The organism is Micromonospora sp. CA-248089, assembly GCF_050948515.1.
In the GTDB taxonomy this organism is placed as follows: domain Bacteria; phylum Actinomycetota; class Actinomycetes; order Mycobacteriales; family Micromonosporaceae; genus Micromonospora.
Genome location: NZ_CP192016.1, coordinates 4,256,779 through 4,314,449, shown reverse-complemented (window position 1 = coordinate 4,314,449; position 57,671 = coordinate 4,256,779). Strand labels below are relative to the sequence as shown.

45 protein-coding genes, 1 tRNA gene and 3 pseudogenes (2 of these 49 only partly in view) are annotated in these 57,671 nt (G+C 71.7%); 26 read left to right on the top strand and 23 right to left on the bottom strand.

The window, feature by feature from the left end; translation table 11 throughout:
* From ACQP26_RS20200 to ACQP26_RS20175, 6 genes are all read left to right on the top strand, one after another.
* On the top strand, positions 1-775 hold the final stretch of the coding sequence (locus tag ACQP26_RS20200) for a DNRLRE domain-containing protein (RefSeq protein WP_433493704.1). The gene continues 8,357 nt to the left of window position 1, outside the view; only the last 775 of its 9,132 coding nucleotides appear in the window; the start codon falls outside the window, past its left edge; the stop codon is at positions 773-775.
* Positions 776-841: 66 nt separating this feature from the next.
* Positions 842-1,195, top strand: a complete 354-nt coding sequence (locus ACQP26_RS20195; RefSeq protein ID WP_269705178.1) for a hypothetical protein — start codon at positions 842-844, stop codon at positions 1,193-1,195.
* A gap of 95 nt (positions 1,196-1,290) precedes the next feature.
* The gene (locus tag ACQP26_RS20190) at positions 1,291-1,485 is read left to right on the top strand and encodes a hypothetical protein (RefSeq protein ID WP_269705179.1); all 195 of its coding nucleotides are present in this window, start codon (positions 1,291-1,293) and stop codon (positions 1,483-1,485) included.
* Positions 1,482-1,841, top strand: a complete 360-nt coding sequence (locus ACQP26_RS20185; protein WP_433493703.1) for an HAD family hydrolase — start codon at positions 1,482-1,484, stop codon at positions 1,839-1,841. Before ACQP26_RS20190 ends, ACQP26_RS20185 begins: the two co-directional genes overlap by 4 nt.
* Before the next feature lie 326 nt (positions 1,842-2,167).
* Entirely contained in the window at positions 2,168-4,009 is a 1,842-nt protein-coding gene (locus ACQP26_RS20180) for a BTAD domain-containing putative transcriptional regulator (RefSeq protein ID WP_433493702.1), read from the top strand.
* A 72-nt stretch (positions 4,010-4,081) separates the two neighbouring features.
* Positions 4,082-4,783, top strand: a complete 702-nt coding sequence (locus ACQP26_RS20175) for an AMIN-like domain-containing (lipo)protein (protein WP_433493701.1) — start codon at positions 4,082-4,084, stop codon at positions 4,781-4,783.
* 12 nt (positions 4,784-4,795) lie between these two features.
* Here ACQP26_RS20175 and ACQP26_RS20170 read toward each other — a convergent pair whose 3' ends face one another.
* The 3 genes from ACQP26_RS20170 to ACQP26_RS20160 all read right to left on the bottom strand — a co-directional run bounded on the left by ACQP26_RS20170 (position 4,796) and on the right by ACQP26_RS20160 (position 5,903).
* The gene (locus ACQP26_RS20170) at positions 4,796-5,077 is read right to left on the bottom strand and encodes an SCO0607 family lipoprotein (RefSeq protein WP_269705182.1); all 282 of its coding nucleotides are present in this window, start codon (positions 5,075-5,077) and stop codon (positions 4,796-4,798) included.
* A 71-nt stretch (positions 5,078-5,148) separates the two neighbouring features.
* A complete protein-coding gene (locus ACQP26_RS20165) occupies positions 5,149-5,424 on the bottom strand; it encodes a hypothetical protein (protein ID WP_269705184.1) in 276 nt (91 codons plus the stop codon).
* A 47-nt stretch (positions 5,425-5,471) separates the two neighbouring features.
* Entirely contained in the window at positions 5,472-5,903 is a 432-nt protein-coding gene (locus ACQP26_RS20160) for a hypothetical protein (RefSeq protein ID WP_269705185.1), read from the bottom strand.
* A gap of 396 nt (positions 5,904-6,299) precedes the next feature.
* Here ACQP26_RS20160 and ACQP26_RS20155 point away from each other — a divergent pair, with 396 nt between their 5' ends.
* From ACQP26_RS20155 to ACQP26_RS20140, 4 genes are read left to right on the top strand one after another with little or no spacing between them, the layout of a single operon-like run.
* The gene (locus ACQP26_RS20155; RefSeq protein ID WP_269705186.1) at positions 6,300-7,583 is read left to right on the top strand and encodes an ABC transporter substrate-binding protein; all 1,284 of its coding nucleotides are present in this window, start codon (positions 6,300-6,302) and stop codon (positions 7,581-7,583) included.
* The gene (locus ACQP26_RS20150; RefSeq protein WP_269705187.1) at positions 7,580-8,581 is read left to right on the top strand and encodes a carbohydrate ABC transporter permease; all 1,002 of its coding nucleotides are present in this window, start codon (positions 7,580-7,582) and stop codon (positions 8,579-8,581) included. The genes ACQP26_RS20155 and ACQP26_RS20150 overlap by 4 nt, the downstream gene beginning before the upstream one ends.
* Position 8,582: 1 nt before the next feature.
* Positions 8,583-9,419, top strand: coding sequence for a carbohydrate ABC transporter permease (locus ACQP26_RS20145; RefSeq protein WP_269705189.1), 837 nt, complete (start codon positions 8,583-8,585; stop codon positions 9,417-9,419).
* Positions 9,420-9,428: 9 nt separating this feature from the next.
* A complete protein-coding gene (locus ACQP26_RS20140; protein WP_433493700.1) occupies positions 9,429-10,637 on the top strand; it encodes an ABC transporter ATP-binding protein in 1,209 nt (402 codons plus the stop codon).
* Positions 10,638-10,710: 73 nt separating this feature from the next.
* Here the strand turns inward: ACQP26_RS20140 and ACQP26_RS20135 are convergent, their stop codons facing one another.
* Both ACQP26_RS20135 and ACQP26_RS20130 read right to left on the bottom strand, forming a co-directional pair.
* Positions 10,711-11,814 (bottom strand): winged helix DNA-binding domain-containing protein, encoded by a 1,104-nt coding sequence (locus tag ACQP26_RS20135; RefSeq protein ID WP_433493699.1) that lies wholly within the window; start codon positions 11,812-11,814, stop codon positions 10,711-10,713.
* A 202-nt stretch (positions 11,815-12,016) separates the two neighbouring features.
* Positions 12,017-12,508 carry an N-acetyltransferase family protein gene (locus ACQP26_RS20130; RefSeq protein WP_433493698.1) on the bottom strand — a complete coding sequence of 164 codons (492 nt, stop codon included), beginning with the start codon at positions 12,506-12,508 and terminating at the stop codon, positions 12,017-12,019.
* A gap of 85 nt (positions 12,509-12,593) precedes the next feature.
* On the opposite strand from ACQP26_RS20130, the gene wrbA reads away from it, so the two are divergent.
* Positions 12,594-13,211 carry an NAD(P)H:quinone oxidoreductase gene (wrbA, locus tag ACQP26_RS20125; RefSeq protein WP_281577308.1) on the top strand — a complete coding sequence of 206 codons (618 nt, stop codon included), beginning with the start codon at positions 12,594-12,596 and terminating at the stop codon, positions 13,209-13,211.
* 66 nt (positions 13,212-13,277) lie between these two features.
* Here wrbA and ACQP26_RS20120 read toward each other — a convergent pair whose 3' ends face one another.
* Positions 13,278-15,197, bottom strand: coding sequence for a chorismate-binding protein (locus ACQP26_RS20120; RefSeq protein ID WP_433493697.1), 1,920 nt, complete (start codon positions 15,195-15,197; stop codon positions 13,278-13,280).
* Positions 15,198-15,456: 259 nt separating this feature from the next.
* Here ACQP26_RS20120 and ACQP26_RS20115 point away from each other — a divergent pair.
* From ACQP26_RS20115 to ACQP26_RS20105, 3 genes and pseudogenes are all read left to right on the top strand, one after another.
* A pseudogene (locus ACQP26_RS20115) lies at positions 15,457-16,826 on the top strand (FGGY family carbohydrate kinase).
* A 67-nt stretch (positions 16,827-16,893) separates the two neighbouring features.
* On the top strand, positions 16,894-19,524 hold the full coding sequence (locus tag ACQP26_RS20110) for a nitrate- and nitrite sensing domain-containing protein (protein ID WP_433496169.1): 2,631 nt from the start codon (positions 16,894-16,896) through the stop codon (positions 19,522-19,524).
* Positions 19,521-19,943: a roadblock/LC7 domain-containing protein gene (locus ACQP26_RS20105; RefSeq protein ID WP_013287300.1), complete on the top strand. Its 423-nt coding sequence runs from the start codon at positions 19,521-19,523 to the stop codon at positions 19,941-19,943. Before ACQP26_RS20110 ends, ACQP26_RS20105 begins: the two co-directional genes overlap by 4 nt.
* A gap of 46 nt (positions 19,944-19,989) precedes the next feature.
* Here the strand turns inward: ACQP26_RS20105 and ACQP26_RS20100 are convergent, their stop codons facing one another.
* On the bottom strand, positions 19,990-21,483 hold the full coding sequence (locus ACQP26_RS20100) for a GH1 family beta-glucosidase (RefSeq protein ID WP_269705196.1): 1,494 nt from the start codon (positions 21,481-21,483) through the stop codon (positions 19,990-19,992).
* Positions 21,484-22,334: 851 nt separating this feature from the next.
* Between ACQP26_RS20100 and ACQP26_RS20095 the strand changes: the two genes are divergently transcribed.
* Positions 22,335-25,232, top strand: a complete 2,898-nt coding sequence (locus ACQP26_RS20095) for a glycoside hydrolase family 48 protein (protein ID WP_433496168.1) — start codon at positions 22,335-22,337, stop codon at positions 25,230-25,232.
* Positions 25,233-25,520: 288 nt separating this feature from the next.
* Here ACQP26_RS20095 and ACQP26_RS20090 read toward each other — a convergent pair whose 3' ends face one another.
* Positions 25,521-26,210 carry a DUF3159 domain-containing protein gene (locus tag ACQP26_RS20090; protein WP_269705197.1) on the bottom strand — a complete coding sequence of 230 codons (690 nt, stop codon included), beginning with the start codon at positions 26,208-26,210 and terminating at the stop codon, positions 25,521-25,523.
* Between the two features lie 92 nt (positions 26,211-26,302).
* On the opposite strand from ACQP26_RS20090, the gene ACQP26_RS20085 reads away from it, so the two are divergent.
* Complete coding sequence (locus ACQP26_RS20085) at positions 26,303-27,184, top strand: phosphatase PAP2 family protein (RefSeq protein ID WP_433493696.1); 882 nt, start codon at positions 26,303-26,305, stop codon at positions 27,182-27,184.
* 6 nt (positions 27,185-27,190) lie between these two features.
* Positions 27,191-27,862, top strand: a complete 672-nt coding sequence (locus ACQP26_RS20080) for a maleylpyruvate isomerase N-terminal domain-containing protein (RefSeq protein ID WP_269705199.1) — start codon at positions 27,191-27,193, stop codon at positions 27,860-27,862.
* 2 nt (positions 27,863-27,864) lie between these two features.
* Here ACQP26_RS20080 and ACQP26_RS20075 read toward each other — a convergent pair whose 3' ends face one another.
* Both ACQP26_RS20075 and ACQP26_RS20070 read right to left on the bottom strand, forming a co-directional pair.
* Complete coding sequence (locus tag ACQP26_RS20075) at positions 27,865-28,704, bottom strand: DUF1028 domain-containing protein (protein ID WP_269705200.1); 840 nt, start codon at positions 28,702-28,704, stop codon at positions 27,865-27,867.
* Between the two features lie 46 nt (positions 28,705-28,750).
* Positions 28,751-29,962 (bottom strand): low temperature requirement protein A, encoded by a 1,212-nt coding sequence (locus tag ACQP26_RS20070; RefSeq protein WP_433493695.1) that lies wholly within the window; start codon positions 29,960-29,962, stop codon positions 28,751-28,753.
* Between the two features lie 144 nt (positions 29,963-30,106).
* On the opposite strand from ACQP26_RS20070, the gene ACQP26_RS20065 reads away from it, so the two are divergent.
* Both ACQP26_RS20065 and ACQP26_RS20060 read left to right on the top strand, forming a co-directional pair.
* Positions 30,107-31,081 carry an LLM class F420-dependent oxidoreductase gene (locus ACQP26_RS20065; protein WP_433496167.1) on the top strand — a complete coding sequence of 325 codons (975 nt, stop codon included), beginning with the start codon at positions 30,107-30,109 and terminating at the stop codon, positions 31,079-31,081.
* 1 nt (position 31,082) lies between these two features.
* Positions 31,083-31,883, top strand: coding sequence for an SDR family oxidoreductase (locus ACQP26_RS20060; RefSeq protein WP_433493694.1), 801 nt, complete (start codon positions 31,083-31,085; stop codon positions 31,881-31,883).
* 28 nt (positions 31,884-31,911) lie between these two features.
* Here ACQP26_RS20060 and ACQP26_RS20055 read toward each other — a convergent pair.
* The 6 genes and pseudogenes from ACQP26_RS20055 to ACQP26_RS20030 form a co-directional block, all read right to left on the bottom strand.
* A pseudogene (locus ACQP26_RS20055) lies at positions 31,912-34,196 on the bottom strand (transglutaminaseTgpA domain-containing protein).
* Complete coding sequence (locus ACQP26_RS20050; RefSeq protein WP_433493693.1) at positions 34,190-35,344, bottom strand: DUF58 domain-containing protein; 1,155 nt, start codon at positions 35,342-35,344, stop codon at positions 34,190-34,192. Before ACQP26_RS20050 ends, ACQP26_RS20055 begins: the two are co-directional and overlap by 7 nt.
* A 2-nt stretch (positions 35,345-35,346) precedes the next feature.
* Positions 35,347-36,342 (bottom strand): AAA family ATPase, encoded by a 996-nt coding sequence (locus ACQP26_RS20045; protein ID WP_269705207.1) that lies wholly within the window; start codon positions 36,340-36,342, stop codon positions 35,347-35,349.
* Positions 36,343-36,367: 25 nt separating this feature from the next.
* A complete protein-coding gene (locus ACQP26_RS20040; protein ID WP_269707067.1) occupies positions 36,368-38,932 on the bottom strand; it encodes a fibronectin type III domain-containing protein in 2,565 nt (854 codons plus the stop codon).
* Between the two features lie 206 nt (positions 38,933-39,138).
* Positions 39,139-39,909, bottom strand: a complete 771-nt coding sequence (locus ACQP26_RS20035; RefSeq protein WP_433496166.1) for a fibronectin type III domain-containing protein — start codon at positions 39,907-39,909, stop codon at positions 39,139-39,141.
* 2,610 nt (positions 39,910-42,519) lie between these two features.
* Positions 42,520-42,768, bottom strand: a pseudogene (locus ACQP26_RS20030) (hypothetical protein); the annotation flags it as partial.
* A 125-nt stretch (positions 42,769-42,893) separates the two neighbouring features.
* Between ACQP26_RS20030 and ACQP26_RS20025 the strand changes: the two are divergent.
* A tRNA-Leu gene (locus ACQP26_RS20025) sits at positions 42,894-42,977 on the top strand.
* Here ACQP26_RS20025 and ACQP26_RS20020 read toward each other — a convergent pair.
* The 4 genes from ACQP26_RS20020 to ACQP26_RS20005 form a co-directional block, all read right to left on the bottom strand.
* A complete protein-coding gene (locus ACQP26_RS20020; protein WP_433493692.1) occupies positions 42,959-44,641 on the bottom strand; it encodes a recombinase family protein in 1,683 nt (560 codons plus the stop codon). The two genes, ACQP26_RS20025 and ACQP26_RS20020, sit on opposite strands and share 19 nt — an antisense overlap.
* Entirely contained in the window at positions 44,638-44,910 is a 273-nt protein-coding gene (locus tag ACQP26_RS20015; RefSeq protein WP_433493691.1) for a hypothetical protein, read from the bottom strand. The genes ACQP26_RS20020 and ACQP26_RS20015 overlap by 4 nt, the downstream gene beginning before the upstream one ends.
* A 765-nt stretch (positions 44,911-45,675) precedes the next feature.
* Complete coding sequence (locus ACQP26_RS20010; protein ID WP_433493690.1) at positions 45,676-46,416, bottom strand: 5-formyltetrahydrofolate cyclo-ligase; 741 nt, start codon at positions 46,414-46,416, stop codon at positions 45,676-45,678.
* Between the two features lie 10 nt (positions 46,417-46,426).
* Positions 46,427-47,641 (bottom strand): helix-turn-helix domain-containing protein, encoded by a 1,215-nt coding sequence (locus ACQP26_RS20005; protein WP_433493689.1) that lies wholly within the window; start codon positions 47,639-47,641, stop codon positions 46,427-46,429.
* 359 nt (positions 47,642-48,000) lie between these two features.
* On the opposite strand from ACQP26_RS20005, the gene amcA reads away from it, so the two are divergent.
* Both amcA and ACQP26_RS19995 read left to right on the top strand, forming a co-directional pair.
* Positions 48,001-48,168, top strand: coding sequence for a multiple cyclophane-containing RiPP AmcA (gene amcA / locus ACQP26_RS20000; RefSeq protein ID WP_433493688.1), 168 nt, complete (start codon positions 48,001-48,003; stop codon positions 48,166-48,168).
* Positions 48,165-48,506, top strand: coding sequence for a hypothetical protein (locus ACQP26_RS19995; protein ID WP_433493687.1), 342 nt, complete (start codon positions 48,165-48,167; stop codon positions 48,504-48,506). Before amcA ends, ACQP26_RS19995 begins: the two co-directional genes overlap by 4 nt.
* 203 nt (positions 48,507-48,709) lie before the next feature.
* Here the strand turns inward: ACQP26_RS19995 and ACQP26_RS19990 are convergent, their stop codons facing one another.
* Positions 48,710-50,026: a hypothetical protein gene (locus ACQP26_RS19990; protein WP_433493686.1), complete on the bottom strand. Its 1,317-nt coding sequence runs from the start codon at positions 50,024-50,026 to the stop codon at positions 48,710-48,712.
* A 34-nt stretch (positions 50,027-50,060) separates the two neighbouring features.
* A complete protein-coding gene (locus tag ACQP26_RS19985; protein WP_433493685.1) occupies positions 50,061-50,201 on the bottom strand; it encodes a hypothetical protein in 141 nt (46 codons plus the stop codon).
* Positions 50,202-50,529: 328 nt separating this feature from the next.
* Here ACQP26_RS19985 and ACQP26_RS19980 point away from each other — a divergent pair, with 328 nt between their 5' ends.
* The 4 genes from ACQP26_RS19980 (at position 50,530) to ACQP26_RS19965 (ending at position 57,594) form a co-directional block, all read left to right on the top strand.
* On the top strand, positions 50,530-52,275 hold the full coding sequence (locus ACQP26_RS19980; protein ID WP_433493684.1) for an N-6 DNA methylase: 1,746 nt from the start codon (positions 50,530-50,532) through the stop codon (positions 52,273-52,275).
* On the top strand, positions 52,272-53,471 hold the full coding sequence (locus ACQP26_RS19975) for a hypothetical protein (RefSeq protein ID WP_433493683.1): 1,200 nt from the start codon (positions 52,272-52,274) through the stop codon (positions 53,469-53,471). The genes ACQP26_RS19980 and ACQP26_RS19975 overlap by 4 nt, the downstream gene beginning before the upstream one ends.
* The gene (locus ACQP26_RS19970) at positions 53,471-56,605 is read left to right on the top strand and encodes a type I restriction endonuclease subunit R (protein WP_433493682.1); all 3,135 of its coding nucleotides are present in this window, start codon (positions 53,471-53,473) and stop codon (positions 56,603-56,605) included. The genes ACQP26_RS19975 and ACQP26_RS19970 overlap by 1 nt, the downstream gene beginning before the upstream one ends.
* A gap of 656 nt (positions 56,606-57,261) precedes the next feature.
* Positions 57,262-57,594 (top strand): hypothetical protein, encoded by a 333-nt coding sequence (locus ACQP26_RS19965; RefSeq protein ID WP_433493681.1) that lies wholly within the window; start codon positions 57,262-57,264, stop codon positions 57,592-57,594.
* Here ACQP26_RS19965 and ACQP26_RS19960 read toward each other — a convergent pair.
* On the bottom strand, positions 57,583-57,671 hold the final stretch of the coding sequence (locus tag ACQP26_RS19960; RefSeq protein ID WP_433493680.1) for a ThiF family adenylyltransferase. The gene runs 1,402 nt beyond the window's last position; the window shows 89 of its 1,491 coding nt (coding positions 1,403-1,491); the start codon falls outside the window, past its right edge; its stop codon occupies positions 57,583-57,585. The genes ACQP26_RS19965 and ACQP26_RS19960 overlap by 12 nt on opposite strands.

Sequence of the window (57,671 nt, the reverse complement as noted above, 5' to 3'; positions counted from 1 at the left end):
GCAGGTCCGTCCGGTCACCCAGCTCATCCGGGGTGACGGGGTCAAGAAGCTGGTCACCATCGTCGTGGACACCGACGGCAACTCGGGTGACGACACCAGCACGATCGTGGCCACTGACGGTCACCGGTTCTACCTGCCGGACTCCGGGGTCTGGGTGACCGCCGGCCAGCTCAAGGCCGGCGCCTGGCTTCAGACGTCGTCGGGCACCTGGGTCCAGATCGCTGCCATCCGGCACAAGACCCAGGTCCAGCGAGTACACAACTTCACCGTCGACGGACAGCACACCTACTACGTCCTCGCTGGCGAAACCCCCGTACTCGCCCACAACGACGCCTGCCCGGTCGGCAATGAGGTTCGCTACAACAGCGACGAGTTGAGTTCCGCGGCGTACAACGCCCGGGTCGATGCGAACTCCGCACACTTCCCGAGTGGACCGCGCACCTCGTCACCAGGAGGAAACGTTGCCGTAGCCAAGGTTGAGGGACACGACGGGCTCATCGTGGGATTCAGTAAGGGCGACGGATACCACGCCGAAGACCACATCATGGACCAGATCGACGCTCTGAAGGCGAACAACAAGGGAATCGGTAGGATTACCGACCTCTACAGTGAGCGTCAGCCGTGTTCGGTGTGCGCCGGGAAGCTGCCCGGCCATCTGGCGGACAATGCGAGAATTACCTGGTCCGTGCCATGGACCAACAACGGACTGATGAATTCGGTTTCCAATGAGATGCTTGCGAGAATGATCCGGCTGGCCGGCGGAGGTAGAGGCTAGCTGACAGGAGGTGGGGCGGTCGCCCCGCCCCACCTCCTGCCTCCGTCTTGCGGCTACAATAGGGCAATGTCTGGCTTTGATGAGTTCTCTGAATCGGTGGACCGAGAGCTCCGTGCCGCAGGTTTGCGCTCAGCCGACCTGGAAACAGGGGAAGGCGGCTATGCGATCCAGGCCGGCGAGGTGAGTAATACGGGTGAGCCTTGTCTGATCGTGATCTGGTCCGCGTCTGCGGAGTTGACAGATCGAGCGTTCGAGGAAATGCGGAGCGGCCAGCAAGGTGCCGGAACTGTCTTGCACGTGGGTCGAATCAAGCACTCGATGGCGGACGCCGTCTCGGAAATCCTCGTATCGGCCGGGATGGTCGCCCGGATCAGTTCTGACGACCTGGCCCCGGCAGTTGTCGAGGTCCTGCCCTCCTGACCTCACGAACCGCCACCGAGGCGTTTGCCCGGAATGGCTGATGGCTCACTGCGCCATGGCCCGCAGAACTCGTCGTGTTGATCTAGGGTGATGCGATGACCGCCGGGCGCGTGACGACGGTACTGTTCGACTTCACCTGGACTCCGTTCGCCAGAGAATCGGAACGTTGGGTGGGCAACGCGGAGGCATCGATCGACCAGACATTGACTGCCGGCGAGGCGCACCGTATTGTCGGCGACTTCGCGGGATCGGGCGATCCTCACCGTGCTGGAACAGATTCCTGGGGTTGACCAGGCGCTGGCGTCGGTCCTGCACGCGACACGCCGAAGCAATCGAGCCGTACGCCGACACCGTCGCCACCCTGTCCGCACTGCGTGACAGCGGTGTTCGCATCGGCGTCGTCAGCAACGTCGGCCGGGACATCCGCAAATGCTTTGCCCGGCACGGACTCGACGGTTATGTCGATGCGTTCGTCCTGTCGTACGAGGTCGGTCTCGTCAAACCGGACCCTCGGATCTGGGGCGTCGCCCTCGAAGCCCTCCATGCCGCACCGGGCCAGACCCTGATGGCCGATGATCATCCCACCTTCCCGGTGCTCGTCCATGCGGCAGAGCCTCGAAGGCATGCGCGAGACGCGTGTCGGTGAGGAGCTGTCAGGGCGGGCTGGGTGACCCGATCCGCGTCGGCGCGACCTGTGCGCGGTGCTGAGGCGTACCAGGCGGGCGGTATGTACGCTGCGGGATGCCGGTACCGCGACGGCACCCGGGCCTCCGCAGACCGGAACGGACGGCCTCGGCCTCCCGTCACCCGGCGTGATCAACCCGAAGCGTCCTCAGCGGTATTTCTGTTACCTCGACACACCGCCAACCACATTGACATTCATCACGCTTAGTTGTCCGGTTCGACCCTTGTTGGCCGCGATCCGCACCCCTAGCGTGGGCTGCGCGTCTAGGGTTCACGGGGAGTGGCGCGATGGAACTTCAGATTCGGCTTCTGGGCACAGTGGAGCTGTGCGTCGACGGCGAGACCGTCACGCCCGGCGCGGCGAACCGACGGGCCGTCCTGGCCGGGCTGGCGATCGAGGCGAACCACTCGGTCCCCCTGCCCCGCCTGGCCCGGATGGTCTGGTCCGATCATCCACCGACGTCCGCCACCGCGAACCTCCGTACCCACGCCGCCGGCCTGCGGCGCACGGTCGGTGACCGGCTGGTCGCCCGTCCGCAGGCGTACGAGCTGCGGCTGGCGCCGCACGAGCTGGACGTGACCGAGTTCCAGCGGCTGGCGGCGCAGGGGCGGTCGCTGCTCGCGTCGGCCGATCCCGCCGGCGCGATCGAGACGCTGAGTTCCGCCCTGGCCTGGTGGCGGGGCCCGTCCGGTGACGGCCTGCCCCGGGGCACCGCGCTGGACAACCGGTGGGCCGCCCTCGACGAGCAGCGGCTCCAGGTCTTCGAGGAACTGGCCGAGGCGCGGCTGGCCGCCGGTGAACACGCCCACCTCCTTCCCGACCTGCGCGCGCACCTGGCCGCGCACCCGCTGCGGGAGCGGGCCTGGGGCCACCTGATGCTCGCCCTCTACCGCTGTGGGGACGTGCCGGCCGCGCTCACCGTCTACCGGGACGCCCGCGCCGTCCTCGACGAGCAGCTCGGCCTGGAACCCGGCGCGGAACTGGCCCGGCTGCACCGGTCGATGCTCGACCGCGCGCCGGAGCTGTCGTACGTCGAGCCGGGAAGCGCGATCGTGACCGCCTCGGTGCCGGTCGCGGACCTTCGTCCCGCCGTCGGCTGGGCGGTGCCGCGGGAACTGCCGGCGGACCCGCTCACCTACGTCGCGCGTACCGGGGAGACCGCCGACGTGGTGGCGGCGCTGACCGCGGAGACCCCGGCCGCGGTGGTCGTCACCGGCGCCCCGGGCAGCGGCAAGACCACCCTCGCGGTACGCGCCGGGCATGCCGTCTCCGCCCTGTTCCCCGAGGGGCAGGTCTTCGTGGACCTCGGCTACCGGACCTCGGTGACGGCGGGGGAGGTGCTGGCCCGGGTCCTGCGTGCGCTCGGCGTACCGGCCGCGGACGTCCCCGAGAAGACCGACGAGCGGGCCGGCTGGTTCCGGTCGCTGGTGGCCGGCCGCCGGCTGCTGCTCGTCGTCGACGGGGTCACCCGGGCGGCTCAGGTGCGCCCGCTGCTGCCCGCCGGCCCCGGCCCGGCCCTGATCACCGTCGCCCAGCGGCACCTGGGCAGCCTGGACGGCGTACGCCGGGTGGCGCTGCGCCCGGTCGGGGGCGCGCAGGCCCGCAACCTGCTGGCGACCCTCGCCGGGCCGGAGCGGCTGGCCGCCGAGCCGGCGGCCACCGCCGACCTGGTGCGGATCTGTGGCGGATCGCTGCTCGCCCTGCGCATCGCCGGCGCCCGGCTGGGGCGGCGGTCCGGCGCGTCGGTGTCCACGCTCGTCGCCGAGCTGGGTGACGGGCGGGCCCGGCTGGACCTGCTGGCCTACGAGGACCTGTCGGTACGGGCGAGCCTGGCCACCGGCGTGGCGGTGGTCCGCTCCGACGACGAGCTGGCCGGCCGGATGCTCGAACTGCTCGCCGCGCGGCCGGGCACACCGGTGCACACCGCCGCGGATCAGCTCGGCGTCTCCCCGCAGCGGGTGCACCGTGCCCTGGACGACCTGGTCGACGCGCACCTGGCGCAGCGGGACCGGCACGGCGCCTACCGGCTGCCGACGCTGGTGAGCGACTACGCCGCCGAACTGGCCGCGGTGGGGCACGTGTCCGTCCGCGAGGCGGCCGAGCAGCGGTTCGACCCACGCGCCGCCTGAGGACCGGGACCGGCGCGAAATCGCTGTGGGACGCCTCTGGTGCGCGAGCCGGTCACGGGCTGACACTGAGTCATGACTCCTCAGCGCGTACCGCTGCTCGCCGGCCTGGTCGTGCTGTTCGCGGCGGCCTGCACGGCGACCGGCCACGACGGTGCGTCCACGGCGCCCACCCCGACGGCCGCGGCGGCGTCCGCGCCGGCCGGGACCGAGGCGCCGCAAGCCACGCCCACTCCACCCGTGCCGACGGAAGCCGAGCCGGCCGCCGGATCCTGGCGCGTCACCTGGGGCTGGGGAGTGCCCGGCGGCCCGGCCCGGGTGACCCATCGGGTACGGGTGCCGGTCACCCCACCGCCCGGGGAACCACTGCCCGTCCTGGTGTCGGTCGACGTCGGCGACCATCCGGCGGAGGGGTACAGCCGGATCACGTTCGCCTTCCGCGGCCCCACCCCGTCCTACGAGGTCTCCTACGTGCCGCAGGTGGTGACCGAGGGGCGCGGGGCGCCGGTCGCGCTGCCCGGCACCGCGTACCTGTCGGTGCGGTTCGATCCGGCCCAGGCGCACGACAACCGGGGCGGCAGGACGGCGAAGCTGCCGCCCGCGGCCATCCGCTTCCCCACGCTGCGCGGATGGGCGGTGGCCGGTGACTTCGAGGGACACCTGGGCTTCGGGCTGGGCCTGCGGCCGCCCGAGGGCGGCCGGCTGCCCGTACGGCTGGGGGAGGGCGACCGCCCGGACGGCACCCACGTCGTCTCGGTCGACGTCCGGCGCGGCTGACGCGGGTCCGCGTCAGCGGTCGATGACGGTGTTGTTCTCGTCGATGCCGTGGGTGCGCCAGTAGACGTCCCACTCGTCGTCGACGTGCTTCGGCACCTTGCCCTCCGGGTAGCGCACGTACGGCGGCGCCGGTTCCTCGCCGTTCGGTACGCAGGAGCTGCCGCCCTGCGGGCCGACCGCGATCACCGGGTACTCGTCGCTGCCGCAGATGCTCTGCCGCAGGGAACACCCGGTGGTCGCCATCAGCCCGGTCAGCCCGAGCACGGCAAGAACGATCATGATTCGAGTTCGCACGGGAAGAATTCTCGTCGCCGCGGGCGCGCCCGCCATCGGTACGCGTACTCAGATCCCGTGCCGGCGCCGGCTCAGGTCAGCTCGCCCCGCACGATCGCCACCGCCACCCGGCAGAACTCGTCCATGTCCGGGTTGAACCCGGCCGCGATGTCGGGGTGCAGACCGGAACGGGTCTCGTCGAGCAGCCGACGGCAGACATCCTCCACCGGCTCGCCCGCGTACCCCGCGCGGACCCGGTCGGCGGCCGCCTGCAGGGCCGAGGTCAGCTGATCCTCCAGCGGGCCGCGCAGCTTCTGCTGCACCGGGTCGAGCCCGCTCGGATCGAGCGTGACATGTGGCTCCGACATCGGCACTCCCTTCCTCGGCGTCCGCGGTACCCCACCGCGGACGTCGGTCAAACCATCGTCGGTACGGCCGACACCCGGACCAGATACGAGAACTCCTCCGCCGGCTCCTCGGCGTACGACAGCCGGCGGATCTGCCGGTCGTCGGACCAGAGCGCGACGTCGACAAGCACCCCGAGGTGGGCGAGACCGATGGAGGAGACCCGCTTCTTGTCCTGGAGCACCGCGCACACGCCGCCCAGCAGCGTGCTGGCGTCGGAGGTGCGGTGCCCGGGCGGACAACGCAGGGTCAGGTCCACCTCGACCGGCCCGGTCAGCGGGGTCCACCCGGTGCGCTGGGCCGCCGTGCAGGCGGCCTGGAGCAGGGTACGGACCCTCGTGGCCTGCCGGTGCCCGGCGGCGAAGATGGACAGGGCCTCGGTCTTGACCGGGGGCAGGCCGCTCACCTCGAACGTCAGGGCGAGAGCGCGGGTGTCCTGCACGACGGCACCTCCTCGGGGGAATCCTGCCCAACCGGGGAACGCACGCACGGCACTTCCCTGCAGAACCAACCGATCGGGCGGGCGATGGGGGACGGCCGGAGGCGCATCGGCGTCGACGGCGACGCGCCGGCTACGGAGCCAGCCCCACGCTAGTGCAGACCGCTGACGCTGGGTAGCCTCCCCGTTTCACTACGTGGGACGAGCTGTCGGTCGTCCCGGCCGGTTCGTGCTGTCGCCGTCACATGTCCGTGATGTTTCGCTCCGTCGCAGGTCGGGCACGTTCAGCCGCACGACACGCCCGGGGCGTCGGGCGATCGGGCCGATGCCCCGGTCGTCTCGCCGTGCACCGGGGCGCGGGTCACTCCCCGGTTCTTCGCCGAAGAGAGGGGGAGGGTGATGACGACAGTCCCCGACACGGCCGCACGGCGGCCGGCCGGACGCGCGGCGGCGGCAGCCGCCGCGCTGGCGTTGGTGGCCCCGCTGGCCGCCTGCGGATCCGGCGGCGACGGCGGCGTCCCCACGATCAACCTGTACTACCCGCCCGAGCAGAACCTGCAGAAGGTCGTCGACACCTGCAACACGGCGGCGCAGGGGCGGTACCGGATCGACTACCGGGTGCTGCCGCGCGAGGCCGACGAGCAGCGGGTGCAGATGGTGCGGCGGCTCGCCGCGCAGGACAGCGGGATGGACGTGCTCGGCCTTGACGTCACGTGGACCCAGGAGTTCGCCAGCGCGAAGTGGATCCGGGAGTGGACCGGCCAGGACAAGGCCGAGGTCGAGCAGGGCACGCTGGCGGGCCCGCTGGACACCGCCCGGTACGAGGACAAGCTCTACGCCGCGCCCAAGAACACCAACGTGCAGCTGCTCTGGTACCGGTCCGACCTGGTGTCGCAGCCGCCGGAGACCTGGGACGAGATGATCTCCGCCGCCCAGCAACTCAAGGAGCAGGGCAAGCCGTACCAGGTGCTCACCATGGGCGCCCAGTACGAGGGCCTGGTGGTCCTCTACAACACGCTCGCCGAGAGCGCCGGGGGCAAGATCCTCAGTGACGACGGCAAGAAGGCGGAGATGGACGCCGGCGCGGTACGCGCGCTCGACCAGCTCCAGAAGTTCGCCACCTCGGGCGTGACCTCGCCGTCGTTCAGCAACGCGCTGGAGGACCCGGTGCGGCTGGAGTTCCAGTCCGGTAAGGGCGCGTTCCAGGTGAACTGGCCGTTCGTGTATCCGGCGCTCCAGGAGGCCAACCCCGACCTGGCGAAGAACGTGAAGTGGGCCCGGGTGCCGGGCATCGACCCGGGCACACCCAGCAAGGTCACCATCGGCGGGGTCAACCTGGCGGTCAGCAGCTACTCCAAGCACCCGGAGGAGGCGTTCGAGGTGGCGCGCTGCCTGCGCAACGCCGAGAACCAGAAGTTCTCCGCCGTCAACGACGGCGTGCCGCCGACCATCGAGGCCGTCTACGACGACCCGGAGATGACCGAGGCGTACCCGATGAAGGAGACCATCCTCGAGGAGCTGAAGGAGCCGGCGGTCCGGCCGCTGACCCCGGCGTACCAGAGCATCTCCACGGTGATGTCGGCGATCCTGTCGCCGCCGTCGGCGATCCGGCCCGAGCAGACCGCTGACGAACTGCGCAAGGCGATCTCCGACGCGCTGGAGTCCAAGGGAGTTCTGCCATGAGCGTGAACGCCACCCCGGCCGGCGCGCAGGCCGCCGCCGAGGCCGAGGCCGAGCAGCCGGGCGGCCGGCACGCCGCCGTGCCGGAACAACGGTCCCGGCGCGGCTCCCGCGCCCCGCTGAGTGAGAACAAGCGCGCCGAGCGGCGCCTCGGCCTGCTGCTGTGCGCACCGGCCGCGCTGGTCATGGTGCTGGTCACCGCGTACCCGATCCTGTACTCGGTCTGGCTGTCGCTGCAGCGGTTCGACCTGCGCTTCCCCGACGAGCGGGAGTTCGTCGGGCTGGAGAACTACGTCACCGTGCTGACGAACGACTTCTGGTGGACCGCGTTCGGGGTCACCGCGCTGATCACCGTGGTCACCGTCGCGATCGAGCTGGTGCTCGGCATGGGCCTGGCACTGATCATGCACCGGACGCTCGTCGGCCGGGGCATCGTGCGGACCGCGGCGCTGATCCCGTACGGCATCGTCACCGTCGTCGCGGCGTTCTCCTGGCGGTACGCCTGGACGCCGGGCACCGGCTACCTGGCGAACCTGTTCGACGGCAGCGCCCCGCTCACCGAGCGGGCCAGCTCGCTGGCGATCATCATGCTGGCGGAGATCTGGAAGACCACCCCGTTCATGGCGCTGCTGCTGATGGCCGGGCTGGCGCTGGTGCCGGAGGACCTGCTCAAGGCGGCCTCCACCGACGGCGCGACGGCGTGGCAGCGGTTCACCAAGGTGATGCTGCCGGTGATGAAGCCGGCCATCCTCGTCGCGCTGCTGTTCCGCACGCTCGACGCGTTCCGGGTCTTCGACAACATCTTCGTGCTCACCAACGGCGGCAACGAGACGTCGTCGGTGTCGATGCTCGCCTACAACAACCTGATCCGGGGCCTGAACCTCGGCATCGGCTCCACGATGTCGGTGCTGATCTTCATCACCGTGGCGATCATCGCCTTCGTGTTCGTGAAGCTGTTCGGCACCGCTGCCCCGGGCAGCGACGATGGGGAGAGGCGCTGACATGGCAGTGGAAACCACCACGCGGGCGAAGGTGCGCTGGGGCCTGCTGGACGTCGTGGTCGTCGTCTTCGCGCTGGTCCCCGTGCTCTGGATCGCCTCGCTGTCGTTCAAGACCCCGGCCACGCTCACCGACGGCAAGTTCTGGCCGCGCGAGTGGACCCTGGACAACTACCGGACCATCTTCGACACCGACCAGTTCGTGCGCGCCCTGGTCAACTCCATCGGCATCGCGCTGATCGCCACCACCATCGCGGTGGTGCTCGGGGCGATGGCCGCGTACGCGATCTCCCGGCTGGACTTCCCGGGCAAGAAGGTGCTGGTCGGGGTATCGCTCCTGATCGCGATGTTCCCGCAGGTGTCGCTGGTGTCGCCGCTGTTCGAGATCGAACGGCAGCTCGGCCTGTTCGACACCTGGCCCGGTCTGATCCTGCCGTACATCACGTTCGCGCTGCCGCTGGCGATCTACACGCTGTCGGCGTTCTTCAAGCAGATCCCGTGGGACCTGGAGAAGGCGGCGAAGATGGACGGCGCCACCCAGGCCCAGGCGTTCCGGCGGGTGATCGCGCCGCTGGCCGCGCCGGGCGTGTTCACCACGGCCATCCTGGTCTTCATCTTCTGCTGGAACGACTTCCTGTTCGCGATCACGCTCACCTCGACCGAGCGGTCCCGCACGGTCCCGGTGGCGCTGCAGTTCTTCACCGGCGAGTCGCAGTTCGAGGACCCCACCGGGGCGATCTGCGCCGCCGCCGTGGTGATCACCGTGCCGATCATCCTGTTCGTGCTCTTCTTCCAGCGCCGCATCGTCTCCGGTCTGACCTCCGGCGCAGTCAAGGGATAGGTGGTAGCAATGGCCGACATCGTGCTGGACAAGGTGAGCAAGCGGTTCCCGGACGGGACCACCGCCGTACAGGACGTCGACCTGGAGATCGCCGACGGCGAGTTCGTCATCCTGGTCGGCCCGTCCGGCTGCGGGAAGTCCACCACGCTCAACATGATCGCCGGGCTGGAGGACATCAGCTCCGGTGAGCTGCGCATCGGCGGCGAGCGGGTCAACGACAAGGCGCCGCGGGACCGCGACATCGCGATGGTCTTCCAGTCGTACGCGCTCTACCCGAACATGACGGTGCGGGAGAACATGGCGTTCCCGCTGCGGCTGGCGAAGCTGGACAAGGAGACCATCAACCAGAAGGTCGACGAGGCGGCGAAGGTGCTGGAGCTGACCGCGCTGCTGGACCGCAAGCCGGCGAACCTGTCCGGCGGCCAGCGGCAGCGGGTGGCGATGGGACGGGCGATCGTCCGCCAGCCCAAGGCGTTCCTGATGGACGAGCCGCTGTCGAACCTGGACGCCAAGCTGCGGGTACAGATGCGCACCGTGGTGTCCCGGCTGCAGAAGCAGCTCGGCACCACCACCGTCTACGTCACCCACGACCAGACCGAGGCGATGACGCTCGGCGACCGCGTGGTCATCATGCGGGGCGGCGCGGTGCAGCAGGTCGGCCCGCCGCAGGAGCTGTACGACCACCCGCGCAACCTGTTCGTCGCCGGGTTCATCGGCTCGCCCTCGATGAACTTCGTGCACGCCGTCGTGGAGGACGGCCGGCTGCGGACCGCGCTCGGCGACGTGCCGGTCGGCGACCGGATCCGCCGCGAGCTGGAAGGCGGCGACGCGCCCCGGGAGCTGATCCTGGGTATCCGCCCGGAGCACTTCGAGGACGCGGCCCTGATCGACGACGAGACCCGCCGCCGGGGCATGGAATTCGAGGCGCCCGTCGACATCGTCGAGTCGATGGGCTCGGACAAGTACGTCTACTTCACCGTCGAGGGGGAGCGGGCCACCGCCGCCGAGCTGGAGGAACTGGCCGCCGACACCGGTGCCGCGGACTTCGCCGGCGGCGGGTCGAACCTGGTCACCCGGCTGTCGGCGGAGTCGCCGGTACGCGAGGGCGAGTCGCGCCGGGTGTGGTTCAACCTGGAGAAGATCCACCTGTTCGAACCGGGCAGCGGCCGCAACCTGACGCTGCACGAGGGCCGGTCGGCCGGAGCGCTCGCCGACTGAGCGCGCCCTCCGGAGGTGAGTGGAACGCCGTGGGTTCTGACACCCATGGCGTTCCACTCGCACCCGTCCGGAGCTACCAGGAGTGGCGCAACTCCAGCCCGAGGAAGCGGGCGTAACCCGTCAGCGCGGCGTCCACCCGCCCCCGCAACGCGGCGTCGAACGGCACGAGTTGCTGCACCCTGACGGTCACCGCCCGCGCGCCCGGCGTCCGCGTCCAGGTGCCGACCACCCGGCCGCCGCGCACCACCGTGGACCGGAACATCCCGTTGTTGCCGGGGACCACGGCGGCGGCGTGCGCCGGGTCGAGCATGAGCGACCGGTCCTTGACGCCGAGCAGGTATTCGTCGAAGCCGGGCAGCGTGTGCACGTCGTCGACTGGTGCCCGGGGCGCGTCCAGCAGCGCGGCGTCGACCACCGCCGCCTCGCCGTCGACCTCGACCGGGGCGAGCAGGTCACCGGCCAGCGTGATCGCCCGCGTCGCGTCGGTGACGGTCAGGCCGGTCCACCGGGCCAGCTCGTGCCGGGACACCGGGCCGTGCCCGCGCACATAGCGGTGCGCCAGCAGCGCCAGCGCCTCGTCGCGCTCGAGGCGGCGCGGCTCGGGCGCCCACTCGTCGAGCAGGGCGAACGTCTGCTCGGTGCCGACGTGCGGGGCGATGCAGGTGACGCCGCGCTGGCTGGCGTACCAGAGCAGGTGGTAGCCGCGCTGGCCGGCCGTGGCCAGCCCGGCGGCGCGCAACGCGGCCACGCACTCGGCGCGGGTCAGCCGCCCGCCGCCGGTCAGCGCCGCACCCAGTACGTCGCAGGCCCGCTCGCCGTCGGCGACTGTCAGCTCGAGTTGCCGCCACCGCCCGGCGATGCCGGCGAGCGTCCGTACCCCGGTCAGCTCCAGCATCCACCGCGCGTCGCGCGACGGGACGAGATGCACGGTGCCGCGCATCGGCCAGGTGCGCAGCGCCTCACGCCGTTCCAGCGCCGCGCGGATGTCGTCCTGGGTGGCGCCGGGAAGGCGGACGCCGAGCGACCACAGCCCGCTCGCCGCGTCCTGCGCCTGCATCGCGCCGAACCACTCGACCACGTCGGCGACGCCCTGCGGACGGGTGGTGGGGTGCGGGCGCAGCAGCAGGCCGGTCATGCGCAGCGCGAGCGCCTCGGCGCGGCTGAGGCGTACGGTCACGGGCGTCAGCGTAGGCCTGGGGTACGACACCCGGCCCCTGATCGCGCTGCGCCGGCGACGTTGCCGACCCCAGCGCGATCCCCCGTTCAGGTTCCCGGCGCGGGGGCGGCCGGTGCGGCCGGCGCCGGTCCGCTCAGCATCCCGCGCGAGCTGGGCGGAGACAGCGGTTACGCACGGAACTTGCGCAAATCTTGAGCCACGCTCAGCCCAGGCGCCGGTGCATGACCAGCAGGTCGACGTACCCCTCGGCCGGGTGCCGGAAGCCCTCCGGCACCCGGCCGACCACCTCGAAACCCAGCGACCGCCACAGCGCGACGGCCCGGGTGTTCGTCGCCACCACGGCGTTGAACTGCATGGCCCGGTAGCCGTCGGCCCGGGCCGCGTCGAGCACGTGCGCGGCCAGCGCCCGGCCGACGCCGCGCCCGGCGGCGGCCGGGGCGACCATGAACGAGGCGTTCGCCACGTGGTCGCCCGGACCGGCCTGGTTCGGCGCCAGCTTGGCCGAGCCGAGCACCGTGCCGTCCGGCGCCACCGCGACCACCGTCCGCGCCGGCGGGCCCGGCATCCACAGCTCGCGGGCCCGCTCCTCCGGGACGTCGCGGGGCCAGGTGTACGTCTCGCCGGCCGCCACGATCTCGCGCAGGAACGGCCAGATCAGCGGCCAGTCGGCGGGCGTGGCGGTGCGGATCTCCACCCGCAGAGCATGCCACGCCCGGCGTTTGACGGAACAAGTAACGGGTAGTCGCCGGAGCTGACCCGAAACGAGGAGGGAACGTCTGATGGATGGCCAGGTCAAGGTCGCGGTGATCTACTACAGCGCGACCGGCATCACCTACCAGATGGCGCAGGCGGCGGTCGAGGCGGCGGGGGAGGCCGGCGCCGAGGTGCGTCTGCGCAAGGTGCGTGAGCTGGCGCCCGACGAGGCGATCCGCTCCAACTCCGGCTGGCAGGCGCACCGGCTGGAGACCCAGGACGTGATGGAGGCGCAGCCGGACGACCTGTCCTGGGCCGACGTGATCATCATGGGCTCGCCGACCCGGTACGGCATGATCGCCGCCCAGCTCAAGCAGTTCATCGACACCACCGGACCGCTCTGGGCCGCCGGCGCGCTCGCGGACAAGATCTACAGCGGGTTCACCTCGACCGCCACGTCGCACGGCGGCCAGGAGGCGACGCTGCTGTCGCTGTACACGGTCTTCTACCACTGGGGCGGCATCGTGGTGACCCCCGGCTACACCGACCCGAGCCAGTTCGTCGCCGGCAACCCGTACGGCGCCTCGCACACGAGCAACAACGGCGAGGTCGCCCCGGACCACGTGGCGCTGGCCGCCACCGCGCTGACCGCCAAGCGGGCCGTGCTGATGGGTGCCGCGCTGAAGCGGGGCATGGCCGGCTGACCCGACTGGCGACCGGTGGCCGGACGGGGGCTCTCGAACCCGTCCGGACCACCGGTCGCCAGTGCCCTACCCGCGTTCGGCCGCTCCATGCGCGCTCAGCGCCGGCCGGTCGAGCAGATGCCCGAGCAGATCCGCCAGGACCCGCGTGCCGTCCTGGCTCAGCACCGACTCCGGGTGGAACTGCACCCCGGCGAAGCCCGCGCCGCGCAGCGCGTGCACCGCGCCGTCGGCCGGGTCGCGGGACACCTCGACCGGGCCGTACGGGCCGGGGACCCGGTCGGCGTCGGCGAGGGCGGTGAAGCTGGCGTAGAACCCGACCCGCCGGGTCGTCCCGAACACCGGCACGTCCCGCGGCAACCCCTGGTACGGCGCGTCGCGGCGGTGCAGCGGCAGGCCCAGTAGCCCGGCCAGCAACTGGTGGCCCAGGCACACCGCGAGCGTCGGCCGGCCGGACGCGAGCAGCTCGGTCAGCAGCGCCCGCAGCGCCACCATCTTCGGCGCGGTCGCGTCCCGCGGGTCACCCGGGCCGGGGCCGACCACCACCATGTCGTAGCCGTCCAGCGGGCCCGGGTCCGGCCAGTCCCGCCGGGTCACCGCCAGGCCCAGCGCGCCGAGCTGGTGGGCGAGCATGCCGGTGAACGTGTCCTCGCCGTCGACGATCAGCGCCCGGCGCCCGGCCAGCCCGCGCAGCGCGAGCGCCCCCGGCTCCCGCTGCTCCAGCCAGAACCGGGCCAGCGGGACGTTGCGGGCGGCCAGCGCCGCGCGTACCTCCGGGTCGTCGGCGTACCGGACGGCCGCCCTGGCGCCGGCGTGCGGCGCGTCCGGGCCGAGACCGAGCGCGGCCAGCACCCCGGCGGCCTTCGCGTGCGTCTCGGCCACCTCCCCGGCGGTGGTCGAGTGCCGGACCAGCGTCGCGCCGACCGGCACCCGCAGCGCGCCGGTGGGGGAGATCTCGGCGGTACGGATCAGGATCGGCGCGTCGAGCGTCTGCCGGCCCTGGTCGTCGCGGCCGAGCAGCGCGAGCACCCCGGCGTAGTAGCGCCGCCCGGTGCGCTCGTGCCGGGCGATCACCCGGCAGGCGTTCTCCATCGGGCTGCCGGTGACGGTGGGCGCGAACATGGTCTCCCGCAGCACGTCGCGCACGTCCCGGGAGCAGCGCCCGGCCAGCAGGTACTCGGTGTGCGCCAGATGCGCCATCTCCTTCAGGTACGGCCCGACCACCTGACCGCCGTGCTCGGCGACCACGGCCATCATCTTCAGCTCCTCGTCCAGCACCATGTACAGCTCCTCCACCTCCTTCGGGTCCTGCAGGAAGCGCAGCAGCTCGGCCCGGTCGACGGTCGCGCCGCGGTGCCGGAACGTGCCGCTGATCGGGTTCATCTCGACCAGCCCGTCGGCGACGCTGACGTGCCGCTCCGGGCTGGCGCCGACCAGGATCCGGGTGCCGGTGTGCACCAGGAACGTCCAGTACGCGCCCCGCTCGCGCATAAGCAGCCGGCGCAGCGCGGCGAGGGCCGCGGCCAGCGGGTCGCCCTGCACCGTGGCCCGCATGGTGCGGTGGATGACGAAGTTCGCCCCCTCGCCCCGGCCGATCTCGTCGGTCAGCACCCGTTCCACGATCGCCGCGTACTCGTCGTCGGCGATGTCGAAACCGGCGTCGCGGGTACGCACCTCGGCGTCGGGCAGGTCGTCGAGCAGGTCGGCCAGCGGTATCCGCCGATGCTCCTCGACCGCCAGGAACTCCAGCGGCAGCCCGTCGTCGACGCACTCGAAACCGCGCTCGGTGACCTGGCGGAACGGCACCAGGGCGAGCGTGTGCGGACCGGCGCCGTGCTCGGGCAGCGGCAGGTCGGCGAGGCGGCCGGCGGTGCGTACCGGGCCGGTGAACAGGTCGACGTGGTCGGCGCCCTCGCGGCGGACGAGCGCGAACGGGCCGGGGTCGCGGCCGGCCGCGACGGCGGCGAGCGGGTCGGACAGGCGGGTCATCGGGTCTCCTCGGTGTGCCGGTGGCCGCCGGTGGAGGCGACCCGGGATGCCGGGAGAGACCGGCGGCCGCCTCGTCGGGCGGCCGCGTGGGGAAGCTACGCGCGGGGATGGGCCGCCGGGTCGGCGGGCCACCAGCAGGACAGGTGCGCGGGCATGACGGTGACTGTACGCGATCGGCATGCACCGTGGAACCCGATCGCGCGGCACCGGGTACGGATCTTGGCGTGACCACCGGTCACGGCGGGTAGGTTGACCGGCGATGGACATTCTCGCTCTGGATCTGGGCACCTCCTCGGTGCGCGGCCTGGTGCTCGACGCGGACGCCGCACCGCGCCCGGGCGCGCTGGCCCGGCGCCGGGTGCACCTGGTCACCGGGGACGACGGCAGCGGGACGCTCGACGGCCCGGCCTACCTGGCGTGCCTGGTGGAGTGCCTGGACGAGCTGGCCGCCGGCGGCCACCTGTCCGACGTCGGCCTGGTGGCCACCTCCGCGCAGTGGCACTCGGTACTGCCGGTGGCGCCCGACGGCACGCCGTCGGGGCCGGTGCTGACCTGGCTGGACACCCGGCCGGAGCCGCCCGCGGGGATGACCGGGCCGGCCGACCCGGCGGACTTCCACAGGCGTACCGGAACGTGGTGGCACCGCTGCTACTGGTCGGTGCGGCTGCCCTGGCTGCGAGAGCGCGCCGACCGGTCCGCCCGCTTCACCGGGCTCGCCGAGTACGCGCTCGGCACGCTGCTCGACGAGGCGCCGATGTCCATGTCGCTGGCCTCCGGCACCGGGCTGCTCGACCTGTGCCGGCTGGACTGGGATCCCGAGGCGTGCGAGCTGGCCGGCGTCCGCCCGGACCGGTTGCCGCCGCTGGCCCCGGTCGGCTGGCACGGCCGGCTGAACGCGGCGTACGCGCGGCGCTGGCCGCAGCTGGACGGCGCGCGGTGGCGCCGCCGGTCGGCGACGGCGCGGCCGCCAACGTCGGGTCGGGATGCGTCGACCCGACCCGCGCGGCGGTGACCGTCGGCACCTCCGCGGCGGTCCGCATGATCGAGGCCGTGCCGGTCGGCGCGGAGCCGCCGCCGCTGCCGGAGCAGCTCTGGCGTTACCGGGTCGACCACGAGCACGTGGTGACCGGCGCGGCGTACTCCAGCGGCGGCAACCTGTTCGCCTGGGCGGCCCGCGAGCTGCGGCTGCCGGCGGGCAGGGAGCTGGAGATGGCGCTCGATCGCGTCTCCGGCTCGGTGCGGGCCAACCCCCGCTTCGGCGGCGACCGGCCACCCGGAACCGCCCCGGCGGGCTCGGGGGAGCTGCGCGGACTGAGCTTCGGCACCACCGCCGTGGACATCCTCGCCGGCCTGATGACCGGCCTGTGCCGGCTCGTCGCCGACGACCTGACCCTGCTGGAGGCCGGCATCGGCGAGCCGATGGAGGTGATCCTCGGCGGTGGGGCGCTGACCGCCTCGCCGTGGTGGCGCGGGGCGTTCCTCGACGTGCTCGCGCCCCGCCGGGTGTGCTGGCAACGCAACCCGGAGATCGGCGCGACCGGCGCGGCGCTCGTCGCGCTCGGCCGGGTGGCGGAGGCGGGCGACATCGCCGGGGTCGGCCGGACGGACGAGGCCGCCTCGCACGCGTGACCGTCCACCCGAGGCGCTGACCGTCCTGGTCACACCGTCCGGGCGGCCGTTGACACGGACCGACGGCCTGATTGGATGGACTCCGCTCCCCGACGTGGTGGGGCGGGACGAGGAGGCAACCGTGGGCGCAGGTCCCGACCCGGTTCGCGGTGCGGCCCCTCAGCCGCACCGGCGGCGCTCCGGGTTCCGGCTGCGGGACTGGCGGATGGGCACCAAGCTCGCCACGGTGCTGGTGATCCCCTCACTGGCGTTCCTGGTGCTGGCCGGCATCCAGACCCGGGGCCTGGTCGGGCAGACCACCACGCTGAGTGCCTTCGCCGAGCAGGTCGGCATCGGGCGGCAGATCGCGACCGCCGTCGACCGGCTGCAGCACGAGCGGGACCGCACCGCCGGGGAACTGGCCGCGTTGCGCCGGGCCGGCACCGGCGCGGACCGGGACGCCGCCGTCGCCGCGCTCCGGCCGCTCCAGGAGGCCACCGACCGTGCGGTGGCCGAGCTGCGCGCCGCGGCGGCACCGCTGGCCGACGCCGACGCCGCCTGGCGCGTCTCCTACTCCGAAGCGATCGAGGCGTACGACCAGGTGGTGAACATCCGGGCGGCGGTGGCGCCGGCGGTGCTCTCCGCCGACACCGTGCTGAGCAACTACCACAGGTCGATCGCGTCGCTGCTGAACCTGCTGGCCGAGCCGTCGCCCGGCGGTGGCCGGCAGGAGCTGACCGAGGCGGTGCTGCGGTACGTGCAGCTCTCCCGGGTCAAGGAGCTGTCCTCGCGCGTCCGTGCGGAGCTCTACGCCGCCGCCCGGGCCGGCCGGTACGAGCCGGACGCGCAGGTGACGCTCAGCGACCTGCGGGCCCAGCAGCTCACCGCGCTCGGCGCGTTCCGGGTCGCCGCGACCTCCGACCAGATCCGCCGGTACGACCGGACCTCGGTCGACCCGGCCTTTGTCGCCGCCACCCAGCTGGAGGAGCGGACGCTGCCCGCCGGCGATGCCCGGCCGGCCCTGCTCGACGCGACCCAGTGGTGGGCGGCGAGTGAGCAGCGGCAGGAACTGTTCCGCCAGATGGAGAACGAGATCGTCGCCGACGCGGTCCGCCAGGCCGACGACGCCAGCGCCCGCCAGCTGCGTGACACGCTGCTGGTGGGGGGCGCGATCGCCACCGTGCTCCTGTCCGCGGTGCTGATCTCGCTGCTGGTCGGCCGGTCGGTGGCCCGCTCCATGCGGCAGCTGCGCGGGCAGGCGCTGCGGATCGCGCAGGTGGACCTGCCGCTGACACTGCAACGGCTGCGGACGGTGGACCGCCCGATCGGCGCGATCGACGTACCGCCCGCGGTGATCGACTCGCAGGACGAGATCGGCGAGCTGGCCGAGGCGTTCGTGGCGGTGCACCGCAGCGCCGTCGACGTGGCGGTCGAGCAGGCGATGATGCGGCGCAACGTCAACGCCATGTTCGTCAACCTGGCCCGGCGCAGCCAGGTGCTCGTCGAACGGCAGTTGGAGCTGCTCGACGACCTCGAACGCGAGGAGAGCGACCCGGACCAGCTGGAGAACCTGTTCAAGCTCGACCACCTGGCCGCCCGGATGCGCCGTAACGACGAGAGCCTGCTGGTGCTCGCCGGCACCGAGTCGACCCGGCGGTGGAACCGCCCGGTGGGCCTGGGCGCCGTGCTGCTGGCCGCGAGCGCGGAGATCGAGCAGTACCAGCGGGTACGCCACGAGAACCGGACCGACCTGCACGTCGTCGGGCACGCGGTGGGCGACCTGGTGCACCTGTTCGCGGAGCTGCTGGAGAACGCCACCGCCTTCTCCCGTCCGGAGACCGCGGTACGCGTGGTCGTCGAGCCGGACGGCCGGGGTGCGCTCGTGCAGATCGTCGACGAGGGGCTGGGCATGAGCCCGTCGGCGCTGGCCGAGGCGAACGCCGTGCTCGCCGAGCCGCCGGCCGCCGACGTGTCGGCCTCGGAACGGATGGGCCTGTTCGTGGTGAGCCATCTCAGCGCCCGCCACGGTGTACGGGTGCGGTTGAGCGCCGGCCGGGAGGGCCTGGTGGCCCGGGTGCGGATCCCTGTCGAGCTGCTCGCCGAGGCGCCCGCGCCGGAGGTGGGCCAGCCGGCGCCGGTCCGGCTGGCGCGCGGGACGGCTCAGCCGGCGCTCACCGGCCCGGTCTCCGCGTCCGGGGCGCTGGCCGGGGCGACCGCCGAGCTGCCGGTGGCCGGGTGGCGTCCGGTGCCGGGCCGGCCCGCGGCGCTGCCGGTGTCCCCGCTGACCGGCCGTCCGCTGGGTGACGGGACGGACGCCGGAGCCGGTGCGCCGGTGCCGGCCGCCGCGCCGGTGACGGTGCCGCGTCCCCGTCCGGGCCGGGCCGAGGACGTGCTCACGCCGGACGCCGGGGCGGCGGGCGGCGGCTGGTTCAGCCGGCAGGGCCCGGCCTCGTCGTCGCTGGGTGTGACGCCGGCACCGGCGGCGACGCCGGTGACCGGAGGGACGAACGAGCGGGGCCTGCCGGTACGCGTGCCGATGGCCCAGCTCACCTCGGTCGCCCCGGCCGACCGCCCGGACCGACCGGTGGTGCGGCACGAGCCGGACCCGGAGGCGGTCGGCGGCATGCTGTCGCGCCTCTACAGCGGCGTACGGCGGGCCGAGGCCGAGGAGACCACCGAGATGTACCTGCCGCGCGACGAAGGAGGACGACGACAGTGACGACGTTGAGCCAGGAGGCACGCGACCTGAGCTGGCTGGTGAACGCGTTCGCCGAGCGCGTTCCGGGGGTGGCGCACGCGGTGGTGGTGTCCTCCGACGGCCTCCTGGTGGCGATCTCGGCGCACCTGCCGCGCGACCACGCGGACAAGCTCGCCGCGGTGACCTCCGGCCTGATGAGCATCACCGCCGGGGCGGCCCAGATGTTCGACGGTGACGTCGTCAAGCAGACGGTGGTCGAGATGGGGCGCGGCTACTTCCTGGTGATGCAGATCCGCGACGGCTCGATCCTGGCCACGCTGGCCGGGGCGGACGCCGACATCGGTGTGGTCGGCTACGAGATGGCGCGGCTGGCCAAGCAGGCGGGCGAGATGCTCACCCCGGCGCTGCGCGCCGAACTGCAGCAGGCGCTGCCGCGCTGATCCGCCGGCGTCCGGCCGGCCCACCACCGGCCGGACGCTCACCGTTTCACAGCCCGTTGCGGCGGATCACGTCGCGGTACCAGTGGGCGCTGCGCTTGAGCACTCGCCGCTGGCTCGCGTAGTCGACGTAGACCAGGCCCCAGCGCTGCTCGTATCCCTCGGCCCACTCGAAGTTGTCCAGCAGCGACCAGACGTGGTAGCTCTCCAGCGGCACCCCGTCGCCGATCGCCCGGTGGGCGGCGGCGAAGTGGTCGCGCAGGAAGGAGACCCGCCCGGGATCGTCGACGTTGCCGTCCGCCCCGGGCACGTCGGGGCAGGGCAGCCCGTTCTCGGTGATGGTGATCGGCACCCGGCCGTAGTCGCGGGTGACCCGGGTGAGGATGTCGTACATGCCCTCCGGGTAGATCTGCTGCCACTCCGCCTCGGAGGTCGGCCACTTGCGGACCGTGCTGCCGTCGCCGGTGACGTAGATCGGCGTGTAGTACTGCACGGCGAGCAGGTCGACCGGGCTGGAAATGATCTTCAGGTCGCCGTCGCGGACGCCGCGGACCATCCGGCTGTCCGGGCCGAGGTCGTCCAGCACGTCCTGCGGGTACGCGCCCTTGAAGATCGAGTCGAGGTAGAGGCGGTTCTCGTAGCCGTCGTAGAGCCGGGTCGCGGCTGCCGACTCGGCGGAGTCGTCGGCCGGGTAGCAGGGGTGCAGGTTGAGCGCCGGGCCGATCCGGCCGGTGAGGCCGGAGGCGCGCAGCGCCTGCACGGCGAGGCCGTGGGCGAGCTGGAGGTGGTGGGCGACCAGGTATGCCGCGTCCTCGTCCTGGAAGCCCGGGGCGTGGTGGCCCCAGATGTAGCCGTTCTGCACCACGGTCTTCGGCTCGTTGACTGTCAGCCAGACCGGCACCTGGTCACCGAGGGCGCGGAAGACCGCGTCGGCGTACTCGGCGAAGCGCTCGGCGGTGTCCCGGTTCTCCCAGCCGCCGTCGTCCTGAAGGGCCTGGGGGAGGTCCCAGTGGAACAGCGTGGCCATCGGCGCGATGCCGCGCTCGTGCAGCCCGTCCACCAGCCGGCGGTAGAAGTCGAGGCCCCGCTGGTTGGGACGGCCGGAGCCGTCGGCCTGGATGCGGGGCCAGGAGATGGAGAACCGGTAGCTGCGCAGCCCCAGGTCGCGCATCAGGTCCAGGTCCTGCTCGTACCGGTGGTAGTGGTCGGCCGCGACGTCGCCGGTGTCGCCGTTGCGGATCCGGCCCGGCGTGTGGCTGAAGGTGTCCCAGACGGACTCACCCCGCCCGTCCTCCTTCGCGGCCCCCTCGATCTGGTACGCCGAGGTCGCCGCCCCCCAGCCGAAGCCCTCGGGGAAGCGCAGCCCGCGGTCCGGCTCCGGGTCGGTGACGCGCTCGGGCGGGCTGTCGCAGCCGCCGAGGGCGGCGGTGGACGCGGCGATGCCCGCCGCGGTGGCGCCGGCGAGCCCGGTCCGGGCCGCGCCGGCCGCGGTCGCGGACAGGGCGGCGCGGCGGAGCAGGCGCCGTCGGGTGAGTAACGACATGAGGTTTCTCCTCGGAGTGACGGGCCGCCCTGGGCCGGGAGCGCTCCCATTCTAGCCAGGAAGCGGCCGGCCCCGATCCGGCGGTCGCGGCGAGGTGCGCGCGGCCGGCGGGCGGCCGGAAAGTGGGTGGGCGGGGGCGTCGCTCGGGAACACCGGGGGCGGCGTGAGCGGCGAGGGGTGGGGTGGATAGCGAGAAAGGCCGTCCGGGTGGCGTGTCACGCCTGTCCCGTCGGCCTCTTTTGCCGTCGACAACGGGGGTTTAGTGTGGGGACGGGGGAGGGCAACCCCCGTCCCCAACGATGGTGCACACACGCACGAAGTGGAATTGGCGTCCGTCGTGCGCGTCGCGCGGGAGCCGGGCCACGCGAGTGGCTCTGGTTCCACCTCCCTCCGTCTGGCGGGTGGCGGCCGGCGGCGGCGTCCGGGCTGGTCCGCCGTCGGCCTCTGGGCCGACGCGCCGGGCGCGGGTGCACCCGGCGATCCAGTACTTGTATCACCGTCGATGGAAGCGCTCCCATCGGCGATGCTGCGACTGTAACGCCCGTCACGGGTTTGGAAAAGCCCCTAAACGAGATCGAAACATGGAAGCGCGTATCTGCGCTGGCCGTTGTGGTGGGAGCGCTTCCATGTCACACTCTCGTCACGCCACGCGGAGCCAGTGAACGCGAGCGCGGGCCGCCGAGGGCACCCGGTGACGAACCGGTGCGGCGTCCCCATCCCCGGCACGGCCGGGACGACCACCTTTCCGGACGCCTCCGTCCCCCCGCGTACGCCCGTCGTCGCGTGGAGGCGCCCCGCCGGGACCCCGAGGTCCCGGCCCGGTCCGAGGAGACACCGCCCACATGAGACTTCTGGCCAGACGTCGCCGTACGGCGATGGTCGCCGCCACCGCCCTCGTCATAGGCGGGGTGGCCCTGCCCGCGGGCGCCGCACAGGCCGCACCCGCCTGCGACGTGACCTATGCGACGAGCGACTGGAACAACGGGTTCACCGCCACCGTCACCATCAAGAACCTGGGCGACGCGCTGAACAACTGGTCGCTGAAGTTCGCCTTCCCGAACAGCAGCCAGCGCGTGGTTCAGGGCTGGTCGGCCCGGTGGAGCCAGTCCGGCAGCGAGGTCACCGCGACGAACGAGTCGTGGAACGGCAGCCTGCCCACCGGCGCGTCCACCAGCATCGGCTTCAACGGCAGCTACAGCGGCAGCAACCCGAAGCCCACCGCGTTCACCCTCAACGGGGTCGCCTGCAACGGCGCGCAGACCAACCAGCCGCCGACGGTCTCCCTGAGCGTGCCGTCCGGCCCGTTCGAGGCGCCGGCGGACGTCCCGCTGACCGCGACCGCCGGCGACGCCGACGGCACCATCAGCAAGGTCGAGTTCTACCGCAACGGCCTGCTCGTCAACACCGACACCACCGCGCCGTACGGCTACGACCTGCTCGACCTGCCGGCCGGCAGCTACACGGTGCAGGCCAAGGCGTACGACAACGCGGGCGGCACCGCCGTCTCGGAGAAGTCGTTCACCGTCACCGCGGCGACCGGGCCCAGGCTGGTCGCCAGCCCGTCGGCGGTCACCGTGTCCGAGGGCGGCAGCGCCACGGTCCGGTACACGCTCAGCGCGGCGCCCACCGCCAACGTACCGGTGAGCCTCGCCGTAACCGGTGACAGCGACATCACCGTCTCGCCGTCCACGCTGACGCTCACCCCGAGCAACTGGAGCACCGGCGTCACCGCCACGGTGTCCGCCGCGGAGGACTCCGACACGGTCGGCGGCACCGCCACGATCACCGCGTCGGCCACCGGCTACGCCCCGATCTCCGTCGTCGCCACCGAGGCGGACAACGACACCCCGGGCGGCGACAACGACTACATCAAGAAGTTCCTCGACCAGTACGGCAAGATCAAGAACTCGGGCTACTTCAGCCCCGAGGGCGTGCCGTACCACTCGATCGAGACGCTGATCGTCGAGGCGCCCGACCACGGCCACGAGACCACCTCGGAGGCGTTCAGCTTCTGGCTCTGGCTGGAGGCGCAGTACGGCCGGGTCACCCAGAACTGGGCCCCGTTCAACAATGCCTGGACGGTGATGGAAAAATATATTATTCCGAATCATTCAGACCAGGCCACCGCCGGCTCGCCCGGCACCCCGCAGTACGCCGCCGAGCACAACCTGCCCAGCCAGTACCCGTCGACGCTGGACGCCAACGTCCCGGTCGGCCAGGACCCGCTGCGCTCGGAGCTGCAGTCCACCTACGGCACCGGTGACATCTACGGCATGCACTGGCTGCTCGACGTGGACAACACCTACGGCTTCGGCCGCTGCGGCGACGGCACCACCCGGCCCGCGTACATCAACACCTTCCAGCGGGGCACCCAGGAGTCGGTGTGGGAGACCGTGCCGCAGCCGTCCTGCGACACGTTCAAGCACGGCGGCCCGAACGGCTACCTGGACCTGTTCGTCAAGGAGTCCAGCGCCCCGGCCAAGCAGTGGAAGTACACGAACGCCCCGGACGCCGACGCGCGTGCCGTCCAGGCCGCCTACTGGGCGCTGACCTGGGCCAAGGCGCAGGGCAAGCAGGCTGACGTGGCGGCCACCGTGGCCAAGGCCGCCAAGATGGGCGACTACCTGCGCTACGCGCTGTTCGACAAGTACTTCAAGAAGATCGGCAACTGCGTCGGCGCGAGCACCTGCCCGGCCGCCAGCGGTCGTGACTCGGCGCACTACCTGCTGTCCTGGTACTACGCCTGGGGCGGCGCGTACGACGCCTCGCAGAACTGGTCGTGGCGGATCGGCTCCAGCCACAGCCACTTCGGCTACCAGAACCCGTTCGCGGCCTGGGTGATGACCAACGTCTCGGAGCTGAAGCCGAAGTCGCCGACCGCGGCCTCCGACTGGCAGAAGAGCCTCGACCGGCAGCTGGAGTTCTACACCTGGCTCCAGTCGGCCGAGGGCGGCATCGCCGGTGGCGCCACGAACAGCTGGGACGGCAGCTACGCCCAGCCGCCGGCCGGCACCGCCACCTTCTACGGCATGTTCTACGACGTCGACCCGGTCTACAACGACCCGCCGTCGAACCAGTGGTTCGGCATGCAGGCCTGGTCGATGCAGCGCATCGCCGAGCTGTACCTGGAGACCGGCAACGCGAAGGCCAAGGCGCTGCTGGACAAGTGGGTGCCGTGGGCGATCGCCAACACCACGCTCGGCACCAACTGGTCGATCCCGTCGGACATGAAGTGGACGGGCCAGCCGGCCAACTGGAACCCGAGCAGCCCGCAGCCGAACACCAACCTGCACGTCGAGGTGACGGTCAAGGGCCAGGACGTCGGCGTCGCCGGCGCCTACGCCCGCACGCTCATCGCGTACGCGGCGAAGTCCGGCAACACCGCGGCGAAGGACACCGCCAAGGGCCTGCTGGACGCGCTCTCGGCGTCCGCCGACAGCAAGGGCGTCTCGACGCCGGAGAAGCGCGGCGACTACAAGCGTTTCGACGACGTCTACAACGCCGCCGACGGCCAGGGTCTCTACGTCCCCAACGGCTGGACCGGGAAGATGCCCAACGGCGACGTGATCGCCCCGGGCAAGAGCTTCCTGGACATCCGCTCGTTCTACAAGAACGACCCGGACTGGCCGAAGGTGCAGGCGTACCTGGACGGCGGTCCCGAGCCGGTCTTCAACTATCACCGGTTCTGGGCGCAGGCGGACATCGCCATGGCGTACGCCGACTACGGCACCTACTTCCCGCAGGGGTGAGGTGACCCCTCCTCCGTGGGCGGGCGCGAGCCCGCCCGCGGAGGAGGCCGACCCGGCCGATGGGGGAACGGAGCGGCCGGGTCGGCGAACGGCCTGACGCCCACGGTCAGGCCGGGTGGGCCGGCCGTCCGGCCGACGCAGCGGACCGGCCGGCCCACCACTCCGCCCGGCGACGACCCATGGCGCGAAAAGGCACGCAAAAATCAGCGGTCCACGGGATCACATCCGGGCTCTGGACGGAGTAACGTATTTGACGGAGAGGCCGCTCCCCCCGTGGCGGCCTCTCCATTATTCTGTGCGCGCCGCCACACCGTCCGCGCCCGCCGCGTCCACCGGGTGCCGCAGCCCCGGATGGCCGGCCGGCAGCGAGCGCCGGATCACCATCCAGCTCCCCGCCAGCGCCGCCGCGATCAGCGGCCAGGTCAGCGCCGCCCGCGCCACGGTGAGCGCGACCACCTGCCCGTACAGCCACAGCGGGACGAACACCGCGACCCGCAGCACGTAGGTGGCGGCCCACACCCAGCTGCCCCGGCCGTACGCCCGCAGCAGCGCCGGGTCGCGCCGCCACCGGGTCCGCTGGCCCAGCGCCGTGCCGACCACCACGCCCAGCAGCGGCCACCGCACCACGATGCTCACCACCCAGGCCAGCGCGCTCGCCGTGTTCGCGGCGATCTGGAGCAGGAAGAAGTCGGCCGCCCGGCCGGTGCGCAACGCGATGAGCGCCGCCACGCAGACCGCGAGCAGCCCGACCAGTACCGAGCGGGGACGGTCGCCGCGCCGCCACCGCCAGCCGGCGACCGCCGTACCGGTCAGCACCGCCGCGAGCACTCCGCCGCCCAGCCCGCCGAGCACCCAGCCGAGCCCGAACGCCAGCGGCGGGAGCGTCGCGTCCACCGCCCCGCGCCGGCCGCCGAGCAGGTCGGCCAGCGACTCCGGCCGCGGCCCGTCCGCCGGTTGCCGCTGCGGCGTGCCGGTCACGCGCCACCTCCTCGAATCGCCCGCCTCACCGTACGCCGCCACCGATGGCGCTCCGCCGCGCGCGTCAGCGGTCCTACCGTTAAGTTGTCCGGGTGCGGGAGACGGCGAGGGGTTGGACGGCGGTCTGGTTGGTCGTACTGGCACTGTTCCAGACAGCCGTGTTCGGGCTGGTGTGGCGCTTCGCCGTACACACCGAACTGGGCCAGTGGCTGGACACGGTGGCGCTCACCGGCAACCGGATCGGCCAGGACCGCATCGACGGTCCGGTGGACACCCTCCTCAACGCCATGTCGGTGGTGTCGCTGCTGGCCGCGACCGCCGTGATCGGCTTCATCGCGCTGATCCGGGGGCGCAAGGCGCTCGCCGTCACCGCGACGCTGCTGATCGGCGGCGCGAACGTGACCACCCAGGTGCTCAAGCACTACCTGGTCCGCCCCGACTTCGGCATCGACCCGGAACGGGCCGCCGCCGGCAACAGCCTACCCAGCGGGCACACCGCCGTGGCGGCCTCGGTCGCGATCGCGCTGATCCTGGTGCTGCCGCGCAAGCTGCGGGTGACCGGAGCGTTCCTCGGCGCCGCGTACGCCGCCGCCGCCGGTGTCGCCACGCTCTCCGCCGGCTGGCACCGGCCCAGCGACGCGGTCGCCGCGTACCTGGTGGTCGGCGCGTGGGCCGCCGTCGCCGGGCTGGTGCTGCTGTTCTTCCAGCGGGAGCAGGCCGTGGTGGAGCCGGGCGACGCGCACCGGATGGCCGGCGCCGTGCTCGCCGGCCTCGGCGTCGTCGCCCTGCTGGCCTCCGCGGTGGCGCTGTCCTGGCTGGTCGACCGTTCCACCATCCCCGTCGAGGCGCTCGGCCGCCGTCCGCTGTTCATCGGGTACGCGGGCAGCGCGGCCGGCATCGGCGGCACGATCGCGGTGGTGGCCGCGCTGGTGCTGGTCGTGGTGCACCGGCTGGTGCCCCGCTGGAAGGGCTGACCGCCGGTGGAGCACGTGCGGGAGGCGTTCCGGGCCGAGTGCGCGCGCCTGGAAGGGGTGCTGCGCGACCTGGACGACGCGGCGCTGGACCGGCCCACCCCGTGCCCGCCCTGGCGGGTACGCGACCTGATCGCGCACGTGAGCACCGGAGCCGGGCGCCTGGCCGGGATGCTCGCCGAACCCGCGCCGCCGCGCGCCGAGGTCGACGCCGCCACCTACTTCGGCGCGGCCAAGTTCAGCCCGCCGGTCGACCGGGACCGTATCGACTCGGCCCAGCGGGCGGCCCGAGAGCACCCGGGCGCGGCCGAGGTGGCCGAGGAGTTCGCCCGGGCCTGGTGCGCCACCGATGAGGCGGTCGCCGGCGCGCCGCCCGGCCGGGTGGTACGCACCCGCCACGGTGACGCGATGGCGCTGCCGGAGTTCCTGCGTACCCGCGTGGTGGAGGTCGCGGTGCACGGCCTGGACCTGGCCGACGCGCTGGACCGGGCACCGTGGCTGACCCCGGCCGCGGCGGACGTGGTGGTGGGTGTGCTCACCGGCGGCGTGCCGGTGCCGCCGGTCCTGCGCTGGGACGCGCTCACCGTGCTGCGCAAGGCCACCGGGCGGCTGCCGCTGACCGGCGGCGAGCGGGCCGAGCTGACGCGGGCGGGCATCGGCCGGCTGGCCTTCGGCGGCTGACCTCAGCGTCCCGCGCACCGCCGCAGGTGCGCCAGCACGATCGGGTCGATCCGGCCGGGCACGAAACGTTCCTCCAGGTTCTCCAGACCGGTCCAGGCCGCGAGCGCGTCGTCCAGGCCGGCCGGGCCGACCGGGTGACCGGTGGCGGCGAGCAGTTCCGCCACCTCGGCGGCGAGCGGGCCGGTGAGGTCGCTCAGCGTGGCCGGGTCGGGGCGGCCGAACAGCATGTGGTGGATGCCGAGCAGGCGGCCCAGCTCGGCGACCGGATCGGGATGGTCGTCCACCCGCAGATCCACCAGTTCGTCGCCGGTGCCGGCGTACCCGCCGTGGCGCTGCACCACGAGCATCGCGGCGCTCTGCCGGCCGCGCCGGTCACCGCCGGCCGCGTCACCGGCGGTGAGCGCCGCCAGCAGGCGCTGCGGGAACGGCAGGTCGTCGCGGGCCAGCCAGGCGTCGCGCAACGCGTCGATCACCTGCGGGCCGCTCAGGATGTTGCCCTGCGCGGCCCAGCCGTCGCCGGCCTGCCCGCCGGCCCACGGATGGCAGCGCGGCCCGGTCCAGGTGGCCCCGTCGCCGGTCGCAGCGACCACGGCGAGCTGCCGGTCGTCGCGGCCCGGGTCGGCGGCCACCAGCCCGGCCACCGCGTCGGTGGCGGTCACTCCGGTGCGCAGCAGCGCGAGCGCCTGCGCCCGGTAGGCGAGGTTGGCGTGGGCCTGGGTGGCGACCGCCCCCACCTCCGCTTCGGCGGCGGGCACCAGCGCCCCGGCGGCGAGGAACCGGCTGGCCACCGCCACACCGTGCAGGCGCCCGTCGGCGGAGCGGGCGACGAGCGAGAAGGTCACGCGCGGATCGTAGCCCGGGTGCGGCGTCCGGCACCGGCGTCGCCGGTCAGAACGGCGGTGCGGCATCCTCCGGCGGGCGGCCCCAGGCACGCCGCGCGTCGGCCACCGCCACCGCCGTCAGGACCACCGCGGCGACGCCCGTCGCGACGAGCGGCGCGAGGCGCACCAGCAGCGGTACGGGCAGCAGCAGCGCGGCGATCCCCACCAGCCGGGACGGGGAGACCCGGCCGAACACCTCGTACTCGAAGCGGGCCCGGCCGGCCAGGAACAGCGCCGGCCCGCCGAGGATCATGGCCAGCCAGGGCAGCTCGTTGTGCCCGGCCGGATGTTCGATGACCAGCTCGTAGCCGATCGCGGTGGCGACCACGCCGATCACCATGACCAGGTGGGTGTCGGCGGCGGAGCGGCCGACGGTGGCCGGGTGCGCGGCCCGGGTCACCGCCTCGCCCAGGATCTGCCCGGCGCGCTGCACGTAGATCCGCCACAGCAGCACCGAGGTGGCGAGCGCGAGGGCCAACGCGGTGACCATGCCGGGGCTGGTGGGGGAGCGGGTGAACGACAGGCCGGCGAGCAGGATCGTCTCGCCGAGCGCGACCAGGAAGATCTGCTGGTAGCGCTCGGCCAGGTGCTCGCCGTGGATGTCCCAGCGGGAGACCGTCGAGCGGCCCAGGCCCGGCACCGGCCAGCCGAAGCGGCCGCCGAGGTACTCCAGCAGCAGCGCCGTGCTCCAGAGCACCACCCGGGCGTTCACCGGCAGCAGCGCGCCGGCCAGCCAGAGCACGCCGGTGGCGCAGAACGTGATCAGCATGCGCAGCTTGAGCCGGCGGTACTGGATCTTGTGCAGCACCAGCATGAGGATCGCCGGCCGGCTCACCTGGGCCACCACGTACGCGGTGGCGAACATCAGGCCGCCGTGGCTGAACGCGCGGGGGATCGCCACCCCCATCACCATCGCCGAGATCAGCGCGGTGATCACGATGACCTGCAACCACAGGTGGTGCGGGTCGTAGCGGCTGGTCGTCCACGCCGTGCCCTGCCAGACGCCCCAGAGCGCGAGAAGCAGCAGCAGCGTCTTGCCGCCGCCGGTCACCGCCGCCCAGCCGGTCTGGCCGTCCTCCAGCACCAGGTCCTCGAAGGCGCGCGCCGAGATCCGGGTCAGCGCGAACACGTACACCAGGTCGAAGAAGAGCTCCAGGAACGTGGCCCGGTCGGGCCCGCCGCCGGACGTGCGCAGCGCGGCCGGCTCGGCGGTCCTCACCGCCGCGCTCCGTCCCCGGTCCGACTCATGCGGCAGTCGTAACACTCTTTCCCGGCACCTCGGTGCGGATCACCCATATCTGCCTGGATCTTGCTCCGGGCGCTGCCGGACGGGCACCATCGACGGGTGACGAACCGATGGGGCATGACCGTGCCGTTGGGCGGAATTCCGCTCGCCGACCACGCCGCTGTCTACGCGGCCCTGGACGACGCCGGGTTCACCGACGTGTGGTCGTCGGAGGTGGCCGGCGCCGACGCGTTCACCCCGCTGGCCCTGGCCGCCGCGTGGTCGCCGCGGCTGCGCCTCGGCACCGCGATCACACCGGTGTTCACCAGAGGACCCGGACTGCTCGCGATGAGCGCCGCCGCGCTGGCCGAGGCCGCGCCGGGCCGCTTCGCGCTCGGCGTCGGCGCCTCCTCGCCGGTGCTGGTACGCGACTGGAACGCGATCGCGTTCGACGAGCCGTTCAAGCGCACCCGGGACGTGCTGCGGTTCGTGCGGGCCGCGTTGCGCGGCGAGACCGTCGACGGGGAGTTCGACACGTTCGCCGTCCGGCGGTTCACGCTGGAGCGCCCGCCCAGCGTGCCGCCGCCGGTCGTGCTGGCCGCGCTGCGCCCCGGCATGCTGCGCCTGGCCGCCGCCGAGGCCGACGGGGTGATCCTCAACTGGCTGGCCGCCGACGACGTGCCGACCGCGCTCGCCGAGGTGGGGGAGCGCCGGCCCGGCTTCGAGGTCGCCGCCCGCATCTTCGTCTGCCCCACCGAGGACGCCGTCTACGCCCGCGCACTGGGCCGCCGCATGATCACCGGCTACCTGACCGTGCCCGCGTACGCCGCCTTCCACAGGTGGCTGGGCCGTCAGGACTCGCTCGGCCCGATGTGGGAGGCGTGGGCCGCGGGGGACCGGCGGGGCGCCTCGGCCGCCGTACCGGACGAGGTGGTCGACGCGCTGGTGCTGCACGGCTCGCCCGAGCAGTGCGTGGCATCGGTCCGCCGGTACGCGGACAACGGCGTCGACGTGCCGGTGGTCGCGGTGCTGCCCACCCCCGAGATCACCGAAGGTGGCGCGGCGGCCTGGATGGATCTGCTGCCCCGGCTCGGCCCCGGAAAGGTGGCCTGAGATGAACCTGACCGACCGGGTGGTGGTGATCACCGGAGGGGCCGGCGGGATCGGCGCGGCGCTGGGCCGCCGGTTCGCCGCCGAGGGCGCCGCCGCGATCGTCCTGGCCGACCTGGCCGCCGACGCGGCCCGCGCCGCCGCCGACGCGATCGGCCCGGTGGCCAGCGGCGTCGGGCTGGACGTCACCGACGAGGCGGCGGTGCACGCGCTGGTCGACGAGACCGAGCGCCGTCACGGCCGGATCGACCTGTTCTGCGCCAACGCCGGCGTGGCCACCGGCGGTGGCATCGAGGCGCCCGACGCCGACTGGGACCGGGCCTGGAAGGTGAACGTGCTCGGGCACCTGCACAGCGCCCGCGCCGCGCTGCCCGGGATGCTCAGCCGGGGCCAGGGACACCTGCTGCTCACCTGCTCCGCGGCCGGACTGCTGACCGCCGTCGGCGACGCCCCGTACACCGCCACCAAGCACGCCGCCGTCGGTCTCGCCGAGTGGCTGGCGATCACCTACCGGGACGCCGGCATCCGGGTCAGCGCGCTGTGCCCGCAGGGCGTGGACACCCCGATGCTCGCCGACGGCCTCGCCGAGGGACACCTGGGCGCCCGGGTGATCGCGGCGTCCGGGACGATCCTCACCCCGGACCAGGTCGCCGACGCGGTGGTCGCCGGTCTGGCCGAGGAGCGGTTCCTGATCCTGCCGCACCCCGAGGTGGCCGACTACGCGCGGCGCCGCGCCGAGGACCCGGACGGCTGGCAGGCCGGGCTGCGCAAACTCGTCCGGAAGCTGCGGGCCGCCGACCGCTGAGCCCGCCCTCACGACGCGGACGGTCCGGTCAGCGTCGCCACCGGAGCGGCCCCGGATGGACCGTCCACAGCACCTGCCGCCACCGTGACCGGGCCGCGCGCAGTGCGTCCGCGAAGCCGGCGCTCAGCCGTGCGGCCCGGTCCGCCTGTTCCGGCGTGACGCTGCCCGGCGCGAAGCCCGCCTGGTTGAGCAGACCGGCCAGCTCGTCCACCGCCGCGCCATCCGGGTCGCCGCTCGCCGCGCCCTCTCCGGGCCGCGCCGCGCGCGCCTCGGCGAGCGTCCGGCGGGCCCGCTCAGCCACCTCGGCCGCTGCCAGGTCCGGCCCGACCGGGTGCCCGGCCAGGCGCAGCGCGTCGGTCAGCTCCCGCCACGCACCGGCGACCCGCGAGCCGGGGTCACCGGTTTCCAGGCGGGAGCGGGTCAGCCGACGGCGCAGCGCGACCAGCACCGCCAGCACCGCCCCGACCAGCAGCGCCAGCCCGCCGACACCACCACCGACCAGCACCGGCGTGCCGAGCCCGCCCTCGTTCCGCGCGGGCGCGGGCGCGGCGGCCGGGGGAGTGGCGCTCGGCTCCTCGGTGGGCGCCGGCACCTCCGACGGTGGCGGGTCCTCCGGCTGCGGCCGGAAGTCCTCCTCCACCGGGCGGGGCTCGGAGTCGGGACGTGGCATCGGGTCGAACGGCACCCAGCCGACGCCGTCGAACAGCACCTCCGGCCAGGCGTACGCGTCGGCGGCCCGCACCGGCCCGTCGCCCCTCGGCACGAACCCCACCACCACCCGGGTCGGCAGGCCGGCGAGGCGGCCGAGCACCGCGAACGCGGCGGCGAACTGCTCCGAGGTGCCCCGCTGCCCACCGCCGTTACGCGGTCCGAACAGGAAGAACGCCAGGTTCGGGTACGCGTGCCCGCTCGGCGCGTCGGCGGTCACCCGATAGTGCTCGGCCAGGAACGTGGCGATCGCGTCGGCGCGCGCGTACGGGGCGCCGTTCGACTCGGCGAGCTGGGCGGCGAGCCGGCGCAACGGCTCCGGTGCCCCGTCGGCCACCCGCAGCACCCGGGCGACCTCGTCACCGGCGGGCACATTCGCCGTGCTCAGCAGGTTCACGTCCGGGCGCTCCCGCACCGAGGACACCGCGTACCGCAGCCCCGGCGCGAGCCCTTCCGGGCGGATCAGCGTCCCGGTCGCCGGGTCGTACGCCACCCGCGCACCCGTGACCTCGCGCGGCGTGGGCACCGCCGGCAGCAGCCGCCCGGTCAGGTCGCCGACGGTGATCTCCTGGCGCACCTCGTCGGTGGCCGCGTCCGGGGCCGGCTCGGCGGCGGGCAGGATCCGCCCCGCGTTGCGGTACGTGGCACCGACCCGCCAGGTCACGCCGTCGTAGTCGCTGAGCACCGCCAGCCGGATCCGCGGCGGCCCGCCGTCGCCCGCGGCGGCGACGGTACGCACGTCGAGCAGCCGCTGGTCCGGGTTCAACGCCCACCCGGAGATCCGGATCAGCGGGTTCTCGTCCAGCGACTCCACCCGGGGCGGTTCCACGTACCGGCGCGGGTCGACGGGCCGCTCGTCGACCTGGGCGGCCACCACCGGGGCGAGCAGCGCCGCCAGCGCCACCACCACGGCGAGCCCGGCCGCGCTCGCCGCGACCAGCCGCAGCCGCACCGCCGCGCGTACCGCCGGATGGAGACCGGCGACCGGATCGGCGCCGGGCCGTCGCGGCGCCCGGGCGTCGCCAGGCCGGCCGCCGCGACCGCCGCGAACAGCACCGTCGGGCCGATCGCCGGATCCGCGTTCGGCCCGACCACGTAGAGCGCGCCGGCGTACAGCAGCGCCGGCGGCAGGTAGCCCAGCAGCACCCGTCCGGCGCGCAGCGCCACCTCGGCGGCGGTCAACCCGGTCAGCCACGCCGCCACCACCGGGACCAGCACCGTGTCCGGGGCCGGCTCGACCGGGATCATCGCGGTGAGCAGCCGGGGAATCGCGTTGCGGGCCGCGTCGGCGGTCACCTCGCCGAGCCCGCCCGGCAGCGCCGCGTGCGCGGCGGCCAGCCGCAGCGACAGCAGCGTCCACCCGGCCATCGCGGCCACCGACAGCGGCGCCACCAGCCAGGACGGCAGCCGCCGGGCGGCCACGCCGACCAGCACCGAACCGATGGCCGCGCCGGTCATGAGCCGGGTCAGCAGCGGGTCCGCGTACACCCGGCCCAGCACCACACCGGAGAGCGCGACCAGCACGATCAGCGCGGCCGGCACCGGCACGGCCCGCAACACCCGGGCCACGCGCTCCGCCGGTTCGGTCCGGGGCGGCGTCACCACCGGCGGACCCCGTCCCACTCGGCGGCGAACGCCGCGCCGTCCGCCGCGTCCAGCACCGTGAGGCCCGCCGCGCCGGCCGGCGTCGGCCCGTCCGCGCCGAACATCCCGACCACCACCGACGGGTACGCGCCGCGCAGCGCGCCGACGTGCCCCAGGTCGTCGCGACCACCCGGCCCGGTCAGGAAGACGAGCGTGTCGCCGAGCCGGTCCCGGCGCAGCCGGCCCGTCACGGCGGGCAGCACGTCCGGCCCGGCGTCCGTCAGGTCCACCGCTGCGAGCCGGTCCAGCGGCCCGGCCGCGCCCGCCGGTTCCACCTCGGCCGGTACGACCAGCAGCAGCTGCACCGGCAGGTCCTTCCGCACCGCGGCGGCCACCACCGAGGCCGCCGCCTCGCACGCCGCCTCGAACGACTCCGCGACACCGCCGGCCCGGCCCGGATGCGCCGACGCCCGGTTGTCCAGCACCAACACCAGGCGCGGCAGGCTGGTGTCCACGTTCTCCCGCACCATCAGCTCACCCACCCGGGCGCTGGTGCGCCAGTGCACGCGGCGCAACTCGTCGCCCACCACGTACTCCCGCAACGAGTCGAACGTGATCGACCCGTGCGGCACGCTGTCGGTACGCCCGTCCAGGCTGCGCCCCGCGCCCGTGGGCACCGCGGAGAGCGGGTGGATGCGCGGGTGCACCCACACCGGCACCGTGCCGCCGTAGCCGCGCGCCAGCGCCACCAGCCCCAGCGGATCCCGGCGCACCACGCGCAGCGGCCCGACCGGCACCACCCCGCGCCGGTGCGTCGGCACCTCGTACCGCACCACCGTGTCCGCGCCCGGCCGCAACCGCAGCAGCGGCACCGGCACCATCGCCCCGGCGCAGCGGTCCTCGGCCACCAGGTTCGCCGCCCGCAGCCGCCCGGTGTTGCGCACCGTCAGCTCCATCGCCGCCGGCTCACCCCGGGCCACCCGGTCCGGGTCGGCCCGCCGCGCCACGCTCAGCCGGGGCCGCCAGGCCGCGTTCACCACCGCGTAGCCGACCGCCACGCCGGCCGCCGCGCCGAGCACCGTCAGTTCCGGGTACGCGTACCGGAACCCCACGCCGAGCAGCACCAGGGCGGCGACGAGCAGCCCGATGCCACGGGCGGTGATCCCCACGCTCAGCCGTGCACCGTTGCGGCCTGGCCCGACGGCAGCGGCACCGGCACCGACGCGACCGCCTGGCGCAGCACCTCGGCGGGCGTCACACCCCGCACCTGCGCGTCGGGGGTGAGCAGCAGCCGGTGCGCGAACACCGGCTCGACGAGCGCCTTCAGGTCCTCCGGCATGATCCAGCCCCGGCCGTCGATCAGCGCGTACGCGCAGGCCGCGCGGGTCAGCGCGATCACTCCACGCGGGCTCACCCCGACCCGCACCTGCGGATGCGTACGCGTCGCCGCGGCCAGCCGCACCGCGTACGCGTAGAGCGGCTCGGCGATGTGCACCCGCCGGGCCATCTTCACCATCTCGCCCACGGTGGCGGTGTCGGTGACGGCGGTCAGCGAGTCGGGGGAGCGGACCGTGGCGCCGCGCAGCACCTCCACCTCGACCGCCTCGTCCGGATAGCCGACGGACAGCTTCACCAGGAACCGGTCGAGCTGGGCCTCTGGCAGTCGGTAGGTGCCGTCCATCTCCACCGGGTTCTGCGTGGCCACCACCAGGAACGGCTGCGGCACCGGATGCCGTACGCCGTCCACGGTGACGGTCCGCTCCTCCATCACCTCCAGCAGCGCCGACTGGGTCTTCGGCGACGCCCTGTTGATCTCGTCGGCGATCACGATGTTGGCGAACACCGGCCCCGGGTGGAACTCGAAGCCCCGGCTGGCCTGGTTGAAGATGGTCACCCCCGACACGTCGGAGGGGAGCAGGTCCGGAGTGAACTGGATCCGCCGCCACTGCCCCTTCACCGTCGCCGCGACGGCCCGCGCCAGCGTCGTCTTGCCGACGCCCGGTACGTCCTCCAGCAACACGTGCCCCTGCGCGAACAAGGCGGTCAACGCCAGCCGCACCACCTGCGGCTTGCCCAGCACGACCGCGTTGACGTTGTCGGCCAGGCGGGCGGCCAGGGCGGCGAAGCCCTGGACCTCCGGCTGGCTGAGCGGTTCGTGCGTGTTCACGGTTGCGCCTCTCGGACGGGTGCGGTCAGCAGGCGGGCAGGACGCCGAGGTCGTCGCCGCCCTCCAGGTTGAGCCAGGCCCACGGGATGTACGTCTTGCCCTTGTAGTCCACCTGGACCCACCAGGTGCTCTGCTTGTTGTTGTTGTAGATCCAGGCGTCCACGTCCTCGCCCTTCACCTTGCAGTAGGTGCGCAGCCGGTGGCCGTCGCGCACCCAGCCCGCCTGACGGTCGTTGTCCTGCCGGGGAACCTCGAAGATCTCGTTGCCGTTGCGGCCGGCCACGTCCTTGTCGCAGTACGTCCGCTGGTCGCCGTCCGGACCGTTCTTGCACGTGGCGATGCCGTACACCGGGTCGGTGGTCTGCGCGCGGGAGGCGGTGCCCTTACCGGCGGCGTTGCTCGCGGTCAGCGTCACCGTGTACGCCGTCCCCGGCGTCAGGCCGGTCACCCGCAGGCTGGAACAACTGCCGCTCGCCGTCTTCCCGCCGGTCGCCGCCGTGCAGGAGGCGCGACCGCCGCCCGCGTCCACAGTAAACGTAACTGTCACCGACGTGGCGTCCGCCGACGAGCCGGTCACCGTGATCCGGGGCTCGGCCACCGTCCGCGCGGTGGTGCTCGCCTCCGGTCCCGGCCCGGCCTCGTTCACCGCCTTGACCTTCACCGTCACGTTCTGCCCGTTGCCCAGGCCACCCACAGTGGCCTGGACGTCGGTCACCTCGACGGACTTCCCGGCGGCCTCCACCACGTACTTCGTCACCGGGCGGCCGTTGTCCACCGCCGGGGACCACTGCACCGCGATCGTGCCCGGCTGGTCGGCGACTGTGGACGCGCGCAGCTCCGTCGGCGCCTTCGGCGTGGTGAACGGCACCACCGTGTTGCTCACCGGCGACGCCTTCGACCCGGCGCCCTTCTCGCTGACCGCGGTCACCGTGAACGCGTACTGGGTGCCGTACTCCAGTTGCCCGGCCGGCACCACCAGCTCCGTCTTCGCCGACTCGCCGGCCGGGGCGCTCGCGCCGGCCGAGGTCGCCGTCACCGCGTACTTCGCGATCGTGTTGCCCTGGCCGTCGGCCTCCGGCCAGCTCACCCGCACCGTGCCGTCCGGTCGCGCCTCGGCGGTCACCGACGCCGGCGGGTCCGGCACCTCAGCGGTCGGCACCACCGGGTTGCTGCGCCGCGACGGCCCCTCACCCTTGGCGTTCACCGCGTGCACCGAGAACGTGTACGTCTCACCGTTTGTGAGACCGGTGATCTCCAGGGCACGCTGGTTCGCGCCGACCTGGTGGGTCTGACCGGCGCCCTCCACCACGTACCGGGTGATCTCGGCGCCGTTGGACGCGGCGGCCTGCCAGCTCACCCGCGCCGACGCGTCACCGGCGGCGGCGGTGACCGACTTCGGCGCACCCGGCTTGCCGACCTTGGGCTTCTTCGGCGGGGGCGGCGGCGGAGCGACCGGCGGCGGGTCGCCACCGAGCACGTCGTTGGCGTACTTGTCGACCTCACGCACCTGGTTGCGGTCGTCGACCACCTGCGCGGTGGACGAGTCCGGCGGGTTGATGAACAGGTGGTTCTCGCGCACCTCCAGCTCGACCGGACCGGGGCGGCCGGAGCCCTTGACGGTCTGCACGAGCTGCCCCTCGCCGTCGAAGGCGTACACCGTGCCGGTGGTCTCGTCGGCGCAGTAGAACCGGCCCGCCCACGCCACCGCCGGGCTCAGCCGGGCACCGGTGCCGGGCACCGTGAACCGCTTGACCTCGCGGCTGTCCCGCACCACGTGCACCGACCGGTCACCGGAGACCGTGACCGGCACCTGCGGCCCGCTGGTCCGCGTCGGCAGGTTGCCCGGCGCTGTCATGCTCAGCTGCGCCCGCCGGGTCTGCCCGCCGGCCACCGTCACCAGCGACGCCGAGGTCCGGTCCAGCACCGCGACGCCGTCGTCCAGCGTGGATACCACGAGGTCGTGCGCCGGCTCGGCCACGTCGTACGTCTCGACGCGCTTCGGGCTCAACCCCGCGGGCGGCGCGTCACCGGGCGTCTCGGGCAGCTCGGCGGCGGTCACCGCCGAGACGGTGCCCTCGCTGGGCACCGCGACCCACAGCTTGCCGGTGCCGTCGAACGCGCCGCCGGTGATGCCCGGCGGGTAGCGGACCGGCTCGCCCACCGGAGTCAGCGCCCGCGGGTCGAGCTGGCGGACGATGCCCTGCACCGCGTCCACCACGAACGCCGCGTCCTCGTGCAGCGCCACGCTCACCCCGAGCCCCGGCGCGGTCGGCGTGGTCGCGGTGATCTGCAGCGTCGCCAGGTCCAGCGAGCTGACCCGGCCGGTGTTGAGGTCGCGCAGGATCAGCAGCCGGTCGGTCTGGGCCACCTGCATCTGGTGCCGCCGCCCACCCGGCACCTCCATCCGGGTGTCCACCCGCGCCGTGACGCCGTTGACCCGGGCCAGCTCACTGCGGGTGGTGCTCCACAGCCAGGAGGACGCGTCGAAACTCGCCACCGCGTTGTCGGCCGCGCCCAGCCCGAGCACCGTGAGGCCCATCGCGGCCAGCAGTGCGGCCACCGTACCGATGGTGACCAGCCCACCCCGCATCCGCGATCGTGGACGAGCCTGCTCCGGCCCGGTGCCCGTGACGTCCTCGATGGTGGTCACTGCCGGCTGCCTCCCCGTGTCGGTGGGGGAGGGGCGATGCGCACGGCCGACCCTCCCCAGAGCCGGGAGCCATCATAGGTGCCGCCCGGAGGCGGTGAAACCCGCACCGTCCTCCTGTGGACACCGAGCGTGTCGCCCGTGGACCGTCAGTTCGGGGTACCGCCGCCCTCCCGGTCCGTGCAGACCTGACCCGAGGTGGCGTACGAGTCGGTCGAGTAGACCGCCAGCACGGTGAAGCAGTAGTCCAGCTTCGCGCTCAGCCCGTTCACCGTGTAGCGGGTCTGCCCGGCGTCCACAGTCGCCATCACCCCGAGCTTCTGCCCTGCCCGGCCGCCCGCCACCACGAACGGCACCCCGCCGTTCGTCGGGTCGGTCCAGGTCACCGTGACGGTCGTACTGTCGTCGCGCAACGCCAGGTCTCCCGGCGGCGGCCCGGCCACCTTCGGCGACGCGGCGCCGGACGCGGGCACGGGGGCGGGCGGCGGCGCCGCCTCCCGGTTCAGCAAGACCGCGCCGACACCGACCGCCGCCACCACCGCGAGCACCGCACCCCCGACCACGAGGGCCAGCACCGTGCGGTTCCGGCCGTGCGCCGGTTCCTCCGTCCCGGGGTACGCGGCCGGCGGCTGGTGGAACATCGGCGGGGTCGCCGGCCAGGCGCTCTGCTCGGGCTGGGCCGGCGGCTCCGGTCGGGTTGACTCGGGAAAGTCCAGCAGGTCCTCGTAGATCGTCATCGGCCGGTTCGGCTCTGCCTCACCTGCCGCCTCGGCCGGTGCCGCCTCGCCTGCCGCGCCAACGGGTGCCGACTCGTCCTCCTCCGGGTCGGGGTCGGCGGGCCGGTCGACCGGCTGGGACGGGGCGACGCTGCTCCACGGCGGCGCGACCATGCCCCACGGCGGTACGGAGGACCCGCTCACCGGTGCGGCGCTGACCGGTGCCGCGGGTGGTCCGCTGACGGGCGGTGGATAGGTGCCGGGGGGAGCGCTGACCGGCGGGTATCCCGCTGGTGGTCCGCTGACCGGCGGCGGGTAGCCGGGTCCGGGCGGCGCGCTGATCGGCGGCGGGTAGCCGGGTGCGGGTGGCCCGCTGATCGGCGGGCCGGGAGGGCCGCTGACGGGTGGCCCGCCGGCCAGCGACGGGTAGACGGGTGCCGGTGGTCCGCTGACCGGCGTCGGGTGGCCAATTGCGGGCGATCCGCTGACCGGGGTCGGGTGACCGGATGCGGGTCCGCTCGCCGGTGGGGAGTAGCCCACCGCCGGTGCGGCAATGACCGGTGCGGCGGGGGGTCCACTGACCGGTGGTGGGTAGCCGGGTGCGGGTGGCCCGCTGACCGGTGGCCCTGGAGGCCCGCTGACGGACTGCCCGGAGGGCCCGCTGACCGGGTGCACAGGAGGCGCGCTGACCGGAGACGCCGAGGGCGATCCGATCGGCGGTGCGCTGACCGGCGTTGCGCCGGCGGGTGACTGGCCGGCCGGCGCGGCGCTGCTGGGCGGCGTGCTGACCTGGGGCGCGGCGGGCGGTGGGGTGCCGTCTGCCGTCGGCGCACCGGTGGCGGGTGCGCTGAGTGTGCTTGCCGAGGGTGCGCTCGGCCGCGTCACGCTCGCGGCAGCGTCGCCTCCACCCGTAGCCGAAGGGCTCACCGGCGGTCCGTCGACCGGGGGTTCGCCGGCGGCGCCGGTCGCTGCGGGCTTCACCGGGGTGTTGGGGGCAGCCGCTGCGGCGTTGCGCGCTGCCTCCTCTTCCAGCAGCGGACCGATCTGCTGGACCTGGATCGTCGGCTTGTCCCAGCCCGGTCCACCGGGGACGGACGGTGTCGTACCCCGGCCGGATGCGCTCGGGTCGGCGTCGACGGCCCGGTCCGCGGCGGGCCGCGGGGGAGCGGTTGCCTCGGCCGTCGGTGTCGCCTGCGGGGCGGGCGCCGGCCGGGGCGGAACAGGCACCGAAGTCGGCGTCGGTGCGGCGGCGGTCGGCGCCGGTTCGGCCGTCGGCTGGGAGGTGGGCGCTGGTAGGGCTGCCGAGGCCGCAGGGGTGACCGGTGGCGGGGCGGGCGGGGACGACACGGGCGGTACGACCGGAACGGCAGGCGGTGGTGGCAGGACGCCGCTCGCGGGAGCCGGCACGCGCGGCGCCGGTGGCAGGACGGTCGGAGGCGGCGGCACGAGGCCCGCCGAGGGCGTCCGCGACGGTGGCGGGGTGATCCCGGCGGAGGGCGGCGCGGGGACCGGCGGGGGTGGGATGACCGGCGGGGGCGGCAGCGTGGGCGTACCCGCGGTTCCGGGCATCCGCTGCTGCGGCGGCGAGGGCGTGCCGGCCGTTCCGGGCATCGGCGAGGGCGGCAGCGGTGGCGTGCCGGCGGTTCCGGGCACCGGCGTTCCCGCCGCCGGAACCCTCGTCGGCGTCCCGGCGGTCGGTGCTGTCGTCGGAGTGCCAGGCGCCGTCGCGGATGTTTCCGTTGTCGGACCGGGCATCGACGTGCCGGCGGTTGCCGGGTGCGGAGGCGTGACGGGGGCGCGGGGCGGCGCCGGGGTCACCCCGGGAGCGGCGGCCGGCCGGCCGTACGTTGCCGGCGGAGCCTGGGTGGCGCGTTGGGCCGGGGGAACCGGGATGACGCCTTGGGCCGGGGGCACCGGGCGGACCCCGGGAACCTGCGGGGCTGCCCCGGCAGTCGGCGGCTTCGCTGGGGCGGCGGGTGCGACGGGCACTGCCGGGAACCGGGAGGTGGCCTCTTCCGTGATGGGCGCAAACCGGGAGGTGGGCTCCTCTGCGATGGGCGCGAACCGGGAGGTGGCTTCCTCCGTGACCGGCGCGAACCGCGTCGTCGCCTCCGAGGCGGGCGGCGATGGCGGTGCCCACGGACTCGCGGGTCCGTTCGGCCCGGCGGCGGGAGGCTGGTGCGGCGGGGCGGGCGCCACCGGAGGCGGCGGCGCCACGATCCGCGGGTCCGGCGCGGACTGAGGCGGCTGCCCGGCGTGGGGCGCATGCGGTGCCGGGCCCGGGCGGGGAGCCCACTGCGAACCGGGTACCGGCGCACTCGCGGCGGGTGGCCCCGGGGTGACCGGTCCGGGCGGGGCCGGAGTGTGCGGGTGCGGCGGCGTGACCGCCCGCAGCGAGACGCTGGGCTCGGGCACTCCGTGCCCGGGGTACCCGGAGGAGGCGGGACCGGGCTGCCCGGGTCGGCCCGGATTCGGGTAGCCGGGAAGGGGTGGAGCGGGGACCGGGCCGGCAGCGGCGGCGGAGCCGCCGGGGGAGGGGCCATAGCCTGCGGGAGCGGCGGCGGAGCCGCCGAGGTACTGGCGGGCTGCGCGTACCGCGGGGTGGTCCGGACCGAGCACGGCGGCCCCGGCGGTCGCCACGCGGCTGTAGTTGCGGCGGGCCTCGTGCCGGTTGCCGAGCTCCTCGGACACCCCGGCGAGGTCGAAGCTGAGCGCGAGCATCAGCGGGTCGGTCTCGCCGCGGCGGCGCTCGCCGGCCGCGTAGGTCTCCTCGAGGACGCGGCGGGCGGCGGCCGGGTCGTCGGCCTCCCGGTGCAGCCGGGCCAGCAGGTGACCGGTGGCCAGGACGTCCTGGTGGTCCTCGCCGTACGCCGGGCGGGCCGCGACGATCGCGTCGGCGAGCAGGCGGCGGGCGCTTGTCAGGTCACCCGCGGCGCGCAGCGCGAGGGCCTGGTGTTGAGTGGCGATCAACGGGGAGGGGTGGGACACGGGAGCAATGCTGCCCGGAATCGCCTGTTGCGCGCTACCCACCCGATCTTTATGGGTGCTGACCTGCGCAAACATGCCGCGCTGCAGCTGATGTGCATGATCGTTCCGGGCCGTGTACAGTAATGCCCCGTGCGGCCCGCCAGGCCGACCGATGCGGTGAGTAGCTCACATTGGTCGACCGGGTAGGCTGGTACGTGCAGGTCCGGGTGGCGGAATGGCAGACGCGCTAGCTTGAGGTGCTAGTGCCCGTATAGGGCGTGGGGGTTCAAGTCCCCCCTCGGACACAACCCATAAGCCCACGGTGCGCGCTGAGATCAGCTTCAGCGTGCACCGTTTGCGTTTGCGGGTGGTACGTCAGCCGCAGGCCGAGTTGGCGGTAGACCTCGGCCTTGTCGGCGGGGTCCGCATCGCGGAGCACTGTGACGATGTCCCCGAGAGCCCGGACCAGCGTGGCGATCTCTGCCTGGGTCATCCGGCGTGGTGCGGCGGACTCCGGCGGATGCAGATCGGTTTCGGCCCGTGCCCGTTCGGCCTGCGTCTGGGCGATCCAGCTGCTGACAACCGAGGGGTCGGCTCCGGCGTCGAGGGCTGCCCGGTAGCGCTCAAGTTTCGCGTCGCACTCGGCGATCGTTGCGCGAGCGGCGGCAATGGCGGGGGAGGGCTGGTTCCCCAACTGGGCGTCTGTCATTGCGGTGATCGTCTTCTCGAGGCGGTCCGGAGCGAATGCGGAAGCGAGCCAGGTGTCAAGTGGGTCGGTGAGGGCGTCCTCGCGGAGGTAGACGTTGCGGGGATGCTCGACCTCGTTAGCGAGGGCGTATTCCTGGGGGAATCGGCAGCGGTAGTAGGCGGCGCCGTGGTTGTACTGGCCTTGCATGCGGCGCTGGCAGGCAGCGCAGTAGATCAGGCCACGGAAGACGTACGGGTTGCGGGCGCGGCGTTGACGTTGCGGGATGTCCAGGCCCAGCCGGTGCCGTTCTAGCAGCGTCTGGGCCTGTTGGAAGGTTGCATCATCGACGATAGGTGAGTGGGTGATCTCCTTGGAGACCACCCACTTGTCCCGCGGGTTCCAGCGCATGACGCCGGTGTGACCGAGCGCGACGTCGTCCACGTCGAGGAGGACCTCATCGGTGCGCTGTTTGTTCCAGACCTGCCGTCCGGTGTAGCGGGGGTTGGTGAGGATGACGCGGACGGCGCTCTTGGACCATGCGATGCCGCTGCGATGAGGGTTGCGGGCACGGTCGTATGCGGAGGGGCAGGGCACGTGGTTGGCGGTGAGTCCTTCGGCGATAGCGAAGAGGCCGCTGCCGGCGAGGAACTCGTGGAAGATCCGGCGGACGATCGGGGCGGTCTGCGGGTCGGGCGTGAGGCCGCGTAGGCGTTTGCCGTCGGCTGCCTTCGCCGGGTTGGGGTGGGGGCCGAGGTCCTGCAGTGTGTAGCCGTATGGGGGACGCCCGCCGAGATAGCGGCCTTCGAGCAGGGTCTGGGCGGCCATGGCGGTACGGACGCGAAGCTTGATGCGGTTGCGTTCACCCTTGCTCATGCCGCCGAAGACGGACATGACGAGTTCGTGGGCTTCGTTGTCCGGGTCGATCGGGCCGCCGATCTCCGGCACCCAGAGTTCGACGCCGTAGTGCGTGAACAGCGGCACGGTGAGGCCGAACTGGTTGCCGTAAAACGCGCGGTGGGGTTCTCCGACGACGACAGCGGAGAACCCGCGTCTTGGGTCGCGAAGCGCGGCGAGAAGTCGGCTGGCGTGTGGGCGACGCTGCCACGGCAGCGAACGGCTCTGACCGATGTCGAAGTACTCGGCGGCGATATGGCCGCCGTGAGGCTGGATGAGGGTCGTCGCCCGAGTGAGCTGCCAGCTTCGGGATGACTCGGGGTCCTGGTTGTCCTCGGTCGACACGCGGCCGTAAAAGGCGAATGGTTTCGGTTGAGGGGTGGTCATGCATTCTCCTGGTTCGGCTTGTCCATGCGTCGCTCGTTCACACGTCTGAGCAGCTTCAGTAGGGCGGCGGCCGCCCCGGGGCGCAGCTCGGGTGGCTGGCCGGGAGCGGCAACGCTGGTGACGCAGGTCGTTTTGCCGCGGTCGGCGTTGTCCAGCGTCCATGAACCGTTGTCTCCGCCGGGCGGGTCAAGTCGCTTGTCTGTCGCCGCGGCCGTTGCCCGGTCGATCTCCTTGCGTTGCTGATGTGGGTGAGCGGGCGGCAGGGTCATGAGCCTCCGTCCGGTGGTTGGCCCGGCCGCGACGTGCGCCGGTCGGCGTGCATCGTTCGCTCTTTGGCTTCCCCTACTGGCATCGGAGACGGGGCGGAGTTGACGGCGACGCCAGCATTGGCGTCGCCGTCGAAAGAGGTAATGGGCTGGTATTTCGATGGCTCCTGGACTTTGGCGGATGGGTGGGTTGCCATGGAGAGGTCCTCCGAAAGGTGGTCGGATGCCGGTTGGCCGGCGGGCAAGAAGAAGCGGCCGGTGCCATCGGGCACCGGCCGCTCGTCGAGCAGGGTGTTACATCTCTGCAGTCGTCATGCCGCTTGGCAGCGTGGGGGTAGGCGAGCGCTGCTGATGGCGGGGCCTGTGGGCCGCGCGCCGTGGGCTAGCAGTACTTGGAGAGCACTCTCTTCACACCGAAGAGGTCACTGGTTCGATCCCAGTATCGCCCACCATGAATATAGGCAGGTAGTAAGCCCGTTGCCGGAATCACCGGTAACGGGCTTATCCGCTGTTGCCCCTTAAATTGGGAGCAGATTGGGAGCGCGGCGCTCCCGCCTTGGCTGGCCTGGCATTCCCAAGGCCCTGGGCGGGCGTTCATCGGCGTGCTCCGGCTCGGATCCGTCGGTTGGCAAACTCCACTTGCGACCGGCTTGGTCGCATCTCCCGCCGCCCACAGCAACTAGAGTTCCACCAGCTGACCTGCTCGACCTCTGGGTCCGACGGCCAAGCCAGCGTTCAGGCCCAGGAACGCTTGTTCCGACGGCCTTGCTAGGGGTTGTGCCGGGCGTCTTGCCACCGTGGGCCGCCCAGAATCGGGATGCTATCTAGCTGATCTTGACGGAGGCCTTTGGCGATGATGCCTGCCGGTCGAGCTCGATCCGCCGTGCACGTGAGCACCTCGGTGGGGGTGATCGCAAGATCGACGTTGAAGTCGTGGCTGGCGTGGGGTAGTTCCTCGTCGAGGAGTTGGATCTGGTGGATGGTGGTGGCGATGGCGGTGCCCTTGGTGACGAGTCCAGCTTCGGTGAGGAGCGCGATCTCTAAGTCGGAGTAGCCGGCGCCCTTGCCGACCCGTACGCCGTCTCGCCGGCTGACGGCGACGCTGCCGCAGACGATCAGGTCCACCGGGCGCATGTCGTCGGGGCTGACTGTAGGGGCGACGTCAGGTGCGCCGGTGCTGGTGGCGGCAGCCTCGAACGGAGCGGTTAGAACGGTCGGGTCGAGCAGGTAGAAGGGCTTCGGCGTGGCGAGTCGCGGGACTGCCATGTAGAGCAGTTTGCCCTCTTGAAGAGCGCGTACTCGCACGGGTAGTTGGGCCCGGTCGGGATTGCACTTGATGACCTGTGCCTTCTTCCAGACATCCAACGCGGCGAGTCGGGCTGCGGCGTCTTCCTTGCCGGTGAAGTCGGGGATGTGACCGTGAACGCCCGGGGGTGCGGCGCCTTCGCGTTCAAGGAGGTCCCAGACGCGTCGCCGAACGGACTGCTTGGCATGGCCAATGCTGGTCACGCTGCTCCTCCTACCGGGTCATGAGAGTGAACAGTCGGTCGTTGACGTCGTGGACCGAGGGCAGGTCGCGCCAGGGACGCAGTTGACGGGCCGCGGCGAAGGCGAGGTTGAGGCCACCACCAGCGCGGGTCCGCTCGATGACTTCGATGGTCTGGTGCAGGTAGGACGTGGCGGCGTCGACGTCACGATGAAGGATGCTGGCAAGGGCGAGATTGCCGAGGACGACGGCCGTCGACTTGCGGCGTGCGGCGATGAGTTGTCGAGCCTCCTCCAAGGCTGTCATTGCGTCGGTCGCCTTGCCCAGAGACAACCAGCAAGACCCCGCGAGTCGCGCGTGATGGCTGGGGCAAAAGAGGGCGGCGGCCGGATCCCGACGATCTATCGAGGCGAAGTGATCTTCAGCGGCACCAAGGGCATCGAAGCAGTCCCGGGCCTGGCCGAGCATCGCGTGGGCCTCGGCACGGTGCAGTTGGGCGAGGCCCGCGATCACGTGGCTGTCGGTGCGGCTTACGGCGGCGGCGCGGGCGGTCAACGCAACGCCAGCGGTCGGCTGCTTGGTGCCGTATAGAGCGAGATAGCTCTTGCGCAGCAACGCGTTGGCCTCAGTGACCACGTCGCGGTTGTCTTGTGCGGCGCGGATTGCCTGGTCGAAGTATGCGGCGCTGGCGGCGTGGTCGTGACGCTGGGAGGCGTCCCACACGAGCTGACCCATCAGCGTGGCGGACTCGGCGACGGCTGCGGCCAGTTCACGCTGAACCAAGCCGTCGCTGGCGTGCTGGCGGAGGAAGGTTGCCTGGCCGTGTAGCTGTCCCGCCTCGGCGAGCAGAAGCGTCGAGGGTGTCCGGTCGTAGCGCTCGTCGAGGTGCTGCACACGCTCCCGTAGGTACGCGACGGTGACCAGGTCGACGCGGCGGGGGTGCCGCAGCACATAGTTGAGACGCTCGTTGGGCGGCGACGGTGGCTGGCCGACCTCGACCAACAGGTCCGCCAGTTCCTCGACCGACAGCTTGAGAGCCGCAGCCAAACGCGGTCGATGCCACGGCTGTGGATCAGTCTCTGCCCGCTCCCACCGCACGATGGTGGAGCGGTCGACACCAAGAACTTCGGCAAGGCGTTCCTGACTCAAGCCGATCGCCTTGCGGCGCTCGGCCAGCCGATGCCGACGCTTGCCCGCGCGCCGCCGCCCTCCACCGCTGACCATCACGGATCCATTCACCCAGCTCACGCCGTATATCGCAATGAGGATGCATCAGTTCTGCGTCATCGCCGCCCTGGGAACCGCACGCCCTCCGCGATTAGGTGAAGACACGGGCGGCGATCAAGCCCGACCTACCGAGCGGGGGTGTGAGGTGAGCTCCGAAGAGCTAGATCGAACTGAGACAGCTGCCGAGGACAACCTCGATCATCGGCTGCTACCGCCGCATGGCACTCCCGCTCGCTTGTGGGTGATGCCCCATCTGCGTACTGCCCAGGGCTGCGTGGGTGGGTGACCGGCGGCCTGCTCCTAGCCGCTGTAGTGCGGCGGTGGGTTCGCCTTCCCCGTGCGAGCCCACCGCTCACCCGAGTTGGAAGGGGGCCGGCGGCATGACGGTGTATGTCTCGCGTAACGCGAGGGACGACCAGACCTGGCGATCCGAAACCCTGACGCACGTTCCCGCGCCGCAGCAGGCGCATCCTCCTGATCCGCCGTTGCTTACGCATGTATGGCGTCGGCTCTTTGAGCAGCAGGCCTGGGAGGTCGATCGCCGATGACTGGACAGCAGCGCCGCGTCTTGGGGCGCCCGATCACGAGGGAGCCCGTGGAGCACCTGCCGCTGCGCCCGCTATGGCTGTGCCGCCGGTGCGGGCAGCCGTGGCCCTGCGGAGCGGCGAAACTCGCTCTCCTCGCCGAGTACCAGGACAACCGGGTGAGCCTATTCCTCTACCTGGCCGGACGCCTGCACGAGGCGATTGACGACCTGCACCGGCTCAACCCCGCTGAGACGGGCACCGCCGCTGGCATGTTCGACCGGTTCCTCGGCTGGCCCGGCGGCCGCACCAACTCCTACGGCCTGACCACAATCAGAGCCAACGAAATCGAGGAAACCTGACCCCCAGCGGCATCGGCCGCATCAACGCGATTGGCCGGCCGGCGATCGCCGGAGGTTGCGTAACAGACTGGGATTCGGGTGGGCACACCTAATTCTCCCGCCCTGCAACGTAACGGGCCAGAGTCAGCGTCGTAGCGCGGCCAGAGCTTGGGAAAGGAGGCCTCGGGTCCGACGATTTGCTCGACTCCCCTGATGACCGGCCGCTACACCGAAACCCGCCGGGCTCGCGGGAGAGCCCAGGGCGTTGCCACGTCCGGCGGCAGGACTGCGTCTGCCCGGATTCCAGCAGTAACGGTGTGGTGGGGGCCGACTTGGAGTGTCTCCGTGTGGCAGTTCTGGCACTGCCCGTGAGGTTGGCAGCCGGCGGACGTGACAATGCTGCGAACGTGGTGGTAGGCGTCGCCGGGGTGGTCGGCCCTGATCGCGTACCAGTTGCCGGTGCGGTGCTGGCGGCGCAGGGCGGCGGCGTGCTGCGGCTGCACGGGCAAATATAGGTGGTTGTCGTAATGGCGGATCATGAAGGTTCGGTCGAGGTGGTCGACATGGTCGGGCTGGGGCTTGTGCTGTGTGTACCAGGCAGCGGCGTCGGCGATCGTGCCCGGTCCCCACAGTAGGTCGGCCGGGTAGGTGGTGACCTCGGCGCGGGAGTCGAAGTAGCGCAAGCCCGGGTCGGCGAAGTGCTCGTCGGGGCGGAAGACTGCCCGGAGGACGACGCACTGCCATGGCTGGTCGTCCGGATCGACCGCGTCGGCGAGGGCGTCGGCGGTGACGGTGATCCGCTTGCTGCCGTCGGCCGGCCACGCCATCACAACGACCTCGCGTCGCGTCGGTGCCGGATACAGCCGTCCGCCGGGGGTCGGCGCACCCCATAGTTGGTTGATGATTTCGGCGAGGTCATGCAGGGTTTGGGCCGCCTCCACGGGGCCGTAGACCTGATACCCGCCAGGGTGTGCCACGAGGTTACGCAGCTCGACCATGGCTCGTTCGATGCCGCGGTTGCGCTGGCCGCGCAGCAGGCCGACCTGGCGAGCCCATGCGCGCAGGTCGTGCAGCATGCCGTCGCGGAAGGTCATTGCAGCGCCGGTCGGCAGCCGCAGTCGCCAGGGACGCCGGCGGCGCGGTTGCCGGTGGGTGCGCAGGAAGGTGTGGAGGTCGTTGTAGCCGGCCACCGCCACCTGGTGCTCGGCGCCGGTGTCGTCGACCAACGTGACGGTGCCGCCGTGGAAGTCGACGAACCGGTCGCGCAGCGCCTGCTCGATCACCAGCAGTGCGTGATCGCCGACAAGGGTGTAGATCTCGTAGCACAGGACGCCGTAGGCGAAGACGGTCCGCAAGCGTTCGTAGCTGCTGCGAGTGCCTTCGGCGACCCGCTCGTCGAGGGTGAATCGCCCTGCGACCTCTTGCTGGTATTCGGCAGCCTTCTCGGGGCGAAGCTTCATCCCCAATCCGAGTCCGCCAGGAAGGAATCGAAGGGTGCGCTCATCGGCGCGCTGAAGTTCTTCGAGGGGGCTGATGGGCATCCGAACATTTCCTTCCCGAGCCAAGAGCAACCCATCAGAGTACGGCCACCAGGTCAACGACGTGACAGGAGAAGAGCGACTCGAGCCGGGCCGCGCCGACCCTGCCAGCAAGCCCGAGCTGCCAACGCTCGGCCGGCACCGCCGGATCGACCACCGGCATCGCGTGCCGCACCATCGGCCGGGATCCTCCGATCACCGCCACCGGGCGAACACAACCGGGTCGCAGATCCAGACTCTCGTCCGGCAGCACGACGGACCGCCGCGCGAGGACACCGACCGTGGCGACCGATTTGCGTCATGAGGGACCGTTTGACCGGTTACGGCGACCTGCTCAACATGATCTGTGTGGTGCCGTCGACTGCGTGGCAAGCGGGATGTGTGATGCCCGATGATGTTCTTGTGGCGCACCGGCTGCTGCAGACTGTGCGCCGCCTGTTCGCACGGCGCGCGGGCTCGCGCTGGGCGTCTACATCTATCGTCGAGTGAGCCTCGTAAGGAGCCTTGTGAGCACCCTCGGTAGTTTCATCTGGTCGATCGCCGACCAGCTTCGGGGTCCCTACCGCCCCAACCAGTACGGCAACGTGATCCTCCCGCTCACGATCCTGCGACGCCTTGACTGCATCCTTGAGCCCGACCGGGAGACGGTCCGAGAGTTGGCGGCGAAGTACGACAACCCGAACCGCCTCAGGGTCGAGGTCAAGAAGGCGACCGGCCGGCCGTTCTACAACACCTCGAACTACTCCTTCGCCAACCTGCTGGCTGACGCTGATGGGCTGGCGGACAACCTGGCCGACTACATCGACCGGTTCTCGCCCGATGTCGACGTGTTCCAGTACTTCGACTTCAAGAAGGAGATCCTCGCCCTGGAAAAGGCGGGCCTCCTGCGCGAGGTCATCACGTCCTTCAAAGCCGTCGACCTGCATCCGGGCGTTGTCTCGAACGCCGACATGGGCGATGCGTTCGAGTACATCATCCGCAAGTTCAACGAGGCCGCGAACGAGACCTCCGGAGACCACTACACCCCGCGGGACGCGATCCGGCTGTTGGTTGACCTTCTTCTCGCGGAGAAGGACGCCGACCTGACCGAGGCCGACATCATCCGCGCGCTGTACGACCCCACCGCGGGCACCGGCGGCATGCTCGCCCTGGCCGAGGAACACCTACTCGCACAGAATCCCAACGCGAAACTGCGCCTCTACGGCCAGGAGTACAACCCGCAGTCGTACGCGATCTGCAAGTCCGACCTGCTGGCCAAGGGCCACGACGCCACCAACATCGCCTTCGGCAACACCCTCACAGACGATGCGTTCAAGGGCCGTCAGTTCGACTTCTGCATGTCCAACCCGCCCTACGGCGTCGACTGGAAGCAGTACGCCAAGGCGGTGACGAAAGAGCGCGACGAAGCCGGTCCCTACGGCCGCTTCGCCCCCGGCCTCCCGGCGACCTCGGACGGGCAGATGCTCTTCCTGCTCCACCTGGCCCACAAGATGCGGGCGCCGGAGGACGGCGGCGGCCGGGCTGGGATCGTGATGAACGGTTCGCCGCTCTTCAACGGGGCCGCCGAGTCCGGTCCCTCCAACATTCGCAAGTGGCTGTTGGAGAACGACTTGGTCGATGCCATCGTCGCATTGCCGACCAACATGTTCTTCAACACCAGCATTGCTACCTACATCTGGATCCTCGACAACAGCAAGCATCCCGACCGCAAGGGCCTGGTCCAACTCATCGACGGTTCGTCGTTCTGGACCAAGATGCGCAAGAACCTCGGCTCCAAGGGCCGCGAGATCAGCGACGCCGACCGCGCCAGGGTCGTGGATTTGTACTCCGATTTTACCGACGCCGATCCGGACTACTCCAAGGTGCTGCGCGCCGACGATTTCGGCTACTGGACCATCACCGTCGAGCGCCCCCTACTCGACGAGTCCGGCAACCCCGTCGTCGACCGCAAGGGCAAGCCCAAGCCGGACACCAAGAAGCGCGACACCGAGAACGTCTCGTTTACCTACGGCGGCTCGACCGCCGGCGCGGCCGGCAAGGTCGAGGTCATTCAAGCCTACTTCGACGCCGAGGTGAAGCCGCACGTCCCCGACGCATGGATTGACTGGACAAAGGTCAAAACCGGCTACGAAATCCCCTTCACCCGCCACTTCTACAAGTATGTCCCACCCCGCCCTCTCGCCGAGATCGACGCTGACCTGGAGAAACAGGTCGCTAAGATCCTCGACCTGCTGCGGAAGGTCGAGAAGTGAGTGCGACGGCCGTGTCTGAGCCGTGGACGACGACGCGACTCGGGTGGGTGTTCCATCCGGTCTCTGATCGCGGCCACAAGGACGAGATGGTCCTCAGTGTCTACCGCGACCACGGCGTGATCCCGAAGGACAGTCGCACTGACAACTTCAACCGGACGCCCGAAAACCTGAGCAACTACCAGCTCGTGCATCCCGGCGACCTCGTCGTGAACCGGATGAAAGCGTGGCAGGGCTCGCTTGGCATCTCCGAGTACCAGGGCATCGTCAGCCCCGACTACGAGGTACTTCGGCCAACTGTTCCCAAGTACGACCACCGCTTTCTCCATAGTCTGCTCCGCTCGCGCGCCCTGATCGACCAGTACGCTCTTCGTTCCACAGGCATCCGCCCGTCCCAGTGGCGCCTGTACTGGGACGAGATGAAGACGATCGAGATCTCCCTGCCCGCAGCCGAGCAGCAGCGCGCCATCGTGGACTATCTCGACCGCGAGACCGCCCGCATCGACACGCTCATTGAGGAGCAGCAACGCCTGATCGAGATGCTCCGCGAGCGCCGTGCTTCAATCCTCTCCGCAGCATTCGACGCTGGCCCCTCGACCGAGGCAACCAAGGTTGGACGGTTGCTGGCGGCCCGCCCGTCGTACGGGGTGCTGGTGCCGAGGTACGTGGACGAGGCGGAGGGCGTTCCTTTTGTCCGGGTCGGCGACCTTCTGAACCTCACCCCGGAGCGCTCCATGCTGGCAATCGTGCCGGAGCAGTCGGATGAGTACTCCCGTACGAAGATCGCCGGCGGTGAAGTGCTTCTCGGCGTTGTTGGCAAGATGGGGCAGGCCACCCTCGCACCTCATTGGCTTGCAGGCGCGAACGTGGCGCGGGCGGTGGCAGTACTCCGTTGCAAGCAACCGGCTGTGGCTCCTCTCCTGTGCGCGTGGTTCGGATCGAGAAACTTCCTGTATCAGGCTGAGTTAGCGACGAGCGGAGACAGCATTCAGCCCACGCTCGGCATGAAGGACCTCGCGCGGTTGGACATCAACCTGCCTACCGATCCCGATGCGGCCGCTGACCTGGCTAGTCGGTTGGCGAACATCGACACGCTGATCGAAGAGACCGAGCGTTTCATCGCGTTCTCGATGGAGCGACGGGCGGCACTGATTACGGCTGCGGTGACGGGTCAGATCGACGTGCGGGAGATGGCGTGATGGCCGATTACAACGAGGTCGTCTTTGAGTCCGAGATCTGCGCGTACCTTGCGGCCCACGGGTGGCGCTACTCGGCGAATGACGCTGGCTACGACCGCGAGCGGGCCCTCTTCCCCGAGGACCTATTCGCTTGGCTGAAGGAGACTCAGCAGGCGGCGTACGAGAAGGCGTTGAAGGCGGCGGGGTCGCAGGCGAAGTTCCTCGACGTGCTGACCACGGCGCTCGACAAGCCTCTCGAACACGGGGGCGGGACGCTGAACATCCTGCGCAACGGGGTGCAGTACATCGGTGGTGGCCGGTTGAAGATGGCGCAGTTCCGACCCGAGACAAGCCTGAACGCGACCACCAACGAGCAGTACGCGGCGATGCGGGCGCGGGTGATGCGGCAGGTGCATCTCTCCACCGCTGACCAGCGCAGTATCGACCTGGTCTTCTTCGTCAACGGGCTCCCGGTCGCCACCGTCGAGCTGAAGACCGACTTCACCCAGTCCCTCGATGAGGCGATCAACCAGTACCGCAAGAACCGACACCCGCTGACCAACGGGCGGCCAGAGCCGCTGTTGTCGTTCGGGCATCGGGCGCTGGTCCATTTTGCGGTCTCCAACGACCTAGCCGCGATGACCACCAAGTTGGAAGGCGAGAAGACGCACTTCCTGCCGTTCAACATGGGTCACGGCAGTGGCGCGGGGAACCCGCCGGGTGAGGGCGGGCGGTCGGCGACGGCGTACCTGTGGCAGCGGGTATGGGAGAAGGACGCCTGGCTCAACATCATCGGCCGGCTGATGATCGTGGAGACCAAGGAGGAGTGGGATGTCGCCACCGGGACGTCCGTGCGGCGCACGAGCATGCTCTTCCCGCGTTTCCACCAGTGGGAGGCCGTGACGAACCTTGTGGCAGCGGTGCGCGAGGAGGGGGCGGCGCATCGCTACCTGATCGAGCACTCCGCAGGGTCGGGGAAGACGAACACCATCGCCTGGACCGCGCACCGGCTGGCACGGCTGCACGTGAACGACGAGAAGGTCTTCGACTCGGTGATCGTGGTCGTGGACCGCACCGTGCTCGACGGGCAGCTCCAGGAGGCGATCCGGCAGATCGACGGGTCGGGAAAGATCGTGGCCACGATCAGCCCGCAGGACGTCCGCAAAGCAGGGGCGAAGTCGAAATCCGGGCTGCTGGCGACCGCGTTGAAGAACGGTGAGCTGATCATCGCGGTGACGGTGCAGACCTTCCCGTTCGCCCTCGACGAGATCCGAGCCGACTCATCGCTGAAGGGGCGGCGGTTCGCGGTGATCGCCGACGAGGCGCACTCGTCGCAGTCCGGGCAGATCTCCTCCAAGCTCAAGGCCGTGCTGACCGCGGAGGAGGTCAAGGAGATCGAGGAGAGCGGTGAGGTCGACGTCGAGGCGATCCTGGCCTCCGAGATGACCGAGCGGGCCGAGTCGGAGAACATCTCCTACTTCGCGTTCACGGCGACGCCGAAGAACAAGACCCTGGAGCTCTTCGGCCGCAAGGGCCCGGACGGGAAGCGGGTCGAGTTCCACCTCTACTCGATGCGGCAGGCGATCGAGGAGGGCTACATCCTCGACGTGCTCAGGGGCTATCAGTCCTACGACACCGCGCTGAAGATAGCCGGCCGGGCCGAGAGCGGTGACGGTGGCGAGGTGGAGGAGGCCGCGGCGCGTAAGGGGCTGATGCGGTGGGTGAAGCTGCACCCGACCAACATCAGCCAGAAAGTGCAGATCATCGTTGAGCACTTCCATGCCAACGTCGCCCACCTGCTGGAGGGCAAGGCGAAGGCGATGGTCGTGACCGACTCGCGCAAGGCCGCGGTGAAGTACAAGAAGGCGATCGACGCCTACATCGCCAAGCGGGCCGCCGAGGACACCTCGTACAACTACCGCACCCTGGTCGCCTTCTCCGGCTCGGTGACCATGGCCGAGAACGAGGAGTGGACTTCGGACTGGGGGCCGCAGCCGAGCAAGGACGACGAGTTCACCGAAGCCAACCTCAACCCCGGCGCCGGCCCTGACCTCGCCGCCGCCTTCAAGGGCGCGACGTACAAGATCATGCTGGTCGCCAACAAGTACCAGACAGGGTTCGACCAGCCGCTGCTCTCGGCGATGTACGTCGACAAGAAGCTGTCCGGGGTCACCGCCGTGCAGACGCTGTCCCGGCTCAACCGCACCCACCGCACTGCCGGTGGGGAGCAGAAGCACAAGACGTTCGTCATCGACTTCGTGAACAAGCCCGAGGACATCCGGGCTGCGTTTGAGCCGTACTTCACCAACGCCACCTTGGAGACCGAGACCGACCCGTACATTGTCGTCCACCTCGCCAACAAGCTCGCCCAGGCCGGGATTTACACGCCAGAGCAGGTGCGTGAGGTAGCCGAACTGTGGGTCACCCGCAAGGGTAACAACGCGCTCTCGGCAGCGATGAGCCCAGCCAAGAACGACTTCGCCCGCCGCTACGCGGCGGCGATCGAGGCCGACGACAAGCTCACCCTCAACACCCTCGACCTGTTCCGCAAGGACGTGTCCACCTACGTCCGGCTCTACGACTTCATGAGCCAGATCGTCGACTACGGCGACCCGTACATGGAGATGCTGTCGATCTTCCTGCGGCTGCTGGAGAAGGTCATCGCAGACGCCTCCTGGGCCGCGGAGGTCGACCTCTCCGACGTCGTCCTGGTCGGGGTCAAGCACAACAAGATGACTGCGGTCGACATCTCGCTGACCGGTGACGGCGAACTCAAAGGCATCGGCGCCGCGGGCACCGGCACCCGGAAGGAGCCGAAGTACGTCGCACTACAGGTCGTCATCGACAAGATGAACGACCTCTTCGGCGCCGAGTCGTTCACCGCGTCTCAGGTCCGTGAGTTCGTGCAGGGACTGGTACAGCGGCTGCTCGCCTACCCCGACCTGGTCAACCAGGCCAAGGTGAACTCGAAGAAGCAGTTCATGGAATCGCAGGACTTCCAGGCGGCGGTCACCGAGGCGGTCGTCGACAACCAGGAGGCCCACAACACCATGGCCGACTACTTCTTCAGCGACGGCCCTGGCATCAGCGCTGTCATCATGGCGCTCGCGGACGCCTTCTACGAGGCAGCGATCGATCAGCGGACAGACGTGTGAGCAGCGCGGTCCCGGACCGGGACCGTGCGGTACAGGTCGAACAGCCACAACGACCGCAACACCACCGTCGGCGGGAACGAGGTTCGCTAGCTCTTTGCCAAGGCGGAGGCTCGCCCCGGCTATGACGGCTCGGCAGAATCGGGGCCGCCACGCGGCATCAGAAGGCGACAGTAACGGGAGTAGCTTATGCAGGAACGACTGGCGGTGATCCGGTACAAAGACGGGGCGAAGTTCACGGACTCGTAGAAAATCCCTGGCGACTTCAGCGCGCTCACCAGGCAGAAAGACGATGGCACCAACCGACTGGGGCAGGTCACGTTCAGAGATCCCACCGAAGAAGATCTTGCTAACTTGGTGCCACCCGCCACTCACAGCCACCGGCACGACCCACGGGCACAGGAGCGCGCGGAGCCGCGAAACTTGCCGTTGAACTGATCGTTGCCGCCGCTGCGGAGCTGGCCCGGAGGGCCGCTCCGCACGTCAAAATGTGGCTACGCAAGCAGGCGTTCCCGGCCGCGCAACAGGGATGAAAGCGGGTGCGGGGCCGCCGGCACACCGGCGGGCACCGATATCGTCGAGCCGTCGAGTGTTACGGCCTCGGCTGCTGCGTCGGGCTCGGATGCGTCGTCGCCTCGCCTGCGGCGGAACAGGTCGACATGAGCAGCGCCGAAGGGCAGGCCCGCTTTGCTGCGCTCGTTGCCGCGCGCCTGTTCGCCGACCAACAGCTACGGCTGCTGAATGCCGCCCGGATCACCGACGAGGACGACCAGACGGCGCTGGCAGACGCGCCGCAGTTGCCCACGGCAGAACAGCTCGTGGATACCATCAGACTGCAGATCGAAGCCGATCGGTCGCTGAGGTTTGATGACCTGCTCAACCAGCTGTCCACGATCCTCGACCGCGCCATGGACCCGACTGCAGCGCCCCTCCCGCGCGAGCAGGCCACCGTCGACGAGTCACGAGACGGAACGGGGCTACTACGCCCATAGGCCGGCTGCAATCTTCGTCGCCTGCTCAAGGAGCCGCTGAGATAAGCGTCCTACACGCACACGCGTCGTTCCCGCAA

Coding starts and splice junctions, on each gene's coding strand:
- ACQP26_RS20195 (WP_269705178.1), top strand. CDS start 842: ATGTCTGGCTTTGATGAGTTCTCTGAATCGGTGGACCGAGAGCTCCGT.
- ACQP26_RS20190 (WP_269705179.1), top strand. CDS start 1,291: ATGACCGCCGGGCGCGTGACGACGGTACTGTTCGACTTCACCTGGACT.
- ACQP26_RS20180 (WP_433493702.1), top strand. CDS start 2,168: ATGGAACTTCAGATTCGGCTTCTGGGCACAGTGGAGCTGTGCGTCGAC.
- ACQP26_RS20175 (WP_433493701.1), top strand. CDS start 4,082: ATGACTCCTCAGCGCGTACCGCTGCTCGCCGGCCTGGTCGTGCTGTTC.
- ACQP26_RS20165 (WP_269705184.1), bottom strand. CDS start 5,424: ATGTCGGAGCCACATGTCACGCTCGATCCGAGCGGGCTCGACCCGGTG.
- ACQP26_RS20155 (WP_269705186.1), top strand. CDS start 6,300: ATGACGACAGTCCCCGACACGGCCGCACGGCGGCCGGCCGGACGCGCG.
- ACQP26_RS20150 (WP_269705187.1), top strand. CDS start 7,580: ATGAGCGTGAACGCCACCCCGGCCGGCGCGCAGGCCGCCGCCGAGGCC.
- ACQP26_RS20145 (WP_269705189.1), top strand. CDS start 8,583: ATGGCAGTGGAAACCACCACGCGGGCGAAGGTGCGCTGGGGCCTGCTG.
- ACQP26_RS20140 (WP_433493700.1), top strand. CDS start 9,429: ATGGCCGACATCGTGCTGGACAAGGTGAGCAAGCGGTTCCCGGACGGG.
- wrbA (WP_281577308.1), top strand. CDS start 12,594: ATGGATGGCCAGGTCAAGGTCGCGGTGATCTACTACAGCGCGACCGGC.
- ACQP26_RS20120 (WP_433493697.1), bottom strand. CDS start 15,197: ATGACCCGCCTGTCCGACCCGCTCGCCGCCGTCGCGGCCGGCCGCGAC.
- ACQP26_RS20100 (WP_269705196.1), bottom strand. CDS start 21,483: ATGTCGTTACTCACCCGACGGCGCCTGCTCCGCCGCGCCGCCCTGTCC.
- ACQP26_RS20065 (WP_433496167.1), top strand. CDS start 30,107: ATGACCGTGCCGTTGGGCGGAATTCCGCTCGCCGACCACGCCGCTGTC.
- ACQP26_RS20060 (WP_433493694.1), top strand. CDS start 31,083: ATGAACCTGACCGACCGGGTGGTGGTGATCACCGGAGGGGCCGGCGGG.
- ACQP26_RS20040 (WP_269707067.1), bottom strand. CDS start 38,932: ATGCGGGGTGGGCTGGTCACCATCGGTACGGTGGCCGCACTGCTGGCC.
- ACQP26_RS20020 (WP_433493692.1), bottom strand. CDS start 44,641: ATGACCACCCCTCAACCGAAACCATTCGCCTTTTACGGCCGCGTGTCG.
- ACQP26_RS20015 (WP_433493691.1), bottom strand. CDS start 44,910: ATGACCCTGCCGCCCGCTCACCCACATCAGCAACGCAAGGAGATCGAC.
- amcA (WP_433493688.1), top strand. CDS start 48,001: ATGACGGTGTATGTCTCGCGTAACGCGAGGGACGACCAGACCTGGCGA.
- ACQP26_RS19995 (WP_433493687.1), top strand. CDS start 48,165: ATGACTGGACAGCAGCGCCGCGTCTTGGGGCGCCCGATCACGAGGGAG.
- ACQP26_RS19990 (WP_433493686.1), bottom strand. CDS start 50,026: ATGCCCATCAGCCCCCTCGAAGAACTTCAGCGCGCCGATGAGCGCACC.
- ACQP26_RS19985 (WP_433493685.1), bottom strand. CDS start 50,201: ATGGTGCGGCACGCGATGCCGGTGGTCGATCCGGCGGTGCCGGCCGAG.
- ACQP26_RS19970 (WP_433493682.1), top strand. CDS start 53,471: ATGGCCGATTACAACGAGGTCGTCTTTGAGTCCGAGATCTGCGCGTAC.
- ACQP26_RS19965 (WP_433493681.1), top strand. CDS start 57,262: ATGAGCAGCGCCGAAGGGCAGGCCCGCTTTGCTGCGCTCGTTGCCGCG.